The organism is Flavobacterium columnare NBRC 100251 = ATCC 23463 (assembly GCF_002530675.1).
Taxonomy (GTDB): Bacteria; Bacteroidota; Bacteroidia; order Flavobacteriales; family Flavobacteriaceae; genus Flavobacterium; species Flavobacterium columnare.
This window is the reverse complement of the sequence record NZ_PCMX01000013.1, coordinates 1-57671: the sequence shown is the minus strand read 5'-3', so window position 1 is coordinate 57671 and position 57671 is coordinate 1. Positions and strand designations below refer to the sequence as shown.

At 31.0% G+C, this 57671-nt stretch carries 37 protein-coding genes; 22 read left to right on the top strand and 15 right to left on the bottom strand.

The features are described from left to right. Positions 1 to 352: 352 nt before the first annotated feature. A complete protein-coding gene (gene rsmG / locus B0A78_RS02200) occupies positions 353 to 973 on the bottom strand; it encodes a 16S rRNA (guanine(527)-N(7))-methyltransferase RsmG (RefSeq protein ID WP_041253171.1) in 621 nt (206 codons plus the stop codon). A gap of 105 nt (positions 974 to 1078) precedes the next feature. On the opposite strand from rsmG, the gene B0A78_RS02195 reads away from it, so the two are divergent. Further along, positions 1079 to 2173, top strand: coding sequence for a fatty acid desaturase family protein (locus B0A78_RS02195; protein ID WP_014164746.1), 1095 nt, complete (start codon positions 1079 to 1081; stop codon positions 2171 to 2173). Between the two features lie 123 nt (positions 2174 to 2296). Further along, positions 2297 to 3484, top strand: coding sequence for a pyridoxal phosphate-dependent aminotransferase (locus B0A78_RS02190; RefSeq protein ID WP_014164745.1), 1188 nt, complete (start codon positions 2297 to 2299; stop codon positions 3482 to 3484). Between the two features lie 466 nt (positions 3485 to 3950). On the opposite strand, the gene B0A78_RS02185 is transcribed toward B0A78_RS02190, so the two are convergent. Next, on the bottom strand, positions 3951 to 4973 hold the full coding sequence (locus B0A78_RS02185) for a helix-turn-helix transcriptional regulator (RefSeq protein WP_065213757.1): 1023 nt from the start codon (positions 4971 to 4973) through the stop codon (positions 3951 to 3953). Between the two features lie 27 nt (positions 4974 to 5000). Then, entirely contained in the window at positions 5001 to 5612 is a 612-nt protein-coding gene (locus B0A78_RS02180) for an HD domain-containing protein (protein WP_065213758.1), read from the bottom strand. Positions 5613 to 5749: 137 nt separating this feature from the next. Here B0A78_RS02180 and B0A78_RS02175 point away from each other — a divergent pair, with 137 nt between their 5' ends. The 8 genes from B0A78_RS02175 to B0A78_RS02140 all read left to right on the top strand — a co-directional run bounded on the left by B0A78_RS02175 (position 5750) and on the right by B0A78_RS02140 (position 15806). Next, positions 5750 to 7171 carry an RtcB family protein gene (locus B0A78_RS02175; protein WP_065213759.1) on the top strand — a complete coding sequence of 474 codons (1422 nt, stop codon included), beginning with the start codon at positions 5750 to 5752 and terminating at the stop codon, positions 7169 to 7171. A 180-nt stretch (positions 7172 to 7351) separates the two neighbouring features. After that, a complete protein-coding gene (locus B0A78_RS02170) occupies positions 7352 to 8089 on the top strand; it encodes a nucleotidyltransferase domain-containing protein (protein ID WP_065213965.1) in 738 nt (245 codons plus the stop codon). Positions 8090 to 8098: 9 nt separating this feature from the next. Further along, positions 8099 to 10297, top strand: coding sequence for an ATP-dependent nuclease (locus B0A78_RS02165; RefSeq protein WP_097609332.1), 2199 nt, complete (start codon positions 8099 to 8101; stop codon positions 10295 to 10297). Further along, the gene (locus tag B0A78_RS02160) at positions 10279 to 11586 is read left to right on the top strand and encodes a UvrD-helicase domain-containing protein (RefSeq protein WP_097609331.1); all 1308 of its coding nucleotides are present in this window, start codon (positions 10279 to 10281) and stop codon (positions 11584 to 11586) included. Before B0A78_RS02165 ends, B0A78_RS02160 begins: the two co-directional genes overlap by 19 nt. Before the next feature lie 98 nt (positions 11587 to 11684). Next, positions 11685 to 12443 (top strand): ATP-binding domain-containing protein, encoded by a 759-nt coding sequence (locus B0A78_RS02155; protein WP_097609330.1) that lies wholly within the window; start codon positions 11685 to 11687, stop codon positions 12441 to 12443. Positions 12444 to 12488: 45 nt separating this feature from the next. Then, a complete protein-coding gene (locus B0A78_RS02150; RefSeq protein WP_065213762.1) occupies positions 12489 to 12707 on the top strand; it encodes a hypothetical protein in 219 nt (72 codons plus the stop codon). A gap of 70 nt (positions 12708 to 12777) precedes the next feature. Then, positions 12778 to 13311, top strand: a complete 534-nt coding sequence (locus tag B0A78_RS02145; RefSeq protein WP_014164737.1) for an ExbD/TolR family protein — start codon at positions 12778 to 12780, stop codon at positions 13309 to 13311. Between the two features lie 1193 nt (positions 13312 to 14504). Further along, the gene (locus B0A78_RS02140) at positions 14505 to 15806 is read left to right on the top strand and encodes a slipin family protein (RefSeq protein WP_014164736.1); all 1302 of its coding nucleotides are present in this window, start codon (positions 14505 to 14507) and stop codon (positions 15804 to 15806) included. 66 nt (positions 15807 to 15872) lie between these two features. Here the strand turns inward: B0A78_RS02140 and fabD are convergent, their stop codons facing one another. Then, positions 15873 to 16742: an ACP S-malonyltransferase gene (gene fabD, locus B0A78_RS02135; protein WP_065213763.1), complete on the bottom strand. Its 870-nt coding sequence runs from the start codon at positions 16740 to 16742 to the stop codon at positions 15873 to 15875. A gap of 132 nt (positions 16743 to 16874) precedes the next feature. Between fabD and B0A78_RS02130 the strand changes: the two genes are divergently transcribed. Next, on the top strand, positions 16875 to 18500 hold the full coding sequence (locus B0A78_RS02130) for a hypothetical protein (RefSeq protein ID WP_065213764.1): 1626 nt from the start codon (positions 16875 to 16877) through the stop codon (positions 18498 to 18500). 676 nt (positions 18501 to 19176) lie between these two features. On the opposite strand, the gene pruA is transcribed toward B0A78_RS02130, so the two are convergent. The 6 genes from pruA to map form a co-directional block, all read right to left on the bottom strand. Then, the gene (gene pruA / locus B0A78_RS02125) at positions 19177 to 20802 is read right to left on the bottom strand and encodes an L-glutamate gamma-semialdehyde dehydrogenase (RefSeq protein ID WP_065213765.1); all 1626 of its coding nucleotides are present in this window, start codon (positions 20800 to 20802) and stop codon (positions 19177 to 19179) included. A gap of 134 nt (positions 20803 to 20936) precedes the next feature. Next, positions 20937 to 21323 carry a Co2+/Mg2+ efflux protein ApaG gene (gene apaG, locus B0A78_RS02120; RefSeq protein WP_014164732.1) on the bottom strand — a complete coding sequence of 129 codons (387 nt, stop codon included), beginning with the start codon at positions 21321 to 21323 and terminating at the stop codon, positions 20937 to 20939. A gap of 69 nt (positions 21324 to 21392) precedes the next feature. After that, positions 21393 to 22640: a type IX secretion system plug protein gene (locus B0A78_RS02115; protein WP_097609329.1), complete on the bottom strand. Its 1248-nt coding sequence runs from the start codon at positions 22638 to 22640 to the stop codon at positions 21393 to 21395. 79 nt (positions 22641 to 22719) lie between these two features. Further along, positions 22720 to 25602: a DEAD/DEAH box helicase gene (locus tag B0A78_RS02110; RefSeq protein ID WP_014164730.1), complete on the bottom strand. Its 2883-nt coding sequence runs from the start codon at positions 25600 to 25602 to the stop codon at positions 22720 to 22722. Between the two features lie 99 nt (positions 25603 to 25701). Then, complete coding sequence (locus B0A78_RS02105; protein ID WP_014164729.1) at positions 25702 to 26472, bottom strand: class I SAM-dependent methyltransferase; 771 nt, start codon at positions 26470 to 26472, stop codon at positions 25702 to 25704. A gap of 852 nt (positions 26473 to 27324) precedes the next feature. After that, positions 27325 to 28149: a type I methionyl aminopeptidase gene (gene map / locus B0A78_RS02100; RefSeq protein WP_014164728.1), complete on the bottom strand. Its 825-nt coding sequence runs from the start codon at positions 28147 to 28149 to the stop codon at positions 27325 to 27327. Positions 28150 to 28271: 122 nt separating this feature from the next. Between map and B0A78_RS02095 the strand changes: the two genes are divergently transcribed. The 6 genes from B0A78_RS02095 to B0A78_RS02070 all read left to right on the top strand — a co-directional run bounded on the left by B0A78_RS02095 (position 28272) and on the right by B0A78_RS02070 (position 39092). Then, entirely contained in the window at positions 28272 to 29546 is a 1275-nt protein-coding gene (locus B0A78_RS02095; protein WP_097609328.1) for an acetyl-CoA hydrolase/transferase family protein, read from the top strand. A 409-nt stretch (positions 29547 to 29955) separates the two neighbouring features. Beyond that, positions 29956 to 30285, top strand: coding sequence for a DUF6660 family protein (locus tag B0A78_RS02090; RefSeq protein ID WP_225556131.1), 330 nt, complete (start codon positions 29956 to 29958; stop codon positions 30283 to 30285). A gap of 95 nt (positions 30286 to 30380) precedes the next feature. Next, the gene (locus B0A78_RS02085) at positions 30381 to 34694 is read left to right on the top strand and encodes a CusA/CzcA family heavy metal efflux RND transporter (protein WP_014164726.1); all 4314 of its coding nucleotides are present in this window, start codon (positions 30381 to 30383) and stop codon (positions 34692 to 34694) included. Positions 34695 to 34705: 11 nt separating this feature from the next. Continuing rightward, a complete protein-coding gene (locus tag B0A78_RS02080) occupies positions 34706 to 35911 on the top strand; it encodes an efflux RND transporter periplasmic adaptor subunit (protein WP_014164725.1) in 1206 nt (401 codons plus the stop codon). An 11-nt stretch (positions 35912 to 35922) separates the two neighbouring features. Next, positions 35923 to 37944: a heavy metal translocating P-type ATPase gene (locus tag B0A78_RS02075; protein WP_014164724.1), complete on the top strand. Its 2022-nt coding sequence runs from the start codon at positions 35923 to 35925 to the stop codon at positions 37942 to 37944. Positions 37945 to 38687: 743 nt separating this feature from the next. Continuing rightward, entirely contained in the window at positions 38688 to 39092 is a 405-nt protein-coding gene (locus B0A78_RS02070; protein ID WP_123906706.1) for a hypothetical protein, read from the top strand. A 178-nt stretch (positions 39093 to 39270) separates the two neighbouring features. Here B0A78_RS02070 and rpoN read toward each other — a convergent pair whose 3' ends face one another. The 4 genes from rpoN to B0A78_RS02050 all read right to left on the bottom strand — a co-directional run bounded on the left by rpoN (position 39271) and on the right by B0A78_RS02050 (position 47506). Continuing rightward, positions 39271 to 40740 (bottom strand): RNA polymerase factor sigma-54, encoded by a 1470-nt coding sequence (gene rpoN / locus B0A78_RS02065; protein ID WP_014164722.1) that lies wholly within the window; start codon positions 40738 to 40740, stop codon positions 39271 to 39273. Between the two features lie 79 nt (positions 40741 to 40819). Then, complete coding sequence (gene asnS / locus B0A78_RS02060) at positions 40820 to 42265, bottom strand: asparagine--tRNA ligase (protein WP_014164721.1); 1446 nt, start codon at positions 42263 to 42265, stop codon at positions 40820 to 40822. Between the two features lie 954 nt (positions 42266 to 43219). Further along, positions 43220 to 44989 carry a MutS-related protein gene (locus B0A78_RS02055; RefSeq protein WP_097609327.1) on the bottom strand — a complete coding sequence of 590 codons (1770 nt, stop codon included), beginning with the start codon at positions 44987 to 44989 and terminating at the stop codon, positions 43220 to 43222. Positions 44990 to 45085: 96 nt separating this feature from the next. Further along, the gene (locus B0A78_RS02050; RefSeq protein ID WP_097609326.1) at positions 45086 to 47506 is read right to left on the bottom strand and encodes an efflux RND transporter permease subunit; all 2421 of its coding nucleotides are present in this window, start codon (positions 47504 to 47506) and stop codon (positions 45086 to 45088) included. A 173-nt stretch (positions 47507 to 47679) separates the two neighbouring features. Between B0A78_RS02050 and B0A78_RS02045 the strand changes: the two genes are divergently transcribed. Next, complete coding sequence (locus B0A78_RS02045; RefSeq protein ID WP_014164182.1) at positions 47680 to 49950, top strand: cation:proton antiporter; 2271 nt, start codon at positions 47680 to 47682, stop codon at positions 49948 to 49950. On the opposite strand, the gene B0A78_RS02040 is transcribed toward B0A78_RS02045, so the two are convergent. Then, entirely contained in the window at positions 49933 to 52167 is a 2235-nt protein-coding gene (locus B0A78_RS02040) for a DUF5686 family protein (RefSeq protein WP_249030936.1), read from the bottom strand. The genes B0A78_RS02045 and B0A78_RS02040 overlap by 18 nt on opposite strands. Before the next feature lie 180 nt (positions 52168 to 52347). Here B0A78_RS02040 and B0A78_RS02035 point away from each other — a divergent pair, with 180 nt between their 5' ends. From B0A78_RS02035 to B0A78_RS02020, 4 genes are read left to right on the top strand one after another with little or no spacing between them, the layout of a single operon-like run. Further along, the gene (locus B0A78_RS02035; RefSeq protein ID WP_014164180.1) at positions 52348 to 53019 is read left to right on the top strand and encodes a TetR/AcrR family transcriptional regulator; all 672 of its coding nucleotides are present in this window, start codon (positions 52348 to 52350) and stop codon (positions 53017 to 53019) included. Then, entirely contained in the window at positions 53016 to 54668 is a 1653-nt protein-coding gene (locus B0A78_RS02030) for a peptidase domain-containing ABC transporter (RefSeq protein ID WP_065213770.1), read from the top strand. The genes B0A78_RS02035 and B0A78_RS02030 overlap by 4 nt, the downstream gene beginning before the upstream one ends. Positions 54669 to 54671: 3 nt before the next feature. After that, a complete protein-coding gene (locus B0A78_RS02025; protein ID WP_014164178.1) occupies positions 54672 to 56024 on the top strand; it encodes an HlyD family secretion protein in 1353 nt (450 codons plus the stop codon). Beyond that, positions 56024 to 57400 carry a TolC family protein gene (locus B0A78_RS02020; RefSeq protein ID WP_014164177.1) on the top strand — a complete coding sequence of 459 codons (1377 nt, stop codon included), beginning with the start codon at positions 56024 to 56026 and terminating at the stop codon, positions 57398 to 57400. Before B0A78_RS02025 ends, B0A78_RS02020 begins: the two co-directional genes overlap by 1 nt. Positions 57401 to 57671 lie beyond the last annotated feature (271 nt).

Genomic DNA, 57671 nt, shown 5'->3' with positions numbered 1-57671 from the left:
AAGAACTTGTTCTTTGAGGAATCAACAACGTTCCTGAAGCAGTAATTCTCCCTTCATCACAATTTTTAGCAGCATAACTTACTCTGTATGCTTATACATCATACGTCACTAAAGGATCTAAGTCATTATTCTGAGACAGGAAATAATTTTATTTTCGTTTTACTAGACGATTTAACCTCTCTAAAAGATGTAGTTCCAATTTTTCTAGAAGAATAAGATAATTGATTCATGTTGCTCTATTTCAGTTTTTTCCTTTCAATTTCTTGTTCAGAACAAGAAAGAAACAACCCGAACAGACCTAAATAAATTACAAAAAAGAGGCTTCTAATCATTTCCTATCTATATTAAAATTTTATATCGGCAAATACACCACCTTTTTGGTTTCAAAAAAATCTTCCGAAAAGAAATCTACTATGTTATATTGGATTGACTCTGGAAAATCTTGTAACTCTTCACTCAAATCACCTCCTTTTAAGTATAAAATTCCATTAGCCCTTTCGGGATGATTGTTGTTTTTCTTAGTTTTCCCTTTCACCCATTCTACAAAATCAGGCATATTAGTTACCGCACGACTTACAATAAAATCAAATTTATCGTTAACTGTATGTGCTCTTTTTTGTTCGGCCTTTACATTTTTTAGTCCAATACCTTCTGCAACCGCATTCACCACTTTTATTTTTTTAGCAATTACATCAATTAAATAAAATTGAGTTTCAGGGAACAAAATAGCCAAAGGGATTCCTGGAAATCCACCACCTGTTCCAACATCCAGAATCTTACTCCCTGCTTTAAATTCTTGAATTTTAGCAATTGCCATAGAATGCAAAATATGTTTTTCATACAGTTCATCAATATCTTTTCTAGAAATCACATTGATTTTAGAATTCCAATCTTTGTATAATGCCTCTAATGCTCGGAATTGACTAATTTGTGTTTCAGATAAGTCAGGGAAATATGTGAGGATTTGCTCCATTTTTATTTTTTTTGACAAAATTAAACAATTTACGGTTTAAAAATTCTCTCTTTTCGTTATCAATTCAATTTATTAATAATTAAATTTGAACACATTTTTATAATTATGCAGACAAAAGAACCTATTTTCTCTAGAACCGATTCGATGAAGTTCTTTAGAACCTTAAACACAAGAGTTAATAACTACTTTAAGGAAAATAATATACAAAAAACAGGAAACTGGAAACTTTATTTAAAAACAATTGTTATGTTTTCTATTTTCTTAACTCCCTACTTTTTTTTAATTGGTATGGAAATGCCTTTTTGGGTCTACCTATTGCTAAATGTAGTTATCGGAATAGGAATGGCTGGGGTAGGAATGAATGTAATGCACGATGGCAATCACGGCTCCTATTCCTCTAAACAATGGTTAAACAAAATAATGGGAGGAAGTATTTATATCTTGGCAGGAAATGTATACAATTGGCAAGTTCAGCACAATGTATTACATCATACCTATACTAATATTCCAGGCCATGATGAGGATTTAGAAGCAGGACGTATTTTGCGTTTTAGCAAGCAGGCAAAATGGCATCGTTTTCATAAATTTCAACATTATTACTCTATTTTTCTTTATGGTTTGTTAACTTTTAATTGGGCTATAACAACCGATTTTCTTCAGATGAAACGTTATTTAAAACGCAAACTATCTTATGGTGAATTTATAAACCCAGCTATTCGTTGGACAACCCTAATCATTACTAAAATTATTTATTTTTCTATTTGGTTGGTCATTCCTATAGTTTTAGGGATTACTTGGTGGAAAGTAGTTTTAGGTTTTGTGGTTATGCACTATACCGCTGGATTAATCTTAAGTGTTATCTTTCAATTAGCTCACGTAATAGAAGATACAGAAACACCTGTACCCAATGTAGAAGGCGAAATGGAAAATACTTGGGCTATTCATCAGTTGTTTACAACCGTTAATTTTGCACCTAAAAACTGGTTAATAAATTGGTATACAGGCGGTTTAAATCATCAGATTGAACACCATATATTCCCACATATTAGTCATATTCACTATAATAAAATTGCAGAAATAGTAAAACAAACAGCTAAAGAATGTAATTTACCATATTATGAGTATAAAACAACTAGAGCGGCCATTATTTCTCATTTTAGACATTTAAAAGAATTAGGACAAAAACCTCAATTAGCATAAAAAATCTTAGTCTTTAGTTATCCGTCCAAAGTGATTGGTAAATAATTAAGAATAATAAACTATTTAATTAACTTCTCACCTGTCAAAAAATAAGGATTGATAACTAAATAATATTTCAACACAATGAACAACATTTTATCAGAAAGAATTAATAGCCTAGCTGTTTCACAAACTTTAGCAATGGCTGCTTTAGCAAGAGAATTAAAAGCACAAGGAAAAGACATCATCAGTTTAAGTTTAGGCGAACCCGACTTTAACACACCTGATTTTATAAAAGAAGCTGCAAAACAAGCTATTGATGATAATTTTTCTGCATATCCACCAGTAGAAGGTTATTTAGATCTAAAAGAAGCTATATGTGCTAAATTTAAAAGAGACAATAATCTACACTATACACCTGCTCAAATTGTAGTTTCTACAGGAGCTAAGCAATCATTATACAATATTGCTCAAGTAATGTTAAACCATGGAGATGAGGTCGTTTTGCCAGCTCCTTACTGGGTATCCTATTTTGAAATAATCAAACTTTCTGGAGGTACACCTATAGAAGTACCTACTTCAGTAGCCTCTAATTTTAAAATAACTCCCGCTCAATTAGAAGCCGCCATCACTCCTAAAACGAAAATGATGTGGTTTAGCTCGCCTTGTAATCCTTCAGGTTCTATTTACAGTAAAGAAGAATTAGAAGCATTAGCAGAAATATTAAAAAAACATCCTAATATTTACGTAGTTTCAGATGAAATCTACGAACATATTAACTATACAGGCAATTATTACAGCATAGGTTCTATTCCAGGAATGGAAAACAATGTTATTACGGTAAATGGAGTGGCTAAAGCATTTGCCATGACAGGATGGAGAATGGGGTACATTGGAGCACCCGAATTTATTGCTAAAGCATGTACAAAAATGCAAGGGCAAGTTACTAGTGGGGCTAACACCATTGCTCAGCGCGCAACAAAAGCCGCCGTAGAAGCTAATCCAGAAGCTATCAAATATATGGTAGACTCTTTCGAAAAAAGAAGAGGAATTGTATATCAACTATTATCAGAAATTCCAGGATTTAAACTTACAATGCCAGAAGGTGCTTTTTATTTCTTTCCAGATGTTTCCGAATACTTTGGAAAAATCCTAAGAGGAAAAGAAATAAAAGACGCTAATGATTTTGCTATGTACTTATTAGCAGAAGCTAACGTAGCCACCGTAACAGGAGATGCTTTTGGGAACCCAAACTGTATTCGTTTATCTTACGCTACTAGCGAAGAACTCTTAAGAGAAGCAATTAAACGAATAAAAGAAGCTCTAGTTTAAATAAAATAAAAAGAGGCTGTCCTGAAAATATCCAATAATTAATTAGTCACATCATCAATATGATGCGATTGGTTTTGATCCTACACTTGTTTGATCCTACACTGGTCAGGTAGAAGTAAATCAATAAGATAAAACAATTGGAATATTTTAAGACAGCCTCTATAGTATCTATCCGTTTTTAGTTTATTCAGCTCACCTAGAATACAAGATAAACAAGAAGAATTATAATGTAAATCCTTCTTTAACGTCTATTTTTTTACTTCTATGATAGAGGCATAATGCCTCAATATAAAGTAATTCTCTTTTTCTACTCATTCTTTCATCACTCTTCTAATTGGTAGCAATAAGGTTACAAGACGAAGTGAGATAACGTAGTTATTTGGGTGCAAAAAGGCTATCTCTATGTCGTTTGATGAAAAAATAGAACAATATGTAAAACAAACTATATGGCACTAATAAAAGAAAATCATGCCAAAATAGACGGATAATTTTCAAGTGCTTTTTCTAGAATAAATTTCATTCTTTTACGCAAACGCTCTGGTTTTAATACTTTCATACTGGCACCAAACCCAAGAATGATACGTTCTAATTCAAAATTTTCTTTTAAAAATAAATTAACAATGATACTACCATCTTCATTTTGCTGAATAATGCGTTGTGTGGTATGAATCGGTTTAGTAATAACATAGGGTGCATTATAAGCATCCACCCAAAGCTGAATGACGCAAGCTTGCATGCCCTTATTTACCGTAACACCTACGACGTTTTTATAATAAGCATCAGCATCAAAAGAATAATCTAAATAAGGAATGCTAAAATCGTAATCAATTGTGATGATTCTATCTAAAGCCAAGTTTGAAATGGGTTGGCTTCCTTTTTTCTTCCCCACAACAAACCATCTATTATTAAATTCTTTTAAAATAAATGGATGAAAATTAAAAGTTTGCGCCTCTCTAGATTTGAATGATTTATAAGTAATAATTAAAACCACTTTTTTAACAATGGCTTGATAAATTGCATCCAAAAAATGCAACCCTTTCAAATTCTCATTTTTATCCAAATGAATGATGGGTTGCGTATGCGTTTTTTCAGCGTAAATTTTGTCTTCAAGACGTTGCAGTATATCCGAAACATCATTAAATAATGAAAAATCTTTAAATTGCTTCAACATCGAAACCGTTTCTGTTAAAACATTAATATCAGTTTCTGTTAACGGAATATCAGTAATACTAAAATCTTCATCCGCATAACGATAGTATTTCTTATCATAGACTTCGATAGGCGCATTGTAGCCTAGTTTTTCACTACGCATCAATTGGATATCCAATTGAATTGTGCGTTTGCTTACGGAGTTTTCCTTTCCTTCATATTCATACAACGCATCAGAACAGGCTTCTATTAAATCATCAAGTGTCCACATACGATATTTGTTTTGTAAACATTTATCGATGGTTTTATATCGAATTAGGGCGTTTTTGTTTTGAGCCATTTTTTTTCAGTATTCAGTGTTCCGTTATCAAAGCAATGCAATTTCTCTTTTAATATTTTCTCTTGCTTGTTTTTCATATTGCATTCGGAAAGTTTTTGTTAAATAGATGGTTTCTTTTTCCAAGAAATGCTCTAATGCTTTTTTTCGACCAGGATTGTACATAAAATTGGGGTAGATTCGATATTCTTTTCTGATTTGTTTAAAGTAAACTTCGTAATCTTTCCACTCTTTTGACAAGATTTTCAAATCAAAATCAATTAGCCAATTTATGTCTTCCACTAAACTATGTTCATGCAATTTTGTCGCCAATATCATTTCAAAAACCAAGTCCTTATTAATTTTTGTGTTTGTAGGTAAAATTGAAACAGCAAATTCCGCACTTTTTAATTCATTTTCTTTACTTGTAGCTTTATATATATAATCGTGATAAAAAATAGAATATAAAATTTCATGAGGAAATTGTAGGCAATCCTTATATTTTTCAAAACATACTATCATTTCTTGTAGGTGATTTAAGTTATGATAATGTCTTGATTTTTGTGTGTAACCCTTTTGTAAATTATCCCAATGTGAGGTTGTTTCTATCTGATTAAAGCCTATTTTAAGTAATAATTCGGAAAAGATATGTTCTAAATACATATTGTTGTTTTACCAAAAATAAAAACTAAATTTCACTACGCAAAATAACTACGCACTTAATTTAAAATCTTTGTAAAAGAAAATAATTAGCCTGATAGCTTCATCGAAAAATCATCAGGTTCACAAAAGAAAAAATTATGAATACACCAATAAACGGAAACGACTTACTAGCATTAGGTTTTCAATCTGGTTCAGCATTAGGAGTTGCATTAAAAATAAATAAAAAGCGATTAGGGTTTACTCGCGAAGAAATGATCGAAAATTATAAAAAAGTTTTGGAATCACCAGAAAACTACCTAGAAGATAAAAATTTCAGCACGTTGGCTTCGGCACTGATAGAACAAGCCAATGAAAAGCCTGAAGATTTCATTTCGTTAAATCCAACTCCAGAATCTTTTGCACTTTACGGAGAAAAACACATTGAGGAAGGCGCAAAAAAGCAAATGGAAATTGCCATGAAACTTCCTGTTACTGTGGCTGGTGCCTTAATGCCTGATGCACATCAAGGGTACGGTTTGCCTATTGGAGGAGTTTTAGCCACAAATAATGCGATAATTCCCTACGGTGTTGGTGTGGATATTGGTTGTCGAATGGCATTATCAGTCTATGATATTCCAGAATTGTTTTATTATGAAAACGAAGCTAAATTTAAAAGAGAATTAGTTGCCCATTCTAAATTTGGTGCCGGTCATGGTTATCACGGACAATACAAAAGTGATCATCACGTATTAGAAAATAAAGCATTTAATGAAAATGCCTTTTTAAATAATTTAAAGGATAAAGCTTGGTCGCAATTAGGAACTTCTGGTGGTGGAAATCATTTTGTTGAATTTGGAATCATGGAATTTGAAAAAGACGATGCTGTTTTAAATATTCCAAAAGGAAAATATGTGGCGCTTTTAACACATTCAGGATCAAGAGGATTTGGAGCAACCATTGCGGGACATTATACAAAAATGGCAAAGCAAGTTTGTAAACTGCCCCACGAAGCGAAAAATTTAGCCTATTTAGATTTGAATTCTGAGTTAGGTCAAGAATATTGGATAGCCATGAATTTGGCAGGTAATTATGCCTCAGCATGTCACGAAATTATTCATGATAAAATAGGAAAAGCTTTAGGAGCAACGGTTTTAGCCAAAGTAGAAAACCATCATAATTTTGCTTGGAAAGAAATCTATAACGGAGAAGAAGTAATTGTACACCGAAAAGGAGCAACCCCTGCAGGAAAAGGAGTCATGGGAATTATTCCTGGAAGCATGACAGCACCAGGTTTTTTGGTTAGAGGAAAAGGAGATGAAAAAGCCATTAATTCGGCATCGCATGGTGCAGGCCGACAAATGAGCAGAACCCAAGCTATTAAAAGTATTACCCAAAGTGATATGCAAACCATTTTGAAAGATCACGGCGTAACCCTTATTGGTGCAGGTTTAGACGAAGCCCCTATGGCTTATAAAGATATCAACCAAGTGATGGCATCACAACAAGATTTAGTTGATGTGGTTGCAAAATTCACGCCTAAAATGGTTCGTATGGCCGATGACGGGAGTCGTGAGGATTAATTTTTACACTGATGGTTTACAAAACCTGTCAGGTGTAACCAAATACGGAGGTTCAAATCCTCCCTTAGCGACAGTAAGACTTCGTAGTTTAAATTGGGAAAACATTTAGATAAATATTTAGAAACAAACCGCATATTTCTATACGGTTTTATAGTATTAATTTTATTAAATTTGAGAAACATGCAAACAAATACACTAAACAAACTAAAAGAAATCGAACGAGAAAAAGGTGTAGAAATCCTCTATGCGGTCGAATCAGGCAGTCGTGCTTGGGGCTTTGCCTCACCCGATAGTGATTATGACATTCGTTTTATCTACAAACACGATTTAGACTATTACCTATCCCTTTGGGAACAACCTGATACCATCGAGTTTATGACCACCGACAATTTAGACGGTAGCGGTTGGGACTTACGGAAAACCGTAAGGTTATTAGCAAAATCCAATGCACCTTTGTTGGAATGGTTGTCTTCGCCTGTGGTGTATTATGAAAATGAAACATTTATAAACCAAATGCGAGCCTTGGCAAAAGATTGTTTTTCGCCAGTGGCGTGTTTGCATCATTATTTGGGAACCACCAAAAATTTCATGGAAGTATGCCAAGCCGAAGAAGTAAAACTCAAAAGTTATTTCTACGCTTTGCGTACGGCTCTAGCAGGAAAATGGATTATAGAAAAGAACCGTTTTCCGCCAGTAGATTTTATGGAATTATTGCCTATAGCACCACATAACCTACAAGAAAAAATAAAAGAATTAATGCAAATAAAAGCCAACCAAGACGAAAAGTATTTGCACCCAAAAGAGGTTTTGATTACTGATTTTTTGCAGGAAACGGTGGTTTTTAACCAAGAACATGCGAATAGTTTGGGAAGTGATGAGAAGATGGCGGAGGAATTGGATGGGTTTTTAAAAGTTTGATAAAACAAAATGAAAATAGAATCAATACACATTAGTAATTTCAGGTTGCTAAAAGACTTTAAGTTAGATTTAGAAAAAACTTTATCATTAGTATTAGGAAAAAATAATACAGGAAAGACTTCTATTTTAACGTGCTTAGAAAAATTTATCAATAGCGAAAGCGATAAAATTAAAGCGGAAGATTTTAATTTAGACTATAAAAAAGAAATTGAAAGTCTCATTACAAGTCCTGAACAAATTGAAGATAAAGAGGAATATGACAAAACCCTCTACGGCATCAAGTTAAGATTAGTTTTATTCTATGATGGAGATGATAATACCAGTACAATCTTTGATTTAATGATGGATTTAGAACCTGATCACAACAAGATTGTTTTGGGTTATGAATATTCTTTGCATTTCAATGATTATGAAGAAATGCGAAAAGAGTATAAATCTTTTCTTAATAATGAAAAAGAAAAGGTAGCTAAAAAGAAAAATTATTTAGCCAAAACTTTTGAATACTTTTTCAAAACCAATCAAGACAAATTTTTTAAAAGAAGATGGAAAAGTATTGACTACGATTATGATAACAATATAATCCTTGAATCAAATTTTAATGATTTAGAAAAAAGCAAGCTCAAAAATAATTTGAAAGACATCATTAATTTCAAATATATAGATGCTAAAAGAGGAGTAACAAATAAGGATAACGATAAAACCTTATCTACACAAACATCAGAAATATATGAAAGAAGTGAGAAAAATGATGCTGATGAAGAAAAAATCCAAGAATTCAATGAGGCAATAGAAGAAACAGATGAAAAATTAAGTGAAGTTTATAAGGATTTATTTAGTGAAACAATTGATACTGTAAGAGAGTTTGGAGGCATAAAAAAAGAAGAATCCATAATCAAAATTATTTCAAACTTAAAACAAAAGGAGTTATTGAAAGGAAATACTACGGTAGTTTATAATCATAATGAGACCGATTTTCCTGAACAGTATAATGGTTTAGGTTATATGAACCTTATCAGTATGATTTTCCAAATCAAAATTTTAGTCTCAGAATTTGCGCGAAAAAGAGACGAAAATCCAGCGAGTATAAATTTATTATTAATTGAAGAACCCGAAGCCCATACACATCCACAAATGCAGTATGTCTTTATTCAAAACATTGCGAATCTTTTAAATAAAGGAATTCCAATAGAAAAAGATGTAAATGGGAAAGTTATAAAAAGTCAACCTTTTCAATATATTATTAGTACACACTCTTCACACATTGTTGCGAATTGCCAAGATTTTAATACAATAAAATATTTGAAGAAAGAAGCTATTAATGACATTAAAGCAAAAAATTTAAAAGACTTAGAAAAGGAATATAATAGAGAAGGAGAAGAAGGAAGGAAAAACTACCGTTTTTTAAAACAGTATTTAACACTAAATAGAACCGAACTATTTTTTGCTGATAAAGCAATTTTTATAGAAGGTGATACCGAAAGAATTTTATTACCAGCAATGATGCAAAAAATAGATAATGAAGAACCAATAGCAGAAAATGAACTTAAATTATTATCTCAAAATATTTCAATTGTTGAAGTTGGCGCGCATTCTCAGATTTTTGAAAAGTTTATTGATTTTATTGGTGTAAAATCTTTAATAATAACTGATATTGATAGTTTTTATAAAGAACAAGCAAAAGATAAAGATGGTAAATTAAAGTTTGAAAAAGACAAAGATGGTAATAATACACCTGTGATGGAACAAAAAAAATGCCCTGCTAATCATATTAGAGCAGATAAAACATCAAACTCTTCACTTCGTTATTACTTTGGAAAAACACCAAATGACCTAGATTTTTTCAAAAAATTAAATTTTGAAGATAAAATATTAAAAAAAGAGATTGATAAAAAATGGAAACAAAACGCTTTAGGTAATTTATTAATTACTTATCAAACAGAAGAAGAAAGTTATCACGCATATAGTTTTGAAGATGTCTTTTTTCATATCAATCAAGATTTTATTTGTAACAACACTTTTCAAGAATTAACTGATGTTGGGCATAATAAATTCATAAAATATAAAGATGCATTTAAATTAGCTGAAAAAGGAGTTAAAAAAAAGCCCGGACTTGCAATAGATATCTTATTAAATAGTGATGAAAAATTTTCAAATTGGCAAATACCAAATTATATTAGAGAAGGATTATTATGGTTACGAAAAGACTAGAACTAAAAGACAAACAGCCTGAAGTTTTTCAAATTTTACAACATATAGATAACCGAAACCATTTTTTATTAAGTGGTGGTGCAGGAAGTGGAAAAACGTATTCTTTGGTTTCTATTATCAGACAAATTCTGGAAGAACAACCTACAGCGCAAATCGCTTGTATTACCTATACTAATGCAGCAGTAAAAGAAATCGAAGAAAGGGTTAATCATAAAAAATTAAAAGTTTCAACTATACACGATTTTCTTTGGGATTGTATTAAAAATTTTCAAAGAGAGCTTAAAAAATGTGTTATAGATTTAGCTAAAAATGATAGTATAACCAGTTTTCAATTGGATAATCCCGACATATCCATTTTTGAAGGGAAGAAGATTGAATATAAAGAATTTGTTAGGTTAACAGAAGGCATTATTTCACACGATGAATTGTTGATTTTGGCAGAAGCTATGTTTGCTAACTACCCTAAACTTTGTGATAACATCAATGACAAGTTTAATTTTATTTTTGTTGATGAATATCAAGATACCGACAAGCTTGTTGTTGAAATTCTATTAAATCATTTATCTCGTTCTAAAAAAATGAACAAAACAATAATTGGTTTTTTTGGTGATGCAATGCAATCCATTTATGAGGACAGAATTGGTAATTTAGATGAGTATTTAAAAAAAGAAGATACTAAACTAAAAAAAGTTATTAAAGCTGAAAACAGAAGAAATCCTCAAAAAGTGATTGATTTAGCGAATAAATTGCGCACAGATACGGTAACACAGCAGGCTTCAAAAGATCTAAAAGCTCCCAACATGCTTACGAATGGAAATGTAAAAGAAGGTAATGTTTTATTCTTACATTCAACAAAATCTGATTTACCAAAACTCAAAAAGTATCTTTCTACTCTTGATATTGATGTAAAATGGAATTTTGACGATTCTAAAAACACTAAAGAATTAAACTTAACCCATAATCTTATTGCATCACAGGCAAATTTTTCAACATTGATGAATATTTATGATAAAGAACCGATACTCTCGCTTAAAGCCGACATTGTAAAAGGAATCAAAGAAAATAATTTAGTTTTTGAAGAAAATATGACATTTGACGAAGTTGTAAATAAATCAGATTTAAAAGCTCAACCATATTTAATGGAAGAAATACTTTCTAATAAAATAGCTCTCGAAGAATTTAACAAAATTAAAAAATTAAAAAAAGAAGATTTTCAGCTTTTAGAATTCGAGAATGACTTATTAGGCAAATTAAAGGAAAAAGTGTCTAATGTTACTAAAAAAAATTAAATGATTTAGAAACAATAGAAGATATAGTTAATAGCATAAATTTTAAAATTAAGGTAAGTAAAAAAGACAAATTACTCTCTAATGAAGAAAATAAATTATTGTATGAAAAACTTAGGGATAAGCCTTTTATTGAAGTAAAAAAAATATATATTGACAAGGATCATCTTATTGATGATAAAAAAGAAGTAGAAGATGAAGAAAGCAAGAAAGGTTCAAAACGAGATAATTTGATTAAACATCTTTTCAAAATTCAGCATACTTTATCGTATTATGAAAATAAAAATTTCCCTGAATTTTTTAGAATTATGAAAAAGAATAATGTTGGATATAAGATAAATAGCATTAAAGAGAAAGAGCAACTTAAAGAAAATATTGAAAAGCTTTTAAAAAACAATAAAATCACAATTGGGGAAGTTATTGACAAGGCAGATGAATTAGGAATCGTTATCAAAAATGACAAGCCATTAAACGATTTTAGAGAATCCAAAGGATATATATACGATAGGGTTGCACAAGTTCCCTACCAAGAATTTATCAATTTGTATAATTACTTAGAAGGATTTACACCTTATTCCACACAACATAAAACCAAAGGTTCGGAATATGATAATGTTTTAGTTGTATTAGATAATGCGGATTGGACAAAATACAGTTTTAAACATTTATTTGAAAACACAAAAGATAAAGAGAAAATTATTGAAAGAACACAAAAGCTATTTTATGTTTGTTGTACAAGAGCAAAAGAAAATTTAGTTGTTTTAGCATTGTCAGATATGAATGACAAAGCAATTGAGAATGTCAAAAAATGGTTTGGAGAAGAAAATGTTTTGCCAATAGAAGATTTTTTGAAATGTTAAAAATATCTCCTTGCCTCCATTAGGTTATTACAATCCGCATTACAAATGGGTAAAACCGCTCGTCTTACGATTCGAGTTAGTAATAGGGAAGAATTATTAGCCATAAAAACAGGATCAATTAATTATGATCAATTAATGCAATCCGCAGAAACTCTTTTACAAGCCATAGAGGAGGTTTATGATAACGTAAATTTGAAAGAAAAACCTAATTATAACCAAGCAGAAGACCTACTTATTAAAATGCGAAATACACTATATACCTAATTTTTTTTAGATTTTTTTAACAATTAGGTACAGTTCTTGTTGTAGACATACTAACTAAAAACAATAGATTATGAGCGAAACAAGAAATTCCTTTGGAAGAAATCCTATAACTCGTAAATGCCAAAATCGTAACCCAAGAGTAGACCTTACTGCTATGGTAAGTATTTCTTTTTTATTAATTGTGTTCTTTATGTTGACCTCTTTTTTATCACGTCCGAACGGATTAAGTTTAGGAATGCCTAGCAAAAGAAAATGTATTTATGATAGATGTCCAACCACTGCCTATAATAGAGAATGTACCATATTATTAAAAGAGGATGCTATTATTTTATATCAAGGTCTTTTAGAATCACCTCTTGAAAAACCAAAAAGGTTTTCATATAAAAATAACGGTTTAGCAAAAGAAGTAATGCGTAAAAACACTCTCATACAAAAACAATCGGGTAATTCTAAAAAAGGACTTATTCTTTTAGTAAAATCATCTAAACAATCCAATTATGGAAATTTAGTGCACGTATTAGATCAATTAACGATAGCTAAAACAGCTATTTATAATGTTATGGATATTACACCGGCAGAAGAACTATTTTTAAAAGACAAATAAACTTCGCTTTTTTAAAAATCATTATACATCTGCTCTATAAAAACCTCAAAACAATCCATCTGTTTAAACAAATTGGTCCTAAAACCATATTAAGGATCTATTTCATATACCATCAAACAGATATTCAAATGTTTTGAATCTACGGCATTATAAACAATCCTTTTTAAAATAAAAATATTCCCAGCGTCCTCACCAAAAGGACGCTTTTTTTATACTGAAAGTCTACCTCATCTATACTTATAAAAGATACATACAAAACACGAATAAGTTTCTTTTAATACCTAGTTTACTCCTGTCTTAAGAATATATATATTATTATTCTAGCCCTTGCTTTTAATCTAAAAAAGAACCTATAGAACATTATTTAAAAACTACGCAAAATAATTACGTAGTTTGTTTTGAATCTTTGTTCAACGAAAAAAGTTCTTAGAAATATAAAAAATATGTATCAAAATATCAAACAAGTCCAGTTGGGTGTTTCTGTATAGCACTAATGTGGTAAGAGTTACGCTTGCTGCGTATTACAACTTACTATGCAACTTGATTTGATGGTTTAAGTATTTGCCAAAAAATACTGATTTTGTAGGTTCGAATCCTATTTCTTCCTTTAGCTGAAGAATGGCGGATTCTGTAATCAAAAGCATCGGTTCGAATCCGATACGCAATTCATTGCGTTAGCTCAGTTGGTTAGAGCACTACATTTTTTATGTAGCATTATTGAAAGAGTAGGAATCTCTCTTTAAAAAGATTCTCAATTCAAAAAAATGTTCTGAACGGAACAAGTTTATACCTCTTTATACAATTTATCCAATAAATAGGTATAAACACTTTAGAAAAAGCTTGAATTAGGCACGTTTTTACGGAACGATTGATTAGCTTTTAGATTAAAATGTATGCTTTTTTTAATACAAAAAAAGAGTACTAAAATAATTTGAAACCTTTTAAATGAGGACAGTAAAACTACTTATTTCCGCTTTGATAAAAGCCCTTCCGTTCAAACATTTTTAAACCCATATTAAAAATTTATTATAGATAAAATGACTTTGGATTAAAAAAATACTTCATTTTTTATCTTCAATGTAGTAACACTACAGTTGCGGAAAAAAATCTGTGCCTTTTTATTCTTTGCCCTTTTGTCTTCATTATAAAATCCAATACATCATCTAAGTCAAACACAGATAAAAAAATAAAATATGATACAAAAAATTAACATCAAAACCTTTCAAGTAGGTTTGGTTTTTAAAAATGATAAACTAACAAAAGTCTTGACAGAAGGAAAACACTTTTTGTTTGGAACACAATTACAAGTACTCTATTTTGATATGCGCACTCCGTTTGAAACCACGTGGGATCTAGATCTTTTATTAACAAACGATTCCTTAGCTCAAATGTTAGAAGTGGTTGAGGTAGCGGATTATGATGTAGTATTGCAATTTGTTAATAAGAATTTTCAAAGTGTTTTAAAAAAAGGAAAATACGCTTTTTGGAAAGGAATTTACCATTATCAGTTTATGACTTATAACATGATGAATGAGTTTATACCGCCAACGAATTTAGATTTGTTATTAGAACATCCAGATTTAGCAACTTTACTAAATATAATAACAGTTAAGGATAACGAAATCGTTTTGCAATACGTAAATGATAATTTCAAAGAAGTTTTAACCGCTGGTAAATACGCCTTTTGGAAAAGTTGTACCCAATATGATTTTAAATGGTTTGATTTGAATGCAACTGAAACGATTGAAAAAATAGATAAAAAATTATTAGAGCATCCTAAAATAAGATCCTTTGTTCAAAAAATAGAAGTTTTAAATTATGAAAAAGGCTTATTATTTATTAATGGAAAATGGACTGAAGTTTTAGAATCTGGAATTTATAATTTTTGGAACAACGGAAATCTATTAGAAGTAAAAGTAGCAGACCTCCGTCAACAACAAATGGAAATTTCAGGGCAAGAAATACTGACTAAAGACAAAGCAAATTTAAGAATTAACTTTTTTGTGAAATACCAAGTTACAACTATTGAAAAAGCCTTAATAGCTAATAAAGATTACGAAAAGCAATTGTATATTGTAATGCAATTAGCCTTAAGAGCGTACGTAGGCGGATTTACCTTAGATGAATTGTTGACTAAAAAAGAGGAAATCACACAAACTCTTTTAGTAGAAACCAAAACAAAAGTAGAACCATTAGGCGTTGAAATTTTGGATGCAGGTATTCGAGATGTAATTTTACCAGGAGATATGAAAGAAATCATGAACCAAGTTTTAGTTGCCGAAAAAAAAGCCCAAGCAAACATGATTATGAGACGTGAAGAAACGGCTTCTATGAGAAGTATGTTAAACACAGCTAAATTAATGGAAGAAAACGAAATGTTATGGAAATTAAAAGAAATGGAATACGTCGAAAAAATAGCAGATAAAATAGGTGAAATTACGATTTCAGGAAGCGGAAATATTATAGGACAACTGAAAGAAATTTTTGTAAAATAATATATTCTTTACTATCACGCAAATATAAAAATTAGCGTGATAGTTTTCAGCCATAAGAGGATACGATTAAGCAGAAAAAGTGGCTATTTCTTTATTGATTTTGTTTACTAATCCTACTAATACTTTGCCTGGCCCTACTTCCGTAAAACTAGTTGCCCCATCTGCAATCATCTGGTTTACAGACTGAGTCCATTTGACAGCACCTGTTAACTGAGCAATTAAGTTCTTCTTAATTTCAGTTGGATCGCTTACCGCGTTAGCCGTTACATTTTGATATACAGGACAGGAAGGAGTATTAAAAGGAGTTGCCTCAATAGCCGCGGCTAATTTTTCTCTTGCAGGTTCCATCATAGGAGAGTGAAAAGCTCCTCCTACAGGTAAAATTAAGGCTCGTTTTGCACCTGCTTCTTTCATTTTCTCACAAGCTATTTCTACAGCTTTTAATTCGCCTGAAATAACCAACTGCCCAGGACAGTTGTAATTAGCAGCAACTACCACACCGTCTATAGAAGCACAAATATCCTCAACAACGGGATCTTCTAGGTTTAAAACCGCTGCCATTGTAGAAGGAGTAATTTCACACGCTTCTTGCATAGCTAAGGCACGTTGCGAAACTAATTTTAATCCATCTTCAAATGACAATGTTCCATTAGCTACTAAAGCAGAAAATTCGCCTAATGAATGCCCTGCTACCATATCAGGTTTTACATCTAAAACTTTGGCTAAAATGACTGAATGTAAAAAAACAGCAGGTTGCGTTACTTTCGTTTCTTTTAATTCTTCTGTAGTCCCTTCAAACATAATGTCTGTAATACGGAAGCCTAAAATTTCATTCGCTTTTTCAAATAATTCTTTCGCTAATTCGGAAGATTCGTATAAATCTTTACCCATTCCGGTAAATTGTGCTCCTTGACCTGGAAAAACGTATGCTTTCATTAAAATATTTTTTTATGTTTAAATGTAGAATTATTGAAAATAATTCGAAACAAAAATACATAAAATTATTGAAACCAATTTTTGTAACTATTCTCTATGAATTGCGTCTAACAGCTAATCAAAAAAATGTGTATGAATCATTTTATAAAAGGATTTATCCTAATTGTATTGGGTTGCCTACTTGTTTATTTTAATTTACCAGTATTAAATTACGGTTTTGTTGAACTTCCTTTTTTACTTTTAATTTTAGTTTTTGTATGGATGATTCTTTCTACAAAACTTCAGATTTCTCGCGATGGAAAGCAAGTTAAAATGATAAATCTACCTTCAAGTATATGGTTGTATGTTATAGGAATACTGTTAGTATATATATTTATATTCCCTATTTTTAGTTCCCGTTTGATACAAACTAAAAAACATCAAGAATTAATAGGTAAAGTAGCTAATGGCGATAAAATTTCAAAACATATAGCCCCTATTTCATTAAATGAAATTCGTGTAGTAGATGAAGATCTTGCCTATTTATTAGGCGAAAAAATACTAGGCTCGCAACCTGCTTTAGGAAGTCAAGTACATTTAGGCGAATTTTATATTCAAAAAATAAACAATAAATTGTACTGGGTTGCTCCTTTACTTCATTCTGGTTTTTTTAAATGGTTAAATAATACAGAAGGAACCGCTGGTTATGTAATGGTTTCAGCAACAAATGAACGCGATGTACAATTGGTACAAAATAATAGTGGAAAACCTATTAAAATTAAATATCAACCAAGTGCTTATTTGGGCAATGAAATACGCAGACATATTTATTTTAATGGCTATACGTCTACTGGATTAACAGATTTTACTTTTGAAGTAGATGATACAGGAAAACCATTTTGGGTGGTAACTAAATATGATAAAAAAATAGGATTTACGGGAAATGATGCTACTGGTGTCTTGGTAGTAGATGCACAGACAGGCATTATAAAAGAATATACTATAGCCAATACCCCTCAATGGGTAGATCGTATACAACCCATTGGCTTTATTGAAGACCAATTAAATGACTGGGGCGAGTTAGTACATGGCTATTGGAATTTTTCTAATGCAGATAAACTAAAAATTACCGAAGGGATGAGCTTAGTGTATGGTAAAGATAATAAGTCCTATTGGTACACGGGTTTAACTTCTGTAGGAAAAGATGAATCATCTGTAGGGTTTGTATTAGTAGATACTCGTACTAAACAAGCTACATTTTATAAACAAAGTGGAGCAACGGAATTTGCCGCACAAAATTCAGCCCAAGGAAAAGTACAGGAGAAAGGATATAACGCGTCATTACCTATTCCGTATAATATTAACAATATCCCTACTTACGTTATGACGTTAAAAGATAGAGGCGGTTTAGTAAAAATGTTTGCTATGGTTTCTATTCATGATTATACTATTGTTGGCGTAGGAAATACGATGCGTGAAACTCTAATGGCTTATAAAAATGCTTATAATATGTCAGGTGATGGGATAAAATTAGAAACCGCAACAGATAAAAAAACGGTTAAATCCGCAGTAACTCGTATACAAAACGATGTGAAAAATGGCAATAGTTTTTACTACTTTACCATACAAGGAGAAAATAAAATATTTATTGGTTCTTCACAGTTGTCTAATCAATTACCCATTACACGCGTAGGAGATCAAGTAGAAATTACTTATGATGCAGACAATGAAGAAGTCATAGATGTCTCTAGTTTTAAAAATTTTTCGTTAGAAAAATAAAGAATAACTCCAAACAGAGTAATATTACAACGTTTAATTTTTGATTTCAATCTTAAGGAGAACTTAAGCGATCCGAGTTATCATCTGATTAATTTTGGCGGTTCTCCTTTGGCTTGTCTAGGGAAAAATGAGGAATGAAGTTTCAGAATTAATAGACTCTTTTAAAACGGTCTGTAGTTTAAAAGACTAATAAACACTATTCTCCCATGAAGTATTTTTCATTCGGATTCTTGTCATCCCGACATAAGGAGGGATCCGATAAAGTGAGCAACGCAACGTTTTTTTTTAAAATTCTGGTTATGATACTCCCCTTTCATGAAGTGTTTTTGATTGGGATTATGCGACTCCTCCTACCGTCGGAGTAACAAATGGGGCTGAAAATAAAACCTAAGAGGTTAAAATAACACTATCTCATTTTTTAAAATTTCATCATAATATCCTGTCTTTTCGGAATTAGAAACAGGGTCAAAAACTACCGTTTGGGTCTTTTTCACTCGCTCTCGTAGAATTTTAAAATGAAATCTTAAAAAGTGGGTGCCTAAAAGTAATCGTTTAACGTCTAGCTTGTTACTTCGGCGACAGGAGAAACACATTATTAGTACTATGTAATTTCTCCTTTTAGTGTCGAAATAACAAGATTGCCCTCTTTTTTTAGGACACCCTCTTTTATGTTTGATTATCCTAAGAAAGGATATCTATAATCTACTGGTGTTACAAAAGTTTCTTTGATTGTTCTAGGAGAAACCCAACGTAATAAGTTTTGCGCAGAACCTGCTTTATCATTGGTTCCAGAAGCTCTAGCTCCTCCAAATGGTTGCATTCCTACTACTGCTCCTGTTGGTTTATCATTAATATAGAAGTTACCCGCACAGTTTTGCAACGCTATTGTGGCTTCTTCAATGGCATAACGACAACCACTGAAAATGGCACCTGTTAACGCATATTCTGAGGTAGCATCTACTAATTTTAAAGTATCTGTCCAAGCGGCATCTTCATATACATAAATAGTCAATACTGGACCGAATAATTCGGTTTCCATAGTTGCGTATTTTGGGTTTGTTGTTAAGATAACCGTTGGTTCTACGAAATATCCTTTTGATTTATCATACCCTCCACCAAAAATAACTTCTGCATCGGCATCAGCCTTAGCTTGGTCAATATATTTGGCTAATTTATCAAATGATCCTTCATGAATAACTGCCGTTACAAAGTTGGAGAAATCTTCTGGCGAACCTTGCTTGAATGTTGCTAATTCTTTGCCCATTTCTTCTTTGATAGCAGACCATAAAGAAGCTGGAAAATAGGCTCTTGAAGCGGCTGAACACTTTTGTCCTTGAAATTCAAAGGCACCACGTAATGTATTAGCTACTACTTGTTTTACATTAGCTGTAGGATGTACTAAAACGAAATCTTTCCCTCCGGTTTCTCCTACAATTCTCGGATATGTTTTATAGGTATGGATGTTTTCTCCGATTTTCTTCCATAATTCTTTAAAGATAAACGTAGAACCTGTATAGTGAATACCCGCAAAATCAGGAGAGGCTAATATTGTGTCTGTTACCATTACAGGATCACCAAAAACGACATTGATTACACCGTCTGGCACGCCTGCTTCTTTAAAAACATCAATGATTATTTTTGCTGAAAAAACTTGGCTATCGGATGGTTTCCAAACTACTACATTCCCCATTAAAGCTGCACTTGCAGGCAAATTAGCCGCAATAGCTGTAAAGTTAAAAGGGGTAATAGCATATACGAACCCCTCTAACGGACGGTACTCTACACGATTCCATACGGACGAATCAGAAGCGGGTTGATCTTTATAGATTTGCACCATAAATTCTACATTATAACGCAAGAAATCTATTAATTCGCAAGCCGCATCAATTTCGGCTTGATGAATTGTTTTGGATTGTGCAATCATAGTAGCTGCATTAATTTTTGCACGGTAAGGCCCTGCAATTAATTCAGCCGCTTTTAAAAAGATAGCCGCTCTTTGCTCCCATGCCATGTTAGCCCATTTTGTACGGCTTTCTAAAGCATTGGTAATAGCTTTTTGTACGTGTTCTTTCTCTGCTAGATGATAGGTTCCTACTACATGTTGGTGATCATGTGGTGGAGTCATATTGCGTGTATTACCTGTACGAATTTCTTCGCTACCGATATATAGAGGAACATCTACTTTTGAATTCCACATTTCTTGATAAGCTGCTAATACAGCAGCTCTCTCTGGAGAATTTGGAGCGTACGATTTTACGGGTTCATTAACCGCTTTTGGTACGTTAAAAAATCCTTTAAGCATTGTATTTTTATTGTTTAAATTATACGTTCATTTTATGTAATACTAACAAAAATACAAAATGCCTTTTAAAAAAGGCATCGTATCTCTTTTTTTTTAAATTTTATAAAATTAAACTGTATTTTATGTACACCAAACTAACTTAGCGCAAAAGGTGCATTTAAGTAAAAAACAGGTATTACAACATTAAATTTTTTTGTAGTAGCAAAATTAATCATCGTAAAATATCCTGTCATACTACCATGTGGGGAAGAAAGTAGACATCCTGAACTATAGGTATACTTTTCTCCTGACTTGAGTATGGGTTTTTCTCCTACTACTCCTTCTCCTTCTACGGTTTCGTGATAATTGAGTGCATCGTATATATCCCAATGACGAGATAGAAGTTGTACTTGGTCTTTACTATGATTTTCTATGGTAATATGATATGAAAATGCAAAATGCACAGACTGGTTTTTGAAATAAGTTCCTTCAAAAATTGTCTCTACCGAAATTTTGATCCCTTTTGTAACTTGAGTAACCATTTTACCTTTTGTTGTAAGCGCAAATTTAGCAAAAAATAAAAACATCTTTGTTTTTAATATTTGTTAAATTTAATTAGTAATATTTTGTGAACTTGCTTCTCCTACACCTATTATTCGATCAAAACGTTCTCCGTTAGCTCGATAATATACAAAAACCTGGTATTTATTTTCTGTTTGATAATAATTTCCGTCAATGGCGTTCTTATAATCTATTTGATTTTTTGGGTTTATTAAGGTATAATTATAGTTTACAAATCCTTGTTTAATCATAATGGCTTTTTCATACATTTCTTTACTTGCATTATAGTCCATTTTGTTTTCATCTGTCATTTGATAATTGTTAAATAAGCCTGTTACATAAATAGTGGCATCTTTTGGATAATTAGGTGCAAATAAGGAAAAGTAAACCCAAGTATAATCTGTTTCTACATCATTATTGTCTCGTGCAAAAATGTTTCTATTCTGAAAAATTCCGTTGATATCAGGAAAAAAGGTATATCCTTTATCTTTTCTTACTTCATTAGAATATAACAAGGTTTTGTACAAACCTGAATTTGAATCTACCCTTGCTATATTGTTGGTAGGTGTTTTTATGTCTTTATTATCGTAATAATAATATTCATTTCCTGCCCAAAATTGTGTTTCAGCGTTGTAACGATAGATCAATTCATTACCAATGGTATATTGTGGTTTTATATTGTATTTAGCCGTATTCCATCGCCCATTTTGAATGAGTGCAATTTTTATATTTTGTAATGGATTTTGAAAAAGGATATTTTTAGATTTTATGGCAAATTCAACATTGTGTTTTTCTGCTATATCATTTAGAGTCCTGGAGCGTTTGATTTGAATGGGGACTTCTACTCTTTTTTCATAAATTATAAACTTTCTTGAAAAGATTATTTCTTTATTTTTATTTAAAATAGAAAGTATGTAATTCCCGCTTTTTATAATTTGACAAAAATTATTCGGAAAATTCAAACGATAATGGGAATAACCTTGTAGGGTATTGAATGAATTTTGATAGTCTTGAATTCGTTGATTATCATTCCCATTTAAATATTCATTTCTAGTTAGATCGGATATTTCCCAATCGTAATTGCAGTGAGTTAAGGTAAAATAATAGTCTTCTTCATTCCCGTGTAAATCATCAAAACTAAATTCAAAATCTTCTCCTAATTCAAAAAAAGGAAACACTACATGATCCCCTTGTTTAAATGCAATGGTTTTAATATTAAATGGCGCAACATTTTCAACTGGTTGACACCAAGCACAATGATTAAAAAGCAATACTATGAAGAGGGAAATTGATTTCATGGTTTATGGTTTAATTAAAACTACATTAATTTGCATAATTGGAAACTAAATTACTATTTTAAACCTATTATTGTTTAATTTATTGCAAGAAATATGCTAAATTTTCGGTTATTGATTCGGGGATAACACTTTCATCAATAATACTGTCAGATAATTCTTTTTTATTTTGTTGCAATTGTAATATTTTTTCTTCAATTGTATTTTGTGTGATAAAACGAACGACATTTACTTTGTTTTCTTGTCCGATTCTATGAGCTCTTGCTATGGCTTGTTTTTCTGCAAAAGGATTCCACCAAGGATCTAATAAAATGATATAAGAAGCTTTTGTTAAATTAAGTCCTACTCCTCCTGCTTTTAGGGAAATAAAGAAGAATACGATCTCTTCATCTGTTTGAAACTGTCTTACACTATTTTCTCTTTGTTCTACGGATGTAGTGCCTGTTAATGAACAAAAACGAATATTATTTTGAACACACCAATCTTCATAAATAGCTAAATGACTTACAAACGAGCTAAATATTAAGGTTTTATTCTTTGCTTTTGCCAAAGTATCTAAATATCCAGTTACATCATAAAACTTACCCGATGCCATTGTTAGAGTGGGATCAACTAACTTAGGATGATTGCTCCATTGGCGTAGTTTCATTAGCACATTTAATATATGTATCATAGAAGATGAATCTTCTAATTTAAGGAGGTAGTTACGAGCTTTGGATTTTTCTTCTTCGTATTGTTTTTCTTGTTCTTCATCCATTTGGCAGTATACTACTTGTTCTATTAAGTCGGGAAGATCTTTTAATACTTCTGTCTTGGTTCTTCTTAGGATATAAGGATTGATAATATTTTTTAGCTCACCTATTTTACTTTCATCTTTATATTTTTCAATTGGTTTTTTAAAATATTGATCAAAAAAAGGAAATTCACCTAATATAGATGGATTTATAAATTGCATTTGTGACCACAGATCTGCTAATGAATTTTCAATAGGTGTACCACTTAACGAAATTCTATGTTCTGCTTGTAAGGTGGTTAAGGCTTTGAATATTTTAGAATTTCGGTTTTTTATTTGTTGGCTTTCATCTACGATTAAATAATGAAAAGGGATTTTTTGTAGTGATACGCTGTCTCTACTTAGTATAGAGAAGCTGGTAAATATAAGATCGTAACGATTTAACTTTTTCCCCAATATCTTTCTATCTGTTCCTACGTATTTTATACATTTGAAATGGGGTGCAAATTTTTTAGCTTCATTGTACCAGTTGAATACTAATGAGGAGGGCACTACAACTAATGCTTTTAATGGTTCTGCTTCTTGTGTTTTTGAATCCGCAAATAGATCCATTTCAGAGGTTGCAACTGATGCTTCTGATCGTTCGTTTTCTTGTACTGCAATAAGTAAGGCTAATGTTTGTAAGGTTTTACCCAACCCCATATCATCTGCTAGACAAGCTCCTACTCCGTTTGTATAATGATTCAAAAGCCATTGTACCCCTTGAATTTGATACGGTCTTAAAGTGGCTTTTAACAAATTCGAAGGCTCATAAATTAAGGTTTGTTTTGAGGTGTTTTCTGTTTCTAAAATAACATCTTCTAAATTTAAATTCTGGAAATGACTTTTAGGCAAACTAATCCCTCCATCCGTTTGCTTTGTTCCAAATTGAGCTAGTGTGCCATAGCGTTTCATCCATTCACTAGGAATAATAAAGTACGTTCCATCTGGGAGTAAAAACCATTGATTTCCATTTTTAATATTAGATACAATATCTGAAAAAGGGAAATTATGAGTTCCACAGGAAATAGTCATCTTCAGATCAAACCAATCGGCTTGTTCAGTACTTTGTAAAGAAAGTGTTATTTTATTGGTTTGAATTTTTTTATGATCAATTAAAAATGGATCTAAAAGGAAGCCTAGTGCTTGTAAATTTTCTTTTTGTTTCAAGATAAATTCTATACTATCTAATTCGGCAGAGGAATTAGATAAATAAAAGTTTCCTTCTCTGTTTTTTTCAAATCCAAAGTCAATTAATTTTTTTTCTATTACTAACTCTTTTGAGAAATCTCTTTTATATTGAATTACTTTTACGGCATCATCTGCTTCAAATGCTATAGAAGAATCTTGTTTTTTATCCATATTCGATGAAAAAACATATCCTTTGTAATCAAAGAGAATCTGAATAAAAAACTGTTTATTTAAAAAATCATGATTTCCTTTTAAATCATAAGAGACTATTTCATCAAAAGTGTCAATTATAAAACCTTCGGTTTCTATTGTTACTTTTTTTATGATATCACTAATAAATTTTTTAAAATACTCCGTTTCCATTCGTTTAGGAATGTGTACCGATTGATTTTTCAGGAATGGTTTTAACTTTAATCCATCTATTTCTGGAATTAAAATTAGCTGTTTGTTAAAAACAATCCAGCAAGGAAATTGAGTTAAGATACTTATATCGTTTTGATAGGGATGTACTGTTTTTCCTTTATCAGTTAGAGTAAGTGTATACACGATTCCTTCTTCATTTTTAGTAAAATGTAATTGAGCAGGCATTGTTTTATTAGTAAAATGCACCTGATTAATATAAAACTCTTTTTTTGAATTTAAGTTTACACTAAAGGGGAGTTCTAAATCTTGAATAGCCTTTAAAATAGCTTCTGTTTTTCTATTTAAGTACTCTTGTAAAAGTTTTTTGATAGTCTTATCTTCTTTTAGTAAACTTAATGAAGTTATTTTTTTATTCTTTGTAAATTTTTTAAGAATATTTTCTGTTTTCAAATCAATTACTAGAAGCCATAATTTCTTTTCTTCTGAACTTAATTCTTTTGAAATGCTTTTTAAAGTTTCTTCATTGGCTGTTTTAAAAACATACAAAGGAAGTTGGTTTGTATTGATTAAATACAAAAAGGGAACCCAACGTTCTTCTGCTTCATTCCATGATAAATCGAGTGCTAACGAAAAAGACATTCTTTTTAAATTTATAATTGTTATTATTCTATAATTTAAAAAGGAGGAATCTCATCATTTTCAACAAGACTCCTCCTTTTAGATAATTTATTTTTCTTTTTATTTAAAACAAACAGGAATAATTTCTCCTTTTGCTAAACAATATTTTTGAACCAATGAGTCTTCTAATGTTTTGGTATAATCTATTTCTTTAACAGTAAAACCTATGCTTCTTAATTTATCAAAATAGTCTAGCCCATATACACGCACATGATCATATTGTCCGAATATTTTTGCACGTTCTTTTGGATCTGTTATTGTATCATCAGCAAAGGTAGTTTGTCGTGAATAATCCTGTGGAATCTGAAAAATCCCCATTCCTCCTGGTTTAAGTACACGATATAATTCTTGCATGGCTTTTGTGTCATCTGGAATATGTTCTAAAACATGATTACAAAAAATAATGTCATACGAATTATCTTTAAACGGAAGATTGCATATATCTGCTTTTACATCAGCTAATGGCGAAAACAAATCGGTAGTAACATATTCTATATTCGTTTGTTTTTTAAACCGTTTGTAGAACTCTTGTTCTGGAGCAAAATGCAATACTTTTTTTTTATTCTTAGCTATAAAAAAATCAGTTTCATTTTGAAGGTATAACCACAACAAACGGTGTCTTTCTAATGAAAGTGTACTAGGTGAAAGAACATTATTCCTTTGATTACCATAACCATAGGGAAGAAACATTCTGAAACTTTTTCCGTCTATAGGATCTGTAAATTGGTTTCCTTTTAATACAAATGCTAATATAGGGCGTACTATAAAACTAATTCTTATCAGAATTGGTCTTGGGATTACATTTAAAAAGAATTTAAATATTTTTTTCATTTTTTGTTTTATGCTAATTTAAAATCGTAGTACCGTTTTGTTTGAACTAAAAACATGTATGAATGTTATTTTGTTTTCATAAAAATTATTAGTTTGGATACTGTTTTCTAAATATATTTTTAGTATTTTTTGATTGTTTGAAAAATTTTAGAAACAACTTCCGTAATTTTTTTCCAATTATGAGTCAGATTGCAAACTCTTTCATCTTTAAATTCAATTAAAAAAACATTACCTTCTTAACCATCTAAAGCGTCAACTGTACTGTTATTAAGAGATCTAATTATCCCATTTATAACATTTTTTTATTCCACGAGATTTTTTACAGAACGAGTATGGTCTTGATGTTGTTTGTTCAAACTTAACTCTAAAATCGTTTTACTAAGAATAGTCTCATCTAATACCTATTTTATTTCTTTATTGAAGCTCGTTTTTTAGAACAGATATTTCAACAAAAATATTTTTTTATACCATCACTATCAAGTTCTAAATTAGCAAAAAAATTTAACAGATTCTATCCAACTTTTGTCTATTGATTTTGTTTGGAATACATCAATGAAGAACTATCGAATTTGTTAATTTCTTGAAAAAATCAATGATAATAATATGTTATCAATAATAAATTCCCTTCATCAAAAGAATTTTTACCTTGATTAAATCCTTTGATTATTGAGTACACAACTTTACTTACAGTACTTTTACTAGAATCATTTTGTCCAGCTATTAAGGTAATTCTGTCTATAGTTATATCCGCCTTTCTATTATAGCAATATTTTAGTATTTTAACTTCATTGCATTTTACTTAAAAACAATATTTATTTTTTAAATTTGATATAGAAAGATTTGAAGGAATCATCAAATCACTAATTTATTGGCTCTAAACTCATCCTCTTCATTAGTTTGTATCCCTAATGCTTGATAAATGTATGCAAAGGTTGAAAGGAGTTCAGGTTTTCCATCAATTATGGCTACATCGTGTTCAAAATGGGCAGAAGGTTTACCATCAGCAGTCGTAATAGTCCAGCCATCTTTATGTTGTTTGATATTTTTAGTTCCCATATTAACCATAGGTTCTATAGCCACTACCATTCCTTCTTGCAATAGTTTACCTCGTCCTTTTTTACCATAATTAGGCATTTCGGGTGCTTCGTGCATTGTTTCCCCTATACCATGCCCTACCAGTTCACGAACCACACCGTAACCATGACTTTCACAATATTTTTGGATTGCATGACCAACATCTTCTGTTCTGTTTCCTGCTTTTAATTCACGAATACCAATATACAGTGATTCTTTTGTGGTTTTTAAAAGCATTTTAGTGGCTAGATCCACCTCTCCTACTTCAAAAGTATAGGCATGATCTCCATAAAACCCATTTTTTAAGGCTCCACAATCTACTGAAATAATATCGCCCTCTTCTAAAGGCTTATCCGTTGGAATTCCGTGAACTACCTGTGAATTCGGACTCATACAAAGTGAATTTGGAAAACCATACATTCCTAAGAATGCAGGTGTAGCACCGTGATCACGAATAAAGGTTTCTGCTAATTTATCTAAATATAAGGTACTTACCCCAGGCTTGATTTCTGAAGCTAACATCCCTAACGTTTTTGACACAATTAAAGCACTTTCTCGCATTAATTCTATCTGCTCTCGTGTTTTTACTATTATTTTACTCATTTCTTCAAAGTAAGTGTGCAAAAATACAATAATAGTTTAATAAACGATCTAATTTTAGGCATGAGATTTATCATATTACGATCCTTACTAAATACTTAGATTTGGGGGTAAAATTTTAGGTTATGAGTAAATATGTATCCGCAGCGGAAGCTGTAAAAGTAGTTAAGTCTGGTCATCGAGTTTATGTACAAGCGGCGGCGGCTACACCCAGTGTGTTAACAAAGGCTTTATCAGAAAGAGCATCAGAACTAAAAAATGTAGAAATATGTCATTTGCATACAGAAGGAGAGGCACCGTATGCGGATCCTTCTCTATCGGCTAGTTTTCATGTTAATTCTTTCTTTATAGGCGCTAATGTACGTCATACGTTAAAGGAAGGCAATGGCTCTTATACGCCTGTTTTTTTGAGTGAATTACCTAATTTATTCCGAAAAAAGGTAGTTCTATTAGATGTTGTTTTTATTCACGTATCGCCACCAGACAAACATGGCTATTGTTCATTAGGTACTTCTGTGGAAGCTACTTTAGCAGCTATAGAAAATGCCGAAATTGTTGTTGCTCAAGTAAATCCTCAAATGCCAAGAACTTTTGGAGATGGAATCCTACACGAAACCGAAATAGATTATATTGTAGAGGTCAATCATCCTATATTTGGTCATAAGATAGCTCCTATTTCGGCTGAAGAAGAAAAAATAGGAAGTTATGTAGCTAGTCTGATAGAAAACAAAAGCACCTTACAAATGGGCATTGGTTCTATCCCTAATGCTGTATTATCTAAACTTACAAATCATAAAGATTTAGGATTACATACTGAAATGTTTAGTGACGGGGTAATTGACTTAATTGAAAAAGATATTATTAATTGTAATTACAAAGGGATATTACAAAGAAGGGTATTAGCTACTTTTTTAATAGGTTCTCAACGATTGTATGATTTTGTAAATGACAATCCTTTTATTGAAATGAAAGAATCTTCATTTGTAAATGACACGGCTAGAATACGAAAAAACAAAAGAATGGTAGCTATTAATTCAGCTATTGAGGTGGATTTAACGGGGCAAGTTTGTGCTGATTCTATAGGAATGAAAATGTATTCAGGAGTGGGTGGACAAATGGACTTTATTCGTGGAGCTTCACTTAGTGAAGAAGGAAAAGCAATTATTGCCTTACCTTCTATTACTAAGAAAGGGGAGAGTAGAATTGTTCCGTTCTTAAAACAAGGAGCTGGTGTAGTAACTACTCGTTCACATGTGCAATATATTATTACAGAAAATGGCATAGCGGACCTATACGGAAAAACGCTCAAACAGCGCGTAAATGAAATGGTAAAAATTGCACATCCTACCCATCAAGAACGCATTGAAAAAGAATACACAAACTATTTAAAAACTATATAATAATTAAAGAAAGAAGGTGTCCAAAAAATAGATAATCTGTTATCTAACGTTGTTCAGTCGTCTTACTCTAACCAACCCAAAGGAAACCTAGGCAAAACAAAATTACATACTTTTGATAATGAAATGCCTCTTTCCCTCAGAGTAACAAACTAAATCTTGATTCTTTACTTTTTAGGACACCCTCTTTATTCTTCACTTTGCTTATAATTATTAAAAATAAACATTTTACACCAACTACTCCCCAAAAATTTCAGGTAAAAGGAAGCTTTATTTGCTTAGAAACTTTTTTCAAAATACCACTATTCTCTGGGTTCATAATTTCAAATACTATAAGTCTCTTTTATCTTTACTCTTTCTAAACTAAGATTTATTCTTTGTTTCTAGCTTTTTTTTTTATTAATTTGTACTGATGAGATTGCTATATATCATATTATCCGTTTATTTCCTCATATTGTCAGGGTTGCCTTGTCTCGATATGATAGAAGATGAACGATCTATGGCTCAATCTATCACAACTAATCTACAGGATAAAAATCATTCGCATACTGATGATGATTTGTGTTCCCCTTTTTGTGTATGCAATTGTTGCGGTACTCAAATATTAGTCTACCAATCAATTATTTCCTACGATTTTGAAACCTTTTCTATTATAAATACTAAAAATAAAGAATCACTTTACAAGTCGGTTTTTTATACTAATTTCTACAACAGTATTTGGCAACCACCCAAAATAGTATAATAAGTTTTATAGTGTAGCGTAGTTAAGAACTACGCAAATACTTTTCTAATAGCAACTCTTTTGTTTGCTCATTATTAACTTATTATATATTTTCGATGTTAGATAAAATTATACAATTCAGTATAAAGAACAAGTTTCTTATACTGCTTTTTACCATTATATTATTAGCTTGGGGAAGCTATTCGGTAAAACAATTACCTCTTGATGCCCTACCAGATGTAACAAATAATCAGGTACAAATTATTACTACCGCCCCGACTCTTGCTAGTCAAGAAGTAGAACAATTAATCACATATCCTTTAGAACGATCTGTAAAAACGATCCCTAAAATTGTAGAATTACGCAGTATTTCACGATTTGGACTATCTGTTGTAACGGTTGTTTTTAAAGATGACGTTGATATTTATTGGGCTCGTGAACAGATTTTTCAACGCTTAAAAGAAGCACAAGAAAACATCCCTGATTATGCGGGTTCTCCTAGTTTAGCTCCTATTTCTACAGGACTTGGCGAAATTTATCAATATGATGTATATGCTAAAAAAGGGTATGAAAACAAATACGACGCCATACAATTACGAACGATTCAAGATTGGATCATTGTACCTCAACTACAAGGTATAGAAGGCGTTGCAGAAGTTAGCACTTGGGGAGGCAAATTAAAACAGTATGAAATAGCTGTTAATCCTAACACCCTTAATAGCTTAGGCGTTACTATTTCAGAAATTTTTCAAGCTCTTGAAAAAAACAATCAAAATACAGGAGGCGCTTATATTGAAAAAGATCAATACGCCTACTTCATTCGTGGTGTAGGAATGGCTACAGGCATTCAAGATCTACAAAACGTTGTAGTAAAAAATCGTAATGGCGCTCCTGTATTAATTCGTGATGTAGCTACAGTACGCGAAGGTATTGCATTACGATACGGAGCTTCAACTAAAGATGGGAAAGGCGAAATTGTTAGCGGATTAGCCCTAATGCTTAAGGGCGAAAATTCAAGTGCCGTGGTTAATCGTGTGAAAGAAAAAATGGAACAAATTAACAAAACACTTCCAGAAGGTGTCGTAGCTGAAGCTTTTATTGACCGAGGAAAACTCGTAGACAATGCCGTTGGAACAATTACCAAAAATCTGATAGAAGGTGCTCTTATAGTTATTTTTGTATTAATTCTGTTCTTGGGTAATCTGCGTGCAGGACTCATTGTAGCTTCTGTAATCCCTCTATCAATGCTTTTTGCAGTAATTCTAATGAATTATTTTGGAATAAGTGGTAACTTAATGAGTTTAGGAGCTATAGATTTTGGAATTATTGTAGATGGAGCGGTAATTATTGTAGAAGCCACAATGCATCATTTACTTCTTACTAAACGAAAAAAACCTCTTACTCAATCCGAAATGGATGAAGAAGTTTATCAATCTGCTTCAAAAATTAGAAGTAGTGCTGCTTTTGGCGAAATGATTATCTTAATTGTGTATTTACCCATTCTTGCCTTAATAGGTACTGAGGGAAAAATGTTTAGACCCATGGCTATGACCGTTGGATTTGCTGTTATTGGAGCATTTACTTTATCCCTTACTTACGTACCTATGATGTCTGCTTTATTTTTATCAAAAAACACAGAACATAAAGAAAATTTTAGCGATCGAATGATGGCATGGCTAGAAAGCAAGTACATTCCCATCCTTGAAAAAGCGTTAACTTTTAAAAAAATAATTTTAGGGATAGCTATCGGACTCTTTGCCTTTACCTTATTAACCTTTCAAAACATGGGAGGCGAATTTATACCTACCATTGAAGAAGGGGATTTAGCTATAAATGCTACTATTATGACCGGAAGTTCTTTATCTCAAATGGTGGAAACAACCACAAAATATGAACAACTATTAAAAGCCAAATTCCCTGAAATTAAAACCATTGTAACGAAAATAGGAAGTGGCGAAATTCCAACCGACCCAATGCCTATAGAAAGTGGGGATTTGATTATTGTTCTAAAAGATAAAAGCGAATGGGTAACCGCTGATAATTGGGAAGATTTAGCGAACATGATGAAGGAGGAAATGGAAGCTATTCCAGGCGCAAACATCGAAATATCTCAACCAATTCAAATGCGTTTTAATGAGTTAATGACCGGAAGTCGTAGCGATATTGCTATTAAAATTTTTGGCGATGACCTAGAAGTATTAGATGTAAAAGCAAAAGAGCTGATTTCTAAAATTAATACTATTGAAGGAATTGGCGACCTGAAAGCCGAAAAAGTAAGTGGTTTACCACAAATAACTATAAAATATGACTACAATAAAATAGCTTTATACGGTTTGAATATAACAGATATTAACAAAATCATCCGCGCCTCTTTTGCTGGTGAAAGTTCTGGCAAAATTTACGAAAACAGTAAGCGTTTTGATGTTGTTGTCAGACTAGACAAAAACTTCAGAACAGATATAACGGATGTTAATAACTTATTTATTCCATTAAACAGTGGACAACAAGTACCTCTCTCTCAAGTTGCATCAATAACCTACGAACAAGGTCCAGTACAAGTTTCTCGAGAAAACGGAAAAAGAAGAATTACCGTTGGCCTGAACGTAAGAGGTCGTGACATTAAGAGTGTCGTAGAGGAAATCCAACTAAAAGTAAATAAAAACTTTAAACTTCCTCCTGGTTACTTTATAACCTATGGCGGACAATTTGAAAATCTAGTAGAAGCAAACAAACGTTTGTCAGTAGCATTACCTATAGCTCTCGCATTAATTATGGTTTTATTATATTTTACATTTAACAGTATTAAGCAATCTTTGCTAATCTTTACAGCCATTCCTCTTTCTGCTATTGGAGGCGTTTTTGCTCTTTGGTTACGAGGAATGCCTTTTAGTATTTCTGCGGGCATTGGCTTTATAGCGTTATTTGGTATAGCCGTTTTAAACGGAATTGTACTTATTTCGTACTTTAATCAGCTTAAAACAGAAGGAATTAGCGATCCTGTTAAACGTGTGTTTTTAGGTACTAAAACAAGATTACGTCCTGTACTTATGACTGCCGCAGTAGCTTCATTAGGTTTTATGCCAATGGCTCTTTCTAGTAGTGGTGGAGCGGAGGTACAAAAACCTCTAGCAACTGTAGTTATTGGAGGCTTAATTTCAGCCACTTTATTAACCTTAATTGTTTTACCTATTCTTTATTTAGTATTTGAAAAGGGAATCAAACACAATAAAAACATAACTACCACTTTTATCCCTAGTATCTTATTTCTTTTTAGCACACTAAGTTTTGGACAAAACACACAAAACATCACGCTATCAGGAGCTATTGAATTAGCTAAAAAAAATAATACTGAATTAAAAATTGCCGATAAGGAAATTGAAAAACAAAAAATATTGAAAAAAGCCGCTTTTCAACCCGATCCTCTACAAGTTCAGTATCAAGGAGGGCAATTTAATGCTAAAGAATTTGACCATAATGTTACTATTCAACAATATTTCCCTATTGGAGGCATTACTAAAGCAAACAAACAATTACAAGATGAGTTGGCTAAATTAGCTGAAAAACGAAAAGCAATTACGGAATATGAATTAGAAAAAGCTGTAACACTTGCTTTTTATCAATATCTCTATGGCATTGCTACTCAAAAATTAAATACCGATCTAAATAATATTTATACTAATTTTTTAAAAAATGCAGAGCTCAGACACAAAACAGGCGAAACAGGCAGCATAGAAGTTATTAGCGCTCAAGCCAAAATGAAAGAAATTGAAACTCAAAAAAAACAGATCATTCATGATTTATCTATTTACTTAAAACAGTTACAATTTTTTTTACAAACAGAAGAAACAATCACCCCTGATGTTCTAACTCCTTTAGAATACAAATTAGTATCAAACGAAAGTAACAAGATAGAAAATCTAGTTACAGACTATTATAAGCAACAAATTCTAGTAAACCAAAAAGAAACGGCTGTATACAAAGCACTAACAATTCCTAAAATAGGAATTGGTTATTTTTTTCAAACTATTCAGTTACAATCTCCTTTTCAAGGTTTTACAGCAGGCCTACAAATTCCATTATTTGGAAATGTTAATATTTCAAAGGCAAAAGCTTCTGAAATAAATGCCGCACAATCAGAATTATCGTTAAATAAGAGCAAATTAATCATTCAGTTGCAAAACCAAGAACTAATAGAAACCTATGAAAAGCATAAAAAAAGCTTGCAATATTATCAAAAAGAAGGTTTACAATATGCAGAACAAATCATTATAGCTGCACAAAAAAGTTATGCAAATGGAGATTTAAGTTACTGGTCTTATATTAATTTTTTAAACCAAGCAATTGATATTAAAAGACAAGCTATAGAAGTAACAAACGCTTACAACCAAAGTGCTATTTCTCTACAATACCCATCAATTCCTAACAACTAATAGATATTAAAATGAACAATATAAAATCACGATTAAAATTTTTCTTACTTATCAATACTTTTATTTTAATTCTCCTTACTTCTTGTAAAGAAAACAAAACAGATGGATCTAATGAAGAAAAAAAATCAGAAAATGAAGTAGCTTTAACTCTAGTTCAATACAAAACCATTGGCATTGAAATAGGTAAGATAGAACATAAAAATCTAAATAGTGCTATAAAAGCAAGTGGTTATACAACTGTTCCTCCACAAAACAAAGCAGATGTTTCTACTTTAATCAATGGTGTCATAAAAGACATTTTTGTTCTAGAAGGTACTTATGTAACAAAAGGAAAAGTTCTAGCTACTATTCAAAACTTAGAAGTAACTAAAATTCAAGAAGATTACCAAACTGCTATAGCTAATATTGAATACTTACAATTAGAATACAATCGTCAGAAAACCTTAAGTGATGAAGATGTAAATCCTAAAAAAACTTTTCAAGAAGTAAAATCAAAATTAGCTGTCGAAAGAGCCAAAGCACAAGCTGCAAAAAACAAATTACAAGCTTTAAACATAAGTTTAAAAGGAAGCACTTCTCTAATTCCTATTCTGGCTCCCATTAGTGGTTATGTTGGAAAAATAAATATCACTAAGGGGTCTTTTGCTGACACAGGATTAGCCTTATTTGAAGTTGTTAACAACAGTGAAATGCATCTAGATCTTAATGTATACGAAAAAGATTTAGATAAAATTGCAATAGGTCAAGAAGTTGATTTCATCTTGACCAATCAATCCAACCGAATCATCAAAGGAAAAATATTTGGCATCAACAAATCATTTTCCAATGAAAGTAAAACCGTTGCTGTACATGCTAAAATCAACTCTAGTGACAGTAAAGAACTAATTACGGGAATGTATGTTAACGCCAATATAAACGTTACCAATCAAACCGTTCAAGCTTTACCTAAAGATGCAGTAGTTAGAAACGGTGAAAAATATTACATCTATCTCCAAGAAGATTCTCATCAAGAAAATCCAAAAGAAACACATCAAAATAAAGAAGAGGAAGAAAATGAAATTCACTTTAAAGCAATAGAGGTCGTTCCAGGTCCTACCGATTTAGGCTATACTGAAATAAAACTGATTGACCCCGTTCCTAGTACTGCTAAAGTTGTTACAAAAGGAGCTTTTTATTTATTATCACAATCTAAAGGTGGAGGAGAACACGAACATTAAAATTTATACAAATGAAAAATCATAATAAACACAATCCCAACAAAAAACAAACTTGCTGTACCCTAAAGGACGATGTACATCAACATTCCGATAACAAATCGGAATGTTGTACTCCTGAAAAAAATCATTCGGATAATGATGGTCATAACCATGATACCAACATTGTGCCTTTTAATTTGTTTTTCCCTATTATCGTTTCATTCGTTTTATTACTAATTGCTATTGGCTTAGATAATTATATTCCTCAATTATGGTTTACGGAGTGGTTAAGGATAAGTTGGTACCTGTTAGCTTATTTGCCTGTAGGTTTTCCTGTTTTAAAAGAAGCTTTTGAAAACATTGCTAAAGGCAACTTTTTCTCAGAATTTTTACTAATGTCTATTGCTACAGTAGGCGCATTTGCTATAAATGAATTTCCAGAAGGCGTAGCCGTCATGCTATTCTATTCAGTAGGTGAAGTGTTTCAAACCTTGGCTGTAACCAGAGCTAAAGCCAATATTAAGTCATTATTAGACCAAAGACCTGATGAAGTAACTATTATTGAAAATAATAGCTCAAAAACAATAAAAGCTTCCCAAGCAAAAATTGGAGACATTATACTATTAAAACCAGGTGAAAAATTAGGTTTAGATGGCGAACTCCTTTCTGAAAAAACATCTTTTGACACAGCCGCTCTTACTGGTGAAAGCAAACCCAATACCAAAACAAAAGGAGAAACTGTTTTAGCAGGAATGATAAATCTAAATAGCGTTGCACAAATTAGAGTTACAACGGATTACAAGGATAGCAAACTATCAAAAATCCTTGAATTAGTACAAAACGCTACTACCCAAAAGGCTCCAACCGAATTATTCATTAGAAAATTTGCTAAAATTTACACTCCAATTGTGGTTCTTTTAGCGATTCTAATTTGTAGTATCCCCATCTGTTTTGTTTCTAATTATGTATTTAGCGATTGGTTATACAGAGCATTAGTCTTCTTGGTTATTTCATGCCCATGTGCTTTGGTTATAAGCATTCCTCTAGGCTATTTTGGAGGAATTGGAGCTGCTTCTAAAAACGGAATTTTATTCAAAGGAAGTAATTTTTTAGATAGTATAGCGGACATCCAAAATGTAGTAATGGATAAAACAGGAACTATGACCGAAGGGGTTTTTAAAGTACAAGAAGTTTCTTTTAATTCTAATTCTAATAAAGATAAAATCCTACAAATGGTGAATGCTCTCGAAAGTCAAAGTACACATCCTGTAGCTACTGCTATTCATGAATTTGTTGGTCCAATTGACTCTAACATTGCATTGAAAGATGTTGAAGAAATAGCGGGACATGGATTAAGAGCCATTGTTGATGGAAAAGAATTGTTAGTAGGAAATTTTAAATTAATGGACAAATTTAACATTACATATAATATAAATCCCGAATATATTATCTATACTCTAATTGCAGTGGCTTATGACAATAATTTTATAGGTTATCTAACAATAGCCGATAATATCAAAAAAGATGCACAACTCACCATTAATAAACTCAAAACCTTAGGTGTCAGAACTACAATGCTTAGTGGCGATAAAAGTACAGTGGTAAAATTTGTAGCCTCTAAATTAGGAATTACTAAATCATTTGGTGATTTATTACCCGAAGATAAAGTAAATAAGGTAAAAGAAATTATAGCCCAAAATGAAACCGTTGCTTTTGTGGGTGATGGTGTAAATGATGCCCCTGTAATTGCGCTAAGCAACATTGGGATAGCCATGGGAGGTTTAGGAAGCGATGCTGCCATAGAAACCGCAGATATAGTTATTCAAGATGATATGCCAAGTAAAATTCCAATGGCAATAGAAATAGGAAAACAGACAAAAAAAATTGTTTGGCAAAATATTAGTTTAGCATTTCTGGTAAAAGGTCTGGTTTTAATCCTTGGTGCTGGTGGCTTAGCTACTATGTGGGAGGCTGTTTTTGCCGATGTGGGTGTTGCCTTATTAGCTATTTTAAATGCTATTAGAATTCAACAAATGAAATTTACAGCATACTAATAAGTCTGAAAATACCAACCCAAAAAGTGCCTACATTGTATTTTTTACATCATATTTACTCGTATATCCTTCCAAGGAACACATCTAAGAGATCATAATATTTAAGAATACTTTTATAGAATAATATTAAAAAAACCATTTATAAAAATGCCCCAAAATAGTGTCTCCTTTTTTGGGGCATGTTCATTATAACGGGGTTTTTCGTTTTATCCCAGATTATGCGTTCGCCTTTGTCATGAAGATAAAAAGGACAAAGAAGGTAAAATGCTCGGAAATTTTTTACCGCAACGGTCTTCTTTTTACATTCAGGACAAAAAATGGAGTATATTGTTTAGATTCAAAGTCCTTTTTATCTGTAATAAATTTCTAATACGTAATCTGGTTTATAACATTAGTCCCTTTTATTCAAAAATATTTATCTTCTTAATAAACAAAACAAATACAAGTTTAAAACAGTATTTTTGTTGTTTAAAAATCATCTAACAAACTCATAGATACGTTTTTTATAATAAAAAATAAAAAAAACTACAAATTGTCAAATTAAGCTTATTCTAAGTGTTTCAATGAATTATAGAAAAACCAAATATATCAATCTATAAAAAAAATAAAAAAAAATATTTTTAATAAAAAAAATACATATATTGTAAAAAAATAAACATAAACTAAAAAACATTATTTTTTACTTAATCTATAATAAACATTAAAATCCGAATTAAAAAGGGTCTTACTAAAAAATGTATGTGATGAAAAAGATATTGTTTTTATTCATGCCGTTGCTGAACATAAATATTAGTTCTGCTCAATCTGAGTCCAAAACAATAGACCCTAGATTTGTGGGGTGTTGGGAAGGTTCGGAAGTTGAACAATTAGAAAAAGGGATTAGTAAACACTGGAAAACTTGTCGTTTTTCTAATGGTAGCTGTGTGTTTTCTTTTGTTTCTATAGACGAAAAAGATAATGTAAATGAAGCAACTTATAAAGGAATATGGTGGATTGAAAATGGTAGATTTTATGAAATCATTAATGAATATAAAGAGGCAGATGAGTATGAGTTTGAATTTGTAGGAGAGAGTATACGATTTACAGGCACCAAAGTTTCAGGCTATAAAAACACCTATTACACATTTATGGATCATAAAATAGATTAAATTCAATTATCGTTGAAACTAAGAAATAAATTATATAAAAAAACTGTCCCAAAGTACACTCTTATTATTTACTTCAAAGGGAGAATTGCATAATACAAATAACAACACCTCCCCTCACCAAAGCAACAAGCTAAATAGTAAGTTATTACTTTTCAGACAGTTTCTTTTTTTTATAAAATTAAATTTTTTTACGCATTCTAGCAACAGGTATATCTAATTGTTCACGATACTTAGCCACTGTCCTCCTTGCAATAGGATAACCACGCTCCTTTAATATAACCGCTAGTTGATCATCCGGAAGAGGCTTATTTTTATCTTCTTCCTTAATAACTTGCTGAAGGATTTTCTTAATTTCTATCGTTGAAACTTCTTCTCCTTGATCATTCATCATTGCCTCACTAAAAAAATCTTTAAGCAATTTGGTACCATAAGGCGTGTCAACAAATTTACTATTGGCAACACGAGAAACTGTAGATATATCTAAACCAATCATATCTGCAATATCTTTTAGAATCATTGGTTTTAACTTCGTTTCATCTCCCTCTAAAAAATATTCTTTTTGAAAAAGCATAATAGCATTCATGGTAACATACAAAGTTTCTTGACGTTGTTTGATAGCATCAATAAACCATTTGGCAGAATCTAATTTTTGTTTAATAAACTGAACCGCATCGCGTTGTGCATTGGATTTATCTTTAGAATCCTTGTATGTCTTCATCATTTCTTGATAGTCTTTAGAAACATGAAGTTCTGGAGCATTTCTTCCATTTAAAGTCAATTCTAATTCATCGTCATTAATACGAATCATAAAATCAGGAACTATGTGCTCCGTAATTCTAGTATTGCCAGCAAAAGCCCCTCCTGGTTTAGGATTTAGTTTTTCAATCTCGTCAATTGCTTTTTTTAATTGTTCTTTAGAAATACCATATTTTTGGAGCAATTTTTCGTAATGCTTTTTAGTAAAGGCATCAAACTGTTCTTCTATTATCTTTATTGCCAACTCAACTGATTCTGTTGGTGTTTTGTGTTTTAACTGTAGGAGTAAGCATTCTTTCAAATCACGAGCCCCTACTCCAGACGGCTCTAACTCATGAATGATAGAACAAAGAATTTTGTTTACACGAGCTTCATCAGTATAAATAGCTTGCGTAAACGCCATATCATCTACAATATCCGCAATACTTCTTCGTAAATAGCCGTCGTCATCTATACTTCCAATTAAAAACTCGGCTATACCATTTTGCTCTTCTGTTAAAACAAATGTATTGAGCTGATTGATCAGATCCTGATGAAAACTAACAGAGGCAACAAAAGGAGCTTCATAATCCTCATCATCATCGCTATAATTATTGTTCTGTGTTTTATAATCAGGTGTTTCGTCGTTGCTCAGATATTCATCTATATTTATATCATTGGCATCAATGCTTTCTGAATCATCAAAGTCATCATATTCATCGGTGTCAAATTCATCTTTTTCAAACTTTTCTTCATCCTCTACGATTCCCCCTTCTAAAGCAGGATTTTCGTTCATTTCCTCCATCAAACGTTGTTCAAAAGCCTGAGTAGGCAATTGAATTAATTTCATCAACTGGATTTGTTGAGGAGAAAGTTTTTGAGATAATCTTAAGTTTAAATTTTGTTTTAACATTTTTAATTATTCGATTATTGGTTGATTTGATTATTTAAGAAGCATTAATAAATAACCAAATCAACGAATCTATTTTTTATTAGAATTCAGCATTTTGTGGAGTTCTTGGGAAAGGAATTACGTCACGAATATTCGTCATACCAGTTACGAATAACACTAAACGCTCAAAACCTAAACCAAATCCTGAGTGAACAGCAGAGCCAAAACGACGGGTATCTAAATACCACCACAACTCTTCTTCATGAATTCCTAATGCTTTCATTTTTTCAATTAAAACCTCTAAACGTTCTTCTCTTTGTGAACCTCCCACAATTTCTCCTATACCTGGGAATAAAATATCCATAGCACGTACTGTTTCTTTTCCTGGCTCTGTATTTTCATTCAAACGCATATAAAAGGCTTTGATTTTTGCAGGATAATCAAAAAGAATTACAGGACATTTAAAATGTTTTTCTACTAAGAAACGTTCGTGCTCGCTCTGTAAGTCGGCTCCCCATTCTTCAATTAAATATTGGAATTTTTTCTTTTTATTAGGTGTTGAATCTTTTAAAATATCAATAGCTTCTGTATAAGACACACGTTTGAAATTGTTGTCTAAGACAAAACTTAACTTTTCTAAAAGGGCCATTTCGCTACGCTCTGCCTGCGGTTTTTGTTTTTCTTCATCTAACAAACGGGTTTCTAAGAATTTCAAGTCCTCTGTACAATTATCAACAGCATATTTGATTACATATTTAATAAAATCCTCTGCTAAATCCATATTGTCCGCTAGATCATTAAATGCTACCTCTGGTTCAATCATCCAGAATTCAGCTAAGTGGCGTGACGTATTTGAGTTTTCTGCACGGAATGTAGGTCCAAAAGTATAGATTTGACCTAATGCCATTGCGTATGTCTCTCCTTCTAACTGGCCTGATACGGTTAGATTGGTTTCTCTTCCAAAGAAATCTTCCTTAAAATTGATGTTCCCTTCTTCATTTTTAGGAGTATTTTCAAAAGGTAGAGCGGTTACACGAAACATTTCGCCTGCACCTTCAGCATCAGAACCTGTAATAATAGGGGTGTTTACATAGTAAAATCCTTTTTGTTGAAAATATTGATGCACAGCAAAAGACAAGGCTGAACGCACACGCATAACAGCCCCAAAGGTATTCGTACGAATACGTAAATGTGCATTTTCACGTAAAAACTCTAAGGAGTGTTTCTTAGGTTGCATTGGAAATTTTTCAGGATCACTGTCTCCTAAAATTTCCAATTTAGTAACTTGTATTTCGTATTTTTGACCCGAACCACGACTTTCTACTAATTCACCAGTTACTGCTATAGCGGCTCCTGTTGTAATTCTTTTTAAAGTACTTTCAGCTGTGTTTTCAAAATCTACTACACATTGGATATTATGAATCGTTGAACCGTCGTTCAAAGCGATAAATTGATTATTTCTAAAAGTTCTTACCCATCCTTTAGCGGTTACTTCATGTAGCGTTTTAGTGCTGTTTAGTAAGTCCTTAATTTTTGTATGTTTCATTTTATATCTATAGGTTTTAAAAATTAGAATTCAGAATGACTGAATCTAAAAAACTTTTTAATCTTATAATCTGCAAATATAGTGGATTTGCTCAAAAAGTGAAAGTTATTATCTTTAGTAAAAAATAAAGACAATGAGAATTGTTTGGGCTTTAGTACTCCTATTGGATTTATACTCTTACAAGAAAAAGAAGAAAACACTCCTTTTATTATTTCTCAAAAACGGAAGGAATACACAAACTACTTAAACACTCATCCAAAAGACCCAAGAAGGAAATACTTTACCTCCTCCTCCAAAATACAAATAGGAATATGGAAATCCAAACTTTATAATTGATGCTCCTTCTAATTTATATTACTATCAGTTCAGACCTACTTTACCAGAAATTTGTACTGATAAGAAAGAGGATACAATTCCTTTTTTCCAGAATTTAAAAATTTAAATACCTGTAGAAATTTCTATAAAATCAATTAATGATTTTGTAAAATTAAATAGTGTAAAAAGGAATACATAAAATAGTAAAAATAGTTTTTATGAAAGATACTTCAAATTCTGAATTTTATTGTCATTTAAAAACAGGTATTGAAGGAATATTTTGATTTTAAAAAGATCGAGATATATAGGTTATTTTTTCAATTATTCAAGAGGAAGATATTGTTTGGTATTATAAAAATGAAGACTATTATTTTTCAAATTATATTAAATCTAGATTACGCATTAGAAATTTATTACAAATAAAAATGATTTTGAATCTAAAAAAGCACTCATTTTTTGTCCTTCAATGCAACAAACTACAATTGGGATAACAATTTCTGTATCTTTTATCTTCTTTGCCCTTTTTATCTTCATGACAAAGACTGAGCACATACTCTGGGTTAAATGGCTTGTCAGGAGAGTCTTTCTTTTCCAAAACCTAAAGCAAGCAAATGAAATCAAAGTAGTTTTAAAGAGGTATTATATTATTCCCATTTTTTTCATTAGGAAAGTAGCGCTCTTATTTTTACAAATCCCTTCTCGTAGTTTATAATCAAACGATAATTCATTATCAATTATTTCTACTTCAAAACATTTGTTAAAAAGTTGATTTTCATAAGATTCACTCATTTTACACACTTCTAAATCATGTGTAGCAATACAACCAATTGCTTTTTTTGAAATTATTTTTTTAATTACCTCAATAGTTCCATTTTGTTTATCATCAGAATTGGTTCCTTTTAAGATTTCATCAAGTAAAACAAAACAAACTTCGTTTTCTAATTTTTGAACAATTTGCTTTAATCTTTTCACCTCAGCAAAAAAGTACGATTCCCCATCTGACAATGAATCTGATTGTCTCATAGAGACTATAACATCGTAAGGGTGTACATTTGCCTTAGTAGAACAAATAGGTGCTCCAATACCTACCAAAACCATGTTGATCCCTAAGGTTCTTAAAAAGGTACTTTTACCAGCCATATTTGAACCGGTAAGAATAACAAACTCATTAGCTTTTAATACAAACGTGTTACACACTCTCTTATTTGATTGTAGCAATGGATGTCCAATCTTTTCAAAATTAATTTCTCCATGCGTATTAATTTCTGGGAATACAAAGTTTGGATTATTATATGAAAAGTTAGCCAAGCTATTAAGTGCTTCAAACTCGCCTATGATTTGCAACCAAATTTTTATTTCCTTTGAAAATTGATCTTTCCATAAATATAATTTTCTCAGTGTATGAATATGATAAAGAAAAAAGCCGTTTACAAAAACAGCTCCTAAAACGTTTTGTACAGTATTAATATTAGTAACTATGGTAAATAGTTTTTGGCTGTTTTGAGAGGCTGATTGGTTTTCTTTTTGCAATTTGGATTGAAGTGCAATGAGTTTTAATTTTTCAAATTTTTCAAATTCAATTACTTTAAGGATGGAAGTATATGATTTTATAGATTGTAAAATTTCATTCGAATTAGCTATTTCTTTTTTTATTTTTTTTAACTGACTTACTGTTATTAACAAATTGATTATAAAAAAAGTAGATACTAAATTATAAAAAAATATGTTTTGGGAAAGAAAAGTTGCTAAAGCCACTAATAGAACAGTTATTGGTAACAAATAAGAAACAAAAATAATAGATGGTCTAAATGGTTTTTCTTTCGTATCTGCCCAATGAATTAGCTTTTCATATTTTTCTTGATTGTCTTCACCAAAACTTGCTAAAGCCAGTAACTGTTGCCTCCATTCAATTTTTTGAGATAATTCTTTTATTGCCTCTTGATTGTCTTTTATCTCTTTATTACTCAATTTTCCTTGAAGTAAGTTCGCTAATTTTTCTTTTCCTACGAAGGTAGCGGTTCTATTCAGATTTTGAAATAATGATTTTCTTCCAAATAAATCCAAGTCAAAAGAGCAAAAATGGTTCGAATCTATGTATTCTGTTCCCTCCTCAAAAGGAATGTCTTTTCCTTCTAAGTACTGAATTTCGTGGTTGTTAATTAAAATCAGTTTTTGGTATAATTTTTTATTCCATTTTATCTTTTGATGTTGATTAACCAAAACAAAAAAAAGGAGAATAGAAAAAAGACCAAGCACAAGAAAAAAAGAATCTTTATTTTTAAAGTAGTTGTAACTAAAAAATAGAAAAGAGCCAATAAAAAGAAATCGCATTAAACTTATTACTGTAAATTTTGTATTTAGTTTATTAACAATTAGAGTGTTTTGATCTATAAGTTGGTTGTATTTCATTTTCAATCACTAAATTTTAAAACTAATTAGAGGCTAATACTAGGATTTTTTATAATAATAGTTAGACTTAACTATATTATAAAAAAATCAAATAGGCTAACTTTTTTTCTTTTCAAAGGCTTCTACTTCCTCGTCAGTAGGTTCTAAAATATCAAAGATAGGCTCTGGCAATTCTTGTTTGTTGGCTAATTTTTTATTCAATGAAAGGACTAATGACGGCAACAAAACTAGATTAGACAACATTCCAAAACTTAAAGTCAAGGCTACTAACCCTCCAAGAGCTACAGTTCCTCCGAAGCTTGATAACATAAACACAGAAAAACCAAAGAAAAGTACTATTGAAGTGTAAAACATGCTAATTCCTGCATCATCAAATGTAGCAAATACTGATTTTTTAATCTTCCAATCGTTACGAGAAAGTTCTAAACGATACTGTGCTAAAAAACGTAATGTATCATCTACTGACATCCCAAAAGCAATCCCAAAAACTAAAATTGTGGAGGGTTTTAAAGGTATTCCTAAAAAGCCCATTAATCCAGCGGTCATCAATAATGGTAATAAATTAGGAATGATAGATACTAGTACCATTTTGAATGAACGAAACATAATAGCTACTAAAGCGGCTGTTAAACCAAAAGCCATTAATAAAGAGGAAAGTAAATTATCTAATAAATACTGTGTCCCTTTTTGGAATACAGACGGTTTACCCGTTATAATAACGTCATAGCGTGGCGATGGAAATAGTTTATCAATTTTGGTACGCAATTGGGCTTCAATTGCCTCCATTTTTTCACCGTTTTCATCTTTAATAAAAGTAGTTATTCGTGCATAGCGTCCTGTATTATCGACATAACTTTTCATTAAATTTTCTTTCGAATTTTTAGTTGTATTTTTAGCATACGAAAGGATAAAGGCTTGCTCTTGAGCAGTCGGCAACTCATAAAAATCAGGATTGCCGTTGTAATATGCTTGTTTAGCGTATTTTACTAAATTAACAACAGAGAGAGGTTTTGAAAGTTCAGGAATGTCATGAATTGTTTCCTGTAACTCTTCCATACGTTTAAGCATTGAAAGTTTCATTACCCCTTTTTTACGTTTAGTGTCAATCATAATTTCTAAAGGCATCACACCATCAAACTCTTTTTCAAAAAAACGAATATCATCAAAAAAAGCTGTTTTTTTAGGCATATCCTCTATTATTGACCCTGATATTTTGATTTTGTGAATACCAATCATTCCAATGATTAGTAAACAAATAGAAACGGCATATACACCTACCTTGTTGTGTTTTACTGTATCAACAATCCATTTAAAAAAAGAAGTTAAATATTCTCTTTTTAAGTGCCCTAAATGCCTTGAAATAGGAGCTGGTATATAACTAAAAAACACAGGTATAATAAGTACACACAGTATATAAATAGCCAAGATATTAACTGAGGTAATAACTCCAAATTCAACTAATAATGTATTATTTGTAGCAATAAAAGTAGCAAAACCTAAAGCTGTTGTTAAATTGGTCATTAAGGTAGCAGTACCTGTTTTAGTTATGACCCTTTGTAAGGATTTAGCTTTGTTTTTGTGTTTGTAATATTCTTGATGATACTTGTTTATTAAAAAAATACAATTGGGTATTCCTATAACAATAACTAATGTAGGAACCAAAGCAGTTAATACCGTTATTTCATAATTCAGCAACCCTAGTAAACCAAAGGACCACATAACACCTATTATGACTATTACAAGCGAAATAGCTGTAGCTCGAAAAGAACGGAAAAAGAAAAAGAAAATAAGTCCTGTAACTAACAAGGCTGCGCCTATAAAAAGGCCTATTTCATCAATAATAGTTTTAGCATTCAGTGTGCGAATATAAGGCATACCTGACTTATGAAGTCTAACACCTGTATTTTTTTCAAATTTTTCTAATTCAGGAATAAGTTTGTTTAATACGTAATCTTTCCTTTTTTTAGTATTAATTATTTTTTTATCTAGATAAATGGCGGCACGAATAGCACCTGACTGTTTATTATATAGGAGTCCCTCATAAAAGGGCAAACTATCTAATAACGCTTTTTTAAGGTTTGTTAAGTAATTGGGCTTACTGATTTGGGTAGAATCCACAAGATTTTTTAACGTAAAGGTGTGTTGTGCATCCTCTTTTACAAGTGTTTTTAAATTATCTGGTGAAATAACTAAATCTACTTCTTGATGCTTTTGAATCTTACGGATCATACCTCCCCAAGTTTTAAAAACTTTAGGCGTAAATAATTTAGCATCTTTGGTAGCAATAACTATTAAGTTTCCCTCTTCTCCAAAAGTGTTTAGAAAATGTGTATAATCAACATTGATTTTGTCATCTTCTGGTATTAGGTTCGCTTCTGTTTGAGTAAAACGGATGTATTTCCATTGAGAAGCTAATCCTATTGTTAATACAATAACAATTGATAGTACTGTGATTTTATTTCGTAAAATGAGTCGGGCAATTAATTCCCAAAAACCAAGGCTTAATAATTTTTTCATATTCTATAACAGCGATTACAAATTTAGAAAAACCAATTCTATTTTTTAGGTCAATTGGTCTAACTTTTATTATTAAAACTTTGTAGAATTATTTTTTGATTAAATCTTAGGATTATTATTTTATTTGAATACATATTTTAGCATATTTGTAAACATTATGTATTTATGAAAAAATGAAAAAACTTAAAAACGCTATTTTCTATTTTACTGTTACTGGAGTTTTTACAGCTTTGATGTACTGGATTGTACAACAAGGCAAAAACCTAGAAATAGGAAGAAAAGTTACAGCTCCTAATTCACATAATACATTATGGGGACAATTTTTAGAATCACTTATTCATAATGTAAAACATCCTTTAGCTATTTTATTAGCACAAATTATTACGATAGTCATAGTCGCTCGATTTTTTGGTTGGATTTTTAGAAAAATTGGACAGCCATCCGTAATAGGAGAGATTATTGCGGGTATATTTTTAGGGCCCTCCGTTGTGGGGATGTATTTTCCTGAGTTTACTACTCTTATCTTTCCAATAGAGTCATTAGGCAATCTGCAGTTCTTAAGCCAGATTGGTTTAATCCTCTTTATGTTTGTAATAGGAATGGAGTTAGACTTAAAAGTATTAAAAAACAAAGCCAATGATGCCGTGGTAATAAGCCACGCCAGTATCATCATTCCTTTTGCTTTAGGTATGGTATTAGCCTATTTTGTATATCATAAATTTGCTCCTCAAGGGGTAGAATTCTTATCTTTTGCTTTATTTCTAGGTATTGCCATGAGTATTACCGCCTTTCCTGTTTTAGCACGTATTGTACAAGAAAGAGGATTGCATAAAACAAAGTTAGGAACAATCGTTATTACTTGTGCGGCAGCTGATGATATAACCGCTTGGTGTTTACTAGCAGCAGTTATTGCCATTGTAAAAGCAGGTACTTTTGCTAGTTCATTATATATAATTGCACTGGCCGCCATTTATGTTTTAGTAATGCTGTTCTTGGTAAAACCCTTCTTAAAAAGAGTAGGTGATTTATATTCAAAAAGTGAAAGTTTGAGTAAACCTGTAGTAGCTATTTTCTTTTTAACCTTAATTATTTCATCATACTGTACTGAAATCATAGGAATCCACGCCTTATTTGGTGCTTTTATGACAGGAGCTATTATGCCTGATATTGCCAAGTTTAGACACATATTCATTGATAAGGTTGAGGATGTTTCATTAATCTTATTGCTTCCATTATTTTTTGTTTTTACAGGATTAAGAACACAAATTGGATTAATTAATGAGCCGTATTTATGGAAAATAACAGGATTTATTATCTTAGTTGCTGTAACAGGCAAATTTATTGGAGGAGCATTAACCTCTAAGTTCGTTGGGCAAACCTGGAAAGATAGTTTTATAATTGGAGCTCTGATGAATACCCGTGGTCTAATGGAATTGGTCGTACTAAATATCGGGTATGATCTAGGAGTACTTACCTCTGAAATCTTTACCATGATGGTTATAATGGCTCTAGTTACAACCTTTATGACAGGTCCTGCTTTAGATTTAATTAATTTTATTTTTAAAACTAAAGATCAAATTGTTCCTGAAATCACAGAGGGTTTCCATAGATTTAAAATATTAATTTCTTTTGGAAATCACGAAAAAGGCAAATCCTTACTAAAAGTAGCCAATGCTTTAATCAAAAAAGAAAAAGAAAGCTCTGTTATTACCGCTATGCACCTCTCTGTAAGTGACGAAATGCACGGTTACAATACGGAAGAATATGAAAAAGAATCCTTTATTCCTATTTTAGAAGAATCTAAAAGCTTAAATCAAGAAATATCTACTATTTTCAAAGCAACTGTAGATATAGAAACTGATATTGCTGAAGTAGCTGGAAAAGGAGATTATGATTTATTATTAGTTGGTTTAGGAAAATCAATTTTCGAAGGTTCGCTTTTAGGAAAAGTAATTGGCTTTACAACTCGATTAATCAATCCTGATCGCTTATTAGACAAATTAACAGGAAAAGAAGGTTTGTTTACCAATTCTATATTTGACGAGAGAACCCAGCAAATAATATCTAAAAATAAAACGCCTCTGGGAATATTGGCTGACAACGAATTGCAATCTTTAGATAAAATTTTTGTCCCCTTATTTTGTTCGGAAGATGCTTTTCTGGTAGACTATATTCAAAAATTTGTCTACAATAATAATTCTAAAGTAAATTTAGTAGTTGTAAAACATCAACTAGAAAATAATTATTTAATAAAAAATGCTATTGAATCATTAAATAAAGAATTTCCAGATAATATTTCTGTAGTTAAAGAAAATCAAGTTCAAAAAGCATTTTTAGTTAAACAAGATTTAATGCTAATAAGTCTTGAAAGCTGGAAAAAACTAGTCGCTTCTAATAATTTATGGTTAAGCAATTTACCCTCTGTATTAATTATCAAACCCTAAATTAATCTGTAGACTTAACTTTATAGCTAGATTATCTTTAAAAGAAGGTAGCTGATTAGACCCAAATCTATAAAAACTTGATATTCCCAAGCCATTATAGATTTGGGCTATTTCTATACCCGATTCCCAGTAACCTTTTTCTAATGTTTTGAAAACAATTTCTTTATGATTTTCTTTCGAACTAAGACTTCCTATTCCATACCTAAGCACCGTATTAAAAACAGGTTTTATTTGCCTATTTATTTCCCATTTCGGGAACTGATATCGAATATGCGTATAGAGTTGTTTATTGGAAAAAAATTCGTTGAAAAACATTGTTTCAAAACTATCTTTTCCTGCAAAGTTAACCCGTTCAATCATCTTTTCTTTTTGTAAATTATTTGGCGAATGATTATACAAATGTGTAATAGGAACTATACCATCTATAGAACCCACCTCTAATTGAAAATCAATTTTATGGTTATTAAATACTTTCTTATAATATTCTAATCGAAAGTCATACCGTTTATACTGAAACAAGTCATTCGATGAATTAGGAATTGTTTTTGAAAACTGAAAAGTAAACTTTGGATATTCATTTTTGTATTCTATCCTACCACTAGGGATTTGCATATATTTACTAAAAGGATTCCATTGCATAGAGAATGTAAATGTATTTAAATAAAATTCTTTATATAAATCACCCTCTAATTCATAATGATAGTTAAATAGAGGTGCAATAACACTCCTAGTTACTTGAAGAATAGATTCTGTCTTAGGTATTATTTTGTTTTCTATAAAAATTTTAAGAGTTCGATGGTTATAAAAAGTAGTTAAATTAAAAGGTCTTGAATCATAAATTTTAAATGTTTTTTTATCTATTTCAAGATTCTCATTAGCTATTTCAGTTACATCCTCTTGATACCCTACCCCGAACCATGTTTCAGAAGCACGATCCAACAAAAAAGTAGCGGATCCCCCTTTTTTGAAATCGTAATCTTTAGTACCATATCCAAAATAAGCCTCTGCTCTAAAGTACTTAGAGAAAGAATCATTAGTAATACCTCCTAGTCCTAAACGTACCCCTTCGTGATTATTATATTTAAAAAGGTATCGCAAATCCATATCAAAAAAAGGTATAGGATAATATCCCCTTATGATTTTACGTCCCATTTTTAGTTTGTTTTCATATTTCCTAGCAGTTATTAAACTGTCTAGGGAAATATAGGTAGGCAAACTTCGTTTATCTATAGAATCCTTAAACGACTCAAACCAAATAGCCTCTTTTCGTTTAGTAGCTTTATTAGATAATGATATAGGAAAATATCTTTTTTTTATAGGAAAATCCCCTAATGTTAATTGTGAATATTGAGTAGTAACGATTATTTCTATAAAATCAGTAGCATATTTTTTTCCTCTGGGATTGTATTTTTTTTCTGAGTCTTCAAAAGTAATGTATTCTCCTAATATTTTTATAGGGTATTTACTATTTCCTTTTTTTAAAATTAATTGTGTTCGTGAAGGAAGCCAATTATTTGCTGTTTCACTATATGTATAGGAATGAACTGAATGGCATTCTATTTTTCCTAATGTATAAAAAGTAGCTTTAGCGATATTAAAATTTTTAGTATCTACAAGCAATTCTCCTCTTACTAGATTCAAAGCTTTGGCATTTTTAGGATCGAATGTTATCCGAACCAGTTCACGGTTTTGTTCAAAAGCATAATTAGTCACAGAAAAGATGTATTTAGTCAACCCTTTTTCTGAAATGGGATTTATGTATTCTTTTTCTACTATTTCTAATTTAGGATCGTATAATTCAAAAGGATGCAATTGCAATGTAAAATATTCCGCTATAGGCTCCTTAAAACCAGCCATACGGGTAGCAACTATCTCTTCTTTGATCCTTTTATTGTTTTTTGTGATTACTGAAATTTTCTCTGCTTGGTACAAATGTTGTTTTGAAATTATCTTTTTAAATATATAATCAGACGAATCAATTTCTTTAATAATTTTATTTCCTTTCTTAAATTTATAAAGAGTGTCTATATGACCTTGAGAGTTTTTAGGATTAGCTGTAATAATAAGATTATTATAACTTGTCAACTGATAATTAACAAGTTGGCTATTGTGTTGACAAAATACAATTTTCTTTATATAAAACTCAGCATTTTCCTGTCCATGCAAACACATAGAAAACAAAAAAAAACAGATTATCAAGTAATTGTATTTGTTCATTGGGCTTTTTACCCAAATTTACAAAAAGCTTTTTTATATTTTTAGTTTTTTACGTTTTATCATTTTGATACCCAAAAAATAGCTTGTACACAATAATCATTAATGAACTATATAAAAGTTTAACTTTTTAAATCAATAGTAATACTATTATTTTTTATATCTTTGTTCAAAAGAATAAAGATGAAACATCTTCTCTCAAATATAAAAATAGCGATCAATGACAAATTGTATGTCAAAGACCCTGAAACTTCGGAATTAGGAAGAAAAATCATTGAGCACAGTATCGTCCTTATTAACGAAATAGGATTTGAATTATTTACATTCAAAAAACTAGGTGAACGTATTCAATCGAATGAGAGTTCTATTTATCGCTATTTCGAAAATAAGCATAAGATGATGTTGTACTTATCTACTTGGTATTGGGCATGGATGGAGTATCATATTGTTTTTAGTACAACCAATATCTCCAATTCAATAGAAAAGTTAGAAAGAGCTATTCAAATCGTTTCTCAAAATATAAAAGATGATACAAATACCCCCCATATTAATGAAGCTCTTTTAAATAAAATTATCGTTTCTGAATTTACAAAAACCTTCTTAACCAAAGAAGTAGACGAGGAAAACAAAGAAGGTTTTTTCTTGGTATATAAAAGAGTCATAAACCGAATTTTTGATATTATTAATGAAATAAATCCATCGTATAAATACGCTAAGAGTTTAGCTTCTACCATAGTAGAAGGATCATTACATCAACAATTTATAAAACAACATTTTAAAACTATTACTAACTTTAATGAAAAAGATGATGTGTCTGACTTCTTTATTGACTTAGCTAAAAAATCTATATTATGACCCCTTTTGAACGATTTAAAAAACTTATTTCTTTAGATAAAAAAGACATTTCTCAGATCTTTTTGTATGCTATTTTTTCAGGCATAATAAGTCTATCATTACCATTAGGAATACAATCTATCATTAACTTTATACAAGCGGGACAAGTAAGTACCTCTTGGATCGTATTAGTTATTGTAGTAATTATAGGCGTTGCCCTAGTTGGTATTATGAAAATTATGCAATTCCGAATTACTGAAAACTTGCAACAAAAAATATTTGTCCGAGCTTCTTTTGAGTTTGCATACCGATTTCCAAGAATAAAAACAAGTGAATTTCGTGACGAATACCCCCCTGAATTAGCCAATCGTTTTTTTGACACCTTAAATATTCAAAAAGGTGTTTCAAAATTACTATTAGATATTTCAACAGCTTTATTACAAATTCTATTTGGAATTGTACTACTATCTTTATATCATTCTTTTTTTATTTTTTTCGGAATTATATTAATAACACTATTGTACCTAATCTACAGAATGAACTTTAGAGCTGGATTAGCAACCAGCTTAAAAGAATCTAAATACAAATACAAAGTAGCTCATTGGTTACAAGAAATTGCCCGTAATCATATTAGTTTTAAAAATCAAAATCTATTTCTATTCTCTTTAGAAAAAAATGATAAGTTAGTAAATGAATATTTAGAACAAAGAGAAAACCATTTTAAAATCCTTCGTAAACAGTTTATTCAATTAGTTGGTTTCAAAATCTTACTAACCGCTGGTTTATTAATAATAGGAGGCATTTTAGTACTCAACCAACAAATGAATATAGGACAGTTTGTAGCTGCTGAAATTGTAATTTTAAGCATTGTAGCTGCGGTTGAAAAATTATTTTCAGGTTTAGAATTGTTTTATGATGTTCTTACTTCCTTAGAAAAACTAGGAGCAGTTGTAGATAAAGAAGTAGAAACACTAACCACTGATAAAGGATTGTATAAATTAAAAGAAATAACAGCTCTAAGCATAGAAACAAAAGATTTAACTTTTACATATAAAGGATCCGACACCCCTACATTATCTAATATAACTATTAAAATAGAACCAAAAGACAAAGTAGTAATCAAAGGAGATAATGGTGCTGGAAAAACAACCCTTATCCGTTTATTAGCACGTTTAATTGAACCTACTTCAGGAACAATTTATCTTAACGAAACCAATTATAAAAAATATTCATTAGAAGAGTTTAGAACCAAAATAGGCGTTATTACCCTTAATGAAGCCCCTTTTGAAGGAACCATTCTAGAAAACATTACTTGCAACAACCCTTCTATTACCATGAAACAAGTAATAGATATTTTAGAAAAAGTAAAATTAACAGAGGTCATTAAAAATCTTCCTAACGGATTAGACACTCAACTTTTCCCCGAAGGCAAACAAATTAATTCATCGGTAACTCAAAAAATTGTTTTGGCACGTTGCATCATTCAACAACCTAACATTCTATTTCTTGAAGATCCTGTAGATAAATCAGATGATACATCCGCTAAAGAAATAATTGATTATTTAACCAGTAATAAAAATGATTGGACACTAGTTGTGATCAGCAAAAACCCTTATTGGGAACAAAAATGTAATAAAACATTTAAGATAGATAACGGTCATTTAGTATAAGTCATGCTTAATATAACTCACAATAGAATAGAAAAATCAGTTGATTTACATAAATATAAATCAACAAAAGTATTTGCTGAAAATGGGCAATACAAACTTATAAAACGAATTTTTATCAGCACAGGAATTCTTTTAGTCCTATTTCTTTTCCTTCCTTGGACACAAAATATAAAAGGAAATGGTTATGTAACAACTCTTAAACCCAATCAAAGACCACAAGAAATTCAAACAGCCATAGCAGGACGTATAGAAAAATGGTTTGTACAAGAAGGCGATTTTGTAAAAAAAGGAGATACAATTGTTTACATTTCTGAAATTAAAGAAGACTATTTTGACCCCAACTTGATTGAAAACACAGGCAGTCAAGTTAAAGCTAAAGAAAATGCTGTAACATCCTATAATCAAAAAGTAAAAGCATTAGAAGGACAAAAAGACGCTATAGAAACTGAAAAAAACTTAAAATACAAACAGGCTCAAAACAAACTAAAACAATCGTTTCTAAAAGTAAAAAGCGACAGTATTGATTTAGAAGCTATAAAAACCCAACTAAAAATTGTTCATACGCAATTCAATCGTTCTGTAAGCCTAAACAAAGAAGGATTAAAACCCTTAACTGATGTAGAAGAAAAAAGAGTAAAACTTCAGGACGTAGAAGCCAAACTAATAACTCAAGAAAACAAATGCATTTCAGCTAAAAATGATGTGCTGAATGCACAAATGGAACTCAATCGTATTCAAGCTGAATACGCTGAAAAAACAGCTAAAGCAAGTAGTGATCAACAAACAGCTTTAAGTTCACAATATGACACAGAAGCACAAGTAAATAAATTAAAAAATCAATACGCTAATTATAAAATTCGTAACAAACTATACTATATTACAGCACCACAAGATGGCTACGTAAATAGAGCTTTACAATCAGGCGTAGGAGAAACCATAAAGGAAGGAACTCCTATTGTAAGTATAATGCCTGCTAATTTTGAAATTGCCGTAGAAACCTATATAGATCCTATTGACTTTCCTTTAGTTAACAAAGGAGAAAAAGTTCGTGTATGGTTTGACGGATGGCCTACTATTGTATTCAGTGGATGGGCTGGTATTTCTTACGGAACTTTCGGAGGAATTATCGTAGCAAAAGAAAATTTTATTAGTGATAATGGCAAATACAGAGTCCTGATAGCACCCGATTCAAAAGATAAAAAATGGCCTAATTTATTAAGTATTGGTGCAGGTGCAAAGACCTTAGCTTTACTCAATGATGTACCCATTTGGTTTGAAATCTGGAGAACCCTAAATGGCTTTCCTCCTAATTTTTATAAAAACAATACTAAATCTAAAGAAGAAAAGAAAAAATAATGAAACAACTACTTTCAATACTTTTTTTCATTCCAATAGCAATGATTGCACAAACTAAAGAACTTACCTATAATGAGTTTTTAGGTTATGTAAAAAAATACCATCCACTAGTAAAACAAGCTAATCTAAATATATCTGAATCACAAGCCCAATTAATGCAAGCAAGAGGTGCTTTTGATCCTAAAATAGAAGTTGATTTTAATAGAAAAAATTTTAAAGATAAAAATTATTACACCCTTTTTAATAGTAGCTTTAAAATCCCTACTTGGTACGGAATTGAGTTAAAAGCTGCTTTTAATAATAGCGAAGGTATTTTTATTAATCCCGAAATGACCACACCTAATCAAGGATTAACATCCCTTGGAATTAACATACCTATTGGACAAGGATTATTTATAAATCAACGAATGGCTGACATTCGAAAAGCTAAATTAGCCCTTACACTCAACACTGCTGAACGTGATTTACAAGCTCTAGAAGTAGTATATGAAGCATCAATAAGTTATTTTAATTGGAAACGAGTTTATCATGAAGTCCAATTATACGAATCCTATTTAAAAAATGCTTTTATCCGCTTTGAAGGTGTTAAAAAACTCATAGAACAAGGCGATAAACCCGCTATAGATAGCACAGAAGCTTCTATAATAGTAAAAAATCGTCAACTAAATCTAGAAGAAGCTAAATTAAAACTAACAAAAGCAAAATTAGAAGTTTCTAATTATATATGGACTGAAAATGCTATTCCTTTAGAAATAGATGATACTCTTTATCCCGAAATTGCACTAGAAAAAACAGTTCGAAATACTTTATTAAAAACTAAATGGAATGAATTTACTATTGAAAATCATCCAAAGATTAAAGCATTAGATACTAAAATAAATATGTTACTTATTGAACAACGCCTAAAAGCCAATGCCCTTTTACCTAAGCTAGATGTCAACTACAACTATCTTTCTGAACCTGATTATTTTACCAAATATCGCCTTCAAGATTCTAAATTAGGATTAAATCTTACAATGCCTCTTTTTTTAAGAAAAGAAAGAGGAAGTTTAAAATTAGCCAAATTAAAACTACAAGACATACAATATAGTCTGCAATTTGAAAAACAACAATTAAAAAATAAAATAGAAGCATTAAATCAAGAACAAATTTCTCTAGAAAAACAACTTCAAATAAATAAAAAACTAGTGTCTGATTTTGAAAAAATGCTATCAGCAGAAGAGCGTTTATTTACAATGGGTGAAAGCTCTTTGTTTTTAATTAATTCAAGAGAAAACTCCTTAGTAAGTTCTAAACTTTCTGATATTACTTTAGAAAACAGGTTTTATAATTTATTGATTAGTGTTTATAAATTATTAGGTAATTATAATTTATAAAAAAGTTGTGAACTAGGTTCCGCATTTCATTTTTATTTCGTGTTACTATACAAAAGTATGCCTCAAAATAAGTAGTATTAAGGGCGGGCATACTAATAAAAAGGAACCTAGTCCAACTTTATGTTACCCCTTTTACACCATCAACTCATCAAAAAAATAAAAGATACTACTTTTCTTATAGCATTGCAAAGTATTATTTTAAAAAAATAGAAGTCTTTTCCTTTTAATCTATTAAAATAGCATACATAAAACGGCTCACATAAAAAATATG

Coding starts and splice junctions, on each gene's coding strand:
- rsmG (WP_041253171.1), bottom strand. CDS start 973: ATGGAGCAAATCCTCACATATTTCCCTGACTTATCTGAAACACAAATT.
- B0A78_RS02195 (WP_014164746.1), top strand. CDS start 1,079: ATGCAGACAAAAGAACCTATTTTCTCTAGAACCGATTCGATGAAGTTC.
- B0A78_RS02190 (WP_014164745.1), top strand. CDS start 2,297: ATGAACAACATTTTATCAGAAAGAATTAATAGCCTAGCTGTTTCACAA.
- B0A78_RS02185 (WP_065213757.1), bottom strand. CDS start 4,973: ATGGCTCAAAACAAAAACGCCCTAATTCGATATAAAACCATCGATAAA.
- B0A78_RS02180 (WP_065213758.1), bottom strand. CDS start 5,612: ATGTATTTAGAACATATCTTTTCCGAATTATTACTTAAAATAGGCTTT.
- B0A78_RS02175 (WP_065213759.1), top strand. CDS start 5,750: ATGAATACACCAATAAACGGAAACGACTTACTAGCATTAGGTTTTCAA.
- B0A78_RS02170 (WP_065213965.1), top strand. CDS start 7,352: ATGCAAACAAATACACTAAACAAACTAAAAGAAATCGAACGAGAAAAA.
- B0A78_RS02165 (WP_097609332.1), top strand. CDS start 8,099: ATGAAAATAGAATCAATACACATTAGTAATTTCAGGTTGCTAAAAGAC.
- B0A78_RS02160 (WP_097609331.1), top strand. CDS start 10,279: ATGGTTACGAAAAGACTAGAACTAAAAGACAAACAGCCTGAAGTTTTT.
- B0A78_RS02150 (WP_065213762.1), top strand. CDS start 12,489: ATGGGTAAAACCGCTCGTCTTACGATTCGAGTTAGTAATAGGGAAGAA.
- B0A78_RS02145 (WP_014164737.1), top strand. CDS start 12,778: ATGAGCGAAACAAGAAATTCCTTTGGAAGAAATCCTATAACTCGTAAA.
- B0A78_RS02140 (WP_014164736.1), top strand. CDS start 14,505: ATGATACAAAAAATTAACATCAAAACCTTTCAAGTAGGTTTGGTTTTT.
- fabD (WP_065213763.1), bottom strand. CDS start 16,742: ATGAAAGCATACGTTTTTCCAGGTCAAGGAGCACAATTTACCGGAATG.
- B0A78_RS02130 (WP_065213764.1), top strand. CDS start 16,875: ATGAATCATTTTATAAAAGGATTTATCCTAATTGTATTGGGTTGCCTA.
- pruA (WP_065213765.1), bottom strand. CDS start 20,802: ATGCTTAAAGGATTTTTTAACGTACCAAAAGCGGTTAATGAACCCGTA.
- apaG (WP_014164732.1), bottom strand. CDS start 21,323: ATGGTTACTCAAGTTACAAAAGGGATCAAAATTTCGGTAGAGACAATT.
- B0A78_RS02115 (WP_097609329.1), bottom strand. CDS start 22,640: ATGAAATCAATTTCCCTCTTCATAGTATTGCTTTTTAATCATTGTGCT.
- B0A78_RS02110 (WP_014164730.1), bottom strand. CDS start 25,602: ATGTCTTTTTCGTTAGCACTCGATTTATCATGGAATGAAGCAGAAGAA.
- B0A78_RS02105 (WP_014164729.1), bottom strand. CDS start 26,472: ATGAAAAAAATATTTAAATTCTTTTTAAATGTAATCCCAAGACCAATT.
- map (WP_014164728.1), bottom strand. CDS start 28,149: ATGAGTAAAATAATAGTAAAAACACGAGAGCAGATAGAATTAATGCGA.
- B0A78_RS02095 (WP_097609328.1), top strand. CDS start 28,272: ATGAGTAAATATGTATCCGCAGCGGAAGCTGTAAAAGTAGTTAAGTCT.
- B0A78_RS02090 (WP_225556131.1), top strand. CDS start 29,956: ATGAGATTGCTATATATCATATTATCCGTTTATTTCCTCATATTGTCA.
- B0A78_RS02085 (WP_014164726.1), top strand. CDS start 30,381: ATGTTAGATAAAATTATACAATTCAGTATAAAGAACAAGTTTCTTATA.
- B0A78_RS02080 (WP_014164725.1), top strand. CDS start 34,706: ATGAACAATATAAAATCACGATTAAAATTTTTCTTACTTATCAATACT.
- B0A78_RS02075 (WP_014164724.1), top strand. CDS start 35,923: ATGAAAAATCATAATAAACACAATCCCAACAAAAAACAAACTTGCTGT.
- B0A78_RS02070 (WP_123906706.1), top strand. CDS start 38,688: ATGAAAAAGATATTGTTTTTATTCATGCCGTTGCTGAACATAAATATT.
- rpoN (WP_014164722.1), bottom strand. CDS start 40,740: ATGTTAAAACAAAATTTAAACTTAAGATTATCTCAAAAACTTTCTCCT.
- asnS (WP_014164721.1), bottom strand. CDS start 42,265: ATGAAACATACAAAAATTAAGGACTTACTAAACAGCACTAAAACGCTA.
- B0A78_RS02055 (WP_097609327.1), bottom strand. CDS start 44,989: ATGAAATACAACCAACTTATAGATCAAAACACTCTAATTGTTAATAAA.
- B0A78_RS02050 (WP_097609326.1), bottom strand. CDS start 47,506: ATGAAAAAATTATTAAGCCTTGGTTTTTGGGAATTAATTGCCCGACTC.
- B0A78_RS02045 (WP_014164182.1), top strand. CDS start 47,680: ATGAAAAAACTTAAAAACGCTATTTTCTATTTTACTGTTACTGGAGTT.
- B0A78_RS02040 (WP_249030936.1), bottom strand. CDS start 52,167: ATGAACAAATACAATTACTTGATAATCTGTTTTTTTTTGTTTTCTATG.
- B0A78_RS02035 (WP_014164180.1), top strand. CDS start 52,348: ATGAAACATCTTCTCTCAAATATAAAAATAGCGATCAATGACAAATTG.
- B0A78_RS02030 (WP_065213770.1), top strand. CDS start 53,016: ATGACCCCTTTTGAACGATTTAAAAAACTTATTTCTTTAGATAAAAAA.
- B0A78_RS02025 (WP_014164178.1), top strand. CDS start 54,672: ATGCTTAATATAACTCACAATAGAATAGAAAAATCAGTTGATTTACAT.
- B0A78_RS02020 (WP_014164177.1), top strand. CDS start 56,024: ATGAAACAACTACTTTCAATACTTTTTTTCATTCCAATAGCAATGATT.